This is a genomic window from Enterobacter roggenkampii, from assembly GCF_001729805.1.
In the GTDB taxonomy this organism is placed as follows: domain Bacteria; phylum Pseudomonadota; class Gammaproteobacteria; order Enterobacterales; family Enterobacteriaceae; genus Enterobacter; species Enterobacter roggenkampii.
This window is the reverse complement of sequence record NZ_CP017184.1, coordinates 1-56,879: the sequence shown is the minus strand read 5'-3', so window position 1 is coordinate 56,879 and position 56,879 is coordinate 1. Positions and strand designations below refer to the sequence as shown.

Annotated in this window: 55 protein-coding genes, 1 pseudogene and 1 other annotated feature (1 of these 57 running past the window's edge); of the genes and pseudogenes, 16 read left to right on the top strand and 40 right to left on the bottom strand. The window is 56.7% G+C overall.

All coding sequences use genetic code 11. From position 1 onward, the window contains the following. The 7 genes from BFV67_RS00275 to BFV67_RS00245 all read right to left on the bottom strand — a co-directional run. A protein-coding gene (locus BFV67_RS00275) for a ShlB/FhaC/HecB family hemolysin secretion/activation protein (protein ID WP_235610634.1) crosses the window boundary here: on the bottom strand, positions 1-793 show its beginning. 905 nt of this gene lie to the left of the window's left edge; the window shows 793 of its 1,698 coding nt (coding positions 1-793); its start codon is at positions 791-793; its stop codon lies off the left edge, out of view. 182 nt (positions 794-975) lie between these two features. After that, complete coding sequence (locus tag BFV67_RS00270) at positions 976-1,929, bottom strand: GlxA family transcriptional regulator (RefSeq protein WP_069597714.1); 954 nt, start codon at positions 1,927-1,929, stop codon at positions 976-978. Positions 1,930-1,955: 26 nt separating this feature from the next. After that, entirely contained in the window at positions 1,956-2,735 is a 780-nt protein-coding gene (locus tag BFV67_RS00265; RefSeq protein ID WP_069597713.1) for an MBL fold metallo-hydrolase, read from the bottom strand. Between the two features lie 123 nt (positions 2,736-2,858). Continuing rightward, complete coding sequence (gene nlpA, locus BFV67_RS00260) at positions 2,859-3,659, bottom strand: lipoprotein NlpA (protein WP_023293717.1); 801 nt, start codon at positions 3,657-3,659, stop codon at positions 2,859-2,861. Positions 3,660-3,798: 139 nt separating this feature from the next. After that, positions 3,799-4,197: a type II toxin-antitoxin system VapC family toxin gene (locus BFV67_RS00255; protein WP_023293716.1), complete on the bottom strand. Its 399-nt coding sequence runs from the start codon at positions 4,195-4,197 to the stop codon at positions 3,799-3,801. Beyond that, positions 4,194-4,460, bottom strand: coding sequence for an antitoxin (locus BFV67_RS00250; protein WP_047748111.1), 267 nt, complete (start codon positions 4,458-4,460; stop codon positions 4,194-4,196). The genes BFV67_RS00255 and BFV67_RS00250 overlap by 4 nt, the downstream gene beginning before the upstream one ends. A gap of 129 nt (positions 4,461-4,589) precedes the next feature. Beyond that, on the bottom strand, positions 4,590-5,009 hold the full coding sequence (locus BFV67_RS00245; RefSeq protein ID WP_069597712.1) for a GNAT family N-acetyltransferase: 420 nt from the start codon (positions 5,007-5,009) through the stop codon (positions 4,590-4,592). Positions 5,010-5,149: 140 nt separating this feature from the next. Here BFV67_RS00245 and BFV67_RS00240 point away from each other — a divergent pair, with 140 nt between their 5' ends. Beyond that, positions 5,150-5,446 (top strand): YicS family protein, encoded by a 297-nt coding sequence (locus BFV67_RS00240; RefSeq protein WP_059365122.1) that lies wholly within the window; start codon positions 5,150-5,152, stop codon positions 5,444-5,446. Between the two features lie 61 nt (positions 5,447-5,507). On the opposite strand, the gene BFV67_RS00235 is transcribed toward BFV67_RS00240, so the two are convergent. Continuing rightward, a complete protein-coding gene (locus tag BFV67_RS00235) occupies positions 5,508-6,458 on the bottom strand; it encodes a LacI family DNA-binding transcriptional regulator (protein ID WP_069597711.1) in 951 nt (316 codons plus the stop codon). A gap of 293 nt (positions 6,459-6,751) precedes the next feature. On the opposite strand from BFV67_RS00235, the gene BFV67_RS00230 reads away from it, so the two are divergent. The 6 genes from BFV67_RS00230 to BFV67_RS00205 all read left to right on the top strand — a co-directional run bounded on the left by BFV67_RS00230 (position 6,752) and on the right by BFV67_RS00205 (position 12,666). Next, positions 6,752-7,066, top strand: a complete 315-nt coding sequence (locus tag BFV67_RS00230; RefSeq protein ID WP_008500132.1) for a PTS sugar transporter subunit IIB — start codon at positions 6,752-6,754, stop codon at positions 7,064-7,066. An 11-nt stretch (positions 7,067-7,077) separates the two neighbouring features. Further along, complete coding sequence (locus BFV67_RS00225) at positions 7,078-8,406, top strand: PTS sugar transporter subunit IIC (RefSeq protein ID WP_023326395.1); 1,329 nt, start codon at positions 7,078-7,080, stop codon at positions 8,404-8,406. Positions 8,407-8,423: 17 nt separating this feature from the next. After that, positions 8,424-9,800: a glycoside hydrolase family 1 protein gene (locus BFV67_RS00220; RefSeq protein WP_069597710.1), complete on the top strand. Its 1,377-nt coding sequence runs from the start codon at positions 8,424-8,426 to the stop codon at positions 9,798-9,800. A 5-nt stretch (positions 9,801-9,805) separates the two neighbouring features. Next, positions 9,806-10,108: a PTS lactose/cellobiose transporter subunit IIA gene (locus tag BFV67_RS00215; RefSeq protein WP_008500136.1), complete on the top strand. Its 303-nt coding sequence runs from the start codon at positions 9,806-9,808 to the stop codon at positions 10,106-10,108. Between the two features lie 138 nt (positions 10,109-10,246). Continuing rightward, positions 10,247-11,626: a carbohydrate porin gene (locus tag BFV67_RS00210; RefSeq protein ID WP_023326394.1), complete on the top strand. Its 1,380-nt coding sequence runs from the start codon at positions 10,247-10,249 to the stop codon at positions 11,624-11,626. A gap of 134 nt (positions 11,627-11,760) precedes the next feature. Beyond that, positions 11,761-12,666: an EamA family transporter gene (locus tag BFV67_RS00205; protein WP_023345167.1), complete on the top strand. Its 906-nt coding sequence runs from the start codon at positions 11,761-11,763 to the stop codon at positions 12,664-12,666. Between the two features lie 48 nt (positions 12,667-12,714). On the opposite strand, the gene nepI is transcribed toward BFV67_RS00205, so the two are convergent. The 16 genes and pseudogenes from nepI to BFV67_RS00130 form a co-directional block, all read right to left on the bottom strand. Then, the gene (gene nepI, locus BFV67_RS00200) at positions 12,715-13,905 is read right to left on the bottom strand and encodes a purine ribonucleoside efflux pump NepI (protein WP_025910692.1); all 1,191 of its coding nucleotides are present in this window, start codon (positions 13,903-13,905) and stop codon (positions 12,715-12,717) included. Between the two features lie 102 nt (positions 13,906-14,007). After that, on the bottom strand, positions 14,008-14,460 hold the full coding sequence (locus BFV67_RS00195) for a DUF1198 domain-containing protein (RefSeq protein ID WP_021242696.1): 453 nt from the start codon (positions 14,458-14,460) through the stop codon (positions 14,008-14,010). Between the two features lie 151 nt (positions 14,461-14,611). After that, positions 14,612-15,616: an alpha/beta fold hydrolase gene (locus tag BFV67_RS00190; protein WP_069597709.1), complete on the bottom strand. Its 1,005-nt coding sequence runs from the start codon at positions 15,614-15,616 to the stop codon at positions 14,612-14,614. Positions 15,617-15,816: 200 nt separating this feature from the next. Next, positions 15,817-16,049: pseudogene (locus BFV67_RS24850) on the bottom strand (type VI secretion system tip protein VgrG); the annotation flags it as partial. Between the two features lie 5 nt (positions 16,050-16,054). Next, entirely contained in the window at positions 16,055-16,528 is a 474-nt protein-coding gene (locus BFV67_RS00185; protein WP_069597708.1) for a hypothetical protein, read from the bottom strand. A 3-nt stretch (positions 16,529-16,531) separates the two neighbouring features. Then, entirely contained in the window at positions 16,532-18,526 is a 1,995-nt protein-coding gene (locus tag BFV67_RS00180) for a DUF3289 family protein (protein WP_069597707.1), read from the bottom strand. A 14-nt stretch (positions 18,527-18,540) separates the two neighbouring features. Continuing rightward, positions 18,541-20,838 (bottom strand): type VI secretion system Vgr family protein, encoded by a 2,298-nt coding sequence (locus tag BFV67_RS00175; protein ID WP_069597706.1) that lies wholly within the window; start codon positions 20,836-20,838, stop codon positions 18,541-18,543. A 150-nt stretch (positions 20,839-20,988) separates the two neighbouring features. Beyond that, on the bottom strand, positions 20,989-22,380 hold the full coding sequence (gene uhpT, locus BFV67_RS00170) for a hexose-6-phosphate:phosphate antiporter (RefSeq protein WP_025910697.1): 1,392 nt from the start codon (positions 22,378-22,380) through the stop codon (positions 20,989-20,991). 132 nt (positions 22,381-22,512) lie between these two features. After that, positions 22,513-23,832 (bottom strand): MFS transporter, encoded by a 1,320-nt coding sequence (gene uhpC, locus BFV67_RS00165; protein ID WP_069597705.1) that lies wholly within the window; start codon positions 23,830-23,832, stop codon positions 22,513-22,515. Beyond that, positions 23,825-25,330 carry a signal transduction histidine-protein kinase/phosphatase UhpB gene (uhpB, locus tag BFV67_RS00160; RefSeq protein WP_069597704.1) on the bottom strand — a complete coding sequence of 502 codons (1,506 nt, stop codon included), beginning with the start codon at positions 25,328-25,330 and terminating at the stop codon, positions 23,825-23,827. Before uhpB ends, uhpC begins: the two co-directional genes overlap by 8 nt. Then, positions 25,327-25,920, bottom strand: a complete 594-nt coding sequence (gene uhpA, locus BFV67_RS00155) for a transcriptional regulator UhpA (RefSeq protein ID WP_021242693.1) — start codon at positions 25,918-25,920, stop codon at positions 25,327-25,329. The genes uhpB and uhpA overlap by 4 nt, the downstream gene beginning before the upstream one ends. Before the next feature lie 82 nt (positions 25,921-26,002). Continuing rightward, a complete protein-coding gene (gene ilvN / locus BFV67_RS00150) occupies positions 26,003-26,290 on the bottom strand; it encodes an acetolactate synthase small subunit (protein WP_008500144.1) in 288 nt (95 codons plus the stop codon). A 3-nt stretch (positions 26,291-26,293) separates the two neighbouring features. Next, positions 26,294-27,982: an acetolactate synthase large subunit gene (gene ilvB / locus BFV67_RS00145; RefSeq protein ID WP_008500145.1), complete on the bottom strand. Its 1,689-nt coding sequence runs from the start codon at positions 27,980-27,982 to the stop codon at positions 26,294-26,296. A 106-nt stretch (positions 27,983-28,088) separates the two neighbouring features. Further along, positions 28,089-28,187, bottom strand: coding sequence for an ilvB operon leader peptide IvbL (gene ivbL / locus BFV67_RS24065; protein WP_057979964.1), 99 nt, complete (start codon positions 28,185-28,187; stop codon positions 28,089-28,091). A 107-nt stretch (positions 28,188-28,294) separates the two neighbouring features. Next, on the bottom strand, positions 28,295-28,774 hold the full coding sequence (locus tag BFV67_RS00140) for an Hcp family type VI secretion system effector (protein WP_069597703.1): 480 nt from the start codon (positions 28,772-28,774) through the stop codon (positions 28,295-28,297). A gap of 205 nt (positions 28,775-28,979) precedes the next feature. Then, positions 28,980-29,684 (bottom strand): hypothetical protein, encoded by a 705-nt coding sequence (locus BFV67_RS00130; RefSeq protein ID WP_069597701.1) that lies wholly within the window; start codon positions 29,682-29,684, stop codon positions 28,980-28,982. 648 nt (positions 29,685-30,332) lie between these two features. On the opposite strand from BFV67_RS00130, the gene tisB reads away from it, so the two are divergent. From tisB to emrD, 4 genes are all read left to right on the top strand, one after another. Continuing rightward, positions 30,333-30,422, top strand: a complete 90-nt coding sequence (tisB, locus tag BFV67_RS24845; protein WP_008500146.1) for a type I toxin-antitoxin system toxin TisB — start codon at positions 30,333-30,335, stop codon at positions 30,420-30,422. 64 nt (positions 30,423-30,486) lie between these two features. Beyond that, entirely contained in the window at positions 30,487-30,933 is a 447-nt protein-coding gene (locus tag BFV67_RS00120) for a GNAT family N-acetyltransferase (protein ID WP_069597700.1), read from the top strand. 62 nt (positions 30,934-30,995) lie between these two features. Continuing rightward, positions 30,996-31,829: an EamA family transporter gene (locus tag BFV67_RS00115; RefSeq protein ID WP_023326382.1), complete on the top strand. Its 834-nt coding sequence runs from the start codon at positions 30,996-30,998 to the stop codon at positions 31,827-31,829. A gap of 175 nt (positions 31,830-32,004) precedes the next feature. Next, positions 32,005-33,189 carry a multidrug efflux MFS transporter EmrD gene (gene emrD, locus BFV67_RS00110; protein ID WP_023293703.1) on the top strand — a complete coding sequence of 395 codons (1,185 nt, stop codon included), beginning with the start codon at positions 32,005-32,007 and terminating at the stop codon, positions 33,187-33,189. Here the strand turns inward: emrD and BFV67_RS00105 are convergent. Next, a complete protein-coding gene (locus tag BFV67_RS00105; RefSeq protein WP_069597699.1) occupies positions 33,092-34,180 on the bottom strand; it encodes a cellulase family glycosylhydrolase in 1,089 nt (362 codons plus the stop codon). The two genes, emrD and BFV67_RS00105, sit on opposite strands and share 98 nt — an antisense overlap. A gap of 84 nt (positions 34,181-34,264) precedes the next feature. Continuing rightward, the gene (gene dsdC, locus BFV67_RS00100; RefSeq protein ID WP_025910720.1) at positions 34,265-35,191 is read right to left on the bottom strand and encodes a DNA-binding transcriptional regulator DsdC; all 927 of its coding nucleotides are present in this window, start codon (positions 35,189-35,191) and stop codon (positions 34,265-34,267) included. 204 nt (positions 35,192-35,395) lie between these two features. On the opposite strand from dsdC, the gene dsdX reads away from it, so the two are divergent. Both dsdX and dsdA read left to right on the top strand, forming a co-directional pair. Continuing rightward, positions 35,396-36,733: a D-serine transporter DsdX gene (gene dsdX, locus BFV67_RS00095; RefSeq protein WP_045372107.1), complete on the top strand. Its 1,338-nt coding sequence runs from the start codon at positions 35,396-35,398 to the stop codon at positions 36,731-36,733. A gap of 17 nt (positions 36,734-36,750) precedes the next feature. Beyond that, a complete protein-coding gene (gene dsdA, locus BFV67_RS00090) occupies positions 36,751-38,037 on the top strand; it encodes a D-serine ammonia-lyase (protein ID WP_069597698.1) in 1,287 nt (428 codons plus the stop codon). An 83-nt stretch (positions 38,038-38,120) separates the two neighbouring features. Here the strand turns inward: dsdA and BFV67_RS00085 are convergent, their stop codons facing one another. From BFV67_RS00085 to BFV67_RS00070, 4 genes are all read right to left on the bottom strand, one after another. Further along, positions 38,121-38,468, bottom strand: a complete 348-nt coding sequence (locus tag BFV67_RS00085; RefSeq protein WP_069597697.1) for a DUF202 domain-containing protein — start codon at positions 38,466-38,468, stop codon at positions 38,121-38,123. Continuing rightward, the gene (locus tag BFV67_RS00080; RefSeq protein ID WP_024907384.1) at positions 38,458-38,805 is read right to left on the bottom strand and encodes a YidH family protein; all 348 of its coding nucleotides are present in this window, start codon (positions 38,803-38,805) and stop codon (positions 38,458-38,460) included. Before BFV67_RS00080 ends, BFV67_RS00085 begins: the two co-directional genes overlap by 11 nt. Before the next feature lie 92 nt (positions 38,806-38,897). Next, complete coding sequence (locus BFV67_RS00075; protein ID WP_069597696.1) at positions 38,898-40,220, bottom strand: 6-phospho-alpha-glucosidase; 1,323 nt, start codon at positions 40,218-40,220, stop codon at positions 38,898-38,900. Then, positions 40,217-41,839, bottom strand: coding sequence for an alpha-glucoside-specific PTS transporter subunit IIBC (locus BFV67_RS00070; RefSeq protein ID WP_008500158.1), 1,623 nt, complete (start codon positions 41,837-41,839; stop codon positions 40,217-40,219). The genes BFV67_RS00075 and BFV67_RS00070 overlap by 4 nt, the downstream gene beginning before the upstream one ends. 221 nt (positions 41,840-42,060) lie before the next feature. Here BFV67_RS00070 and BFV67_RS00065 point away from each other — a divergent pair, with 221 nt between their 5' ends. Further along, positions 42,061-42,807, top strand: coding sequence for a GntR family transcriptional regulator (locus BFV67_RS00065; protein WP_008500159.1), 747 nt, complete (start codon positions 42,061-42,063; stop codon positions 42,805-42,807). Here the strand turns inward: BFV67_RS00065 and BFV67_RS00060 are convergent. The 3 genes from BFV67_RS00060 to ibpA form a co-directional block, all read right to left on the bottom strand. Then, positions 42,775-44,436: a putative transporter gene (locus BFV67_RS00060; RefSeq protein ID WP_069597695.1), complete on the bottom strand. Its 1,662-nt coding sequence runs from the start codon at positions 44,434-44,436 to the stop codon at positions 42,775-42,777. The genes BFV67_RS00065 and BFV67_RS00060 overlap by 33 nt on opposite strands. A 172-nt stretch (positions 44,437-44,608) precedes the next feature. Beyond that, the gene (gene ibpB, locus BFV67_RS00055; protein WP_008500161.1) at positions 44,609-45,037 is read right to left on the bottom strand and encodes a small heat shock chaperone IbpB; all 429 of its coding nucleotides are present in this window, start codon (positions 45,035-45,037) and stop codon (positions 44,609-44,611) included. 136 nt (positions 45,038-45,173) lie between these two features. Then, positions 45,174-45,584 carry a small heat shock chaperone IbpA gene (ibpA, locus tag BFV67_RS00050; protein WP_008500162.1) on the bottom strand — a complete coding sequence of 137 codons (411 nt, stop codon included), beginning with the start codon at positions 45,582-45,584 and terminating at the stop codon, positions 45,174-45,176. Continuing rightward, positions 45,578-45,649, bottom strand: a sequence feature (ROSE (Repression Of Heat Shock gene Expression) occurs in the 5'-region of heat shock genes and acts as an RNA thermometer to modulate expression.). Its footprint overlaps the gene before it by 7 nt. Positions 45,650-45,897: 248 nt before the next feature. Here ibpA and BFV67_RS00045 point away from each other — a divergent pair. Next, entirely contained in the window at positions 45,898-46,230 is a 333-nt protein-coding gene (locus BFV67_RS00045; RefSeq protein WP_021242679.1) for a YceK/YidQ family lipoprotein, read from the top strand. Here the strand turns inward: BFV67_RS00045 and BFV67_RS00040 are convergent. The 3 genes from BFV67_RS00040 to BFV67_RS00030 all read right to left on the bottom strand — a co-directional run bounded on the left by BFV67_RS00040 (position 46,227) and on the right by BFV67_RS00030 (position 49,459). Next, the gene (locus tag BFV67_RS00040) at positions 46,227-47,456 is read right to left on the bottom strand and encodes a DUF3748 domain-containing protein (RefSeq protein ID WP_069597694.1); all 1,230 of its coding nucleotides are present in this window, start codon (positions 47,454-47,456) and stop codon (positions 46,227-46,229) included. The two genes, BFV67_RS00045 and BFV67_RS00040, sit on opposite strands and share 4 nt — an antisense overlap. Before the next feature lie 50 nt (positions 47,457-47,506). Further along, positions 47,507-48,319 carry a sugar-phosphatase gene (gene yidA / locus BFV67_RS00035; protein ID WP_069597693.1) on the bottom strand — a complete coding sequence of 271 codons (813 nt, stop codon included), beginning with the start codon at positions 48,317-48,319 and terminating at the stop codon, positions 47,507-47,509. A gap of 114 nt (positions 48,320-48,433) precedes the next feature. After that, positions 48,434-49,459, bottom strand: a complete 1,026-nt coding sequence (locus tag BFV67_RS00030) for a zinc-dependent alcohol dehydrogenase family protein (RefSeq protein ID WP_069597692.1) — start codon at positions 49,457-49,459, stop codon at positions 48,434-48,436. 109 nt (positions 49,460-49,568) lie between these two features. On the opposite strand from BFV67_RS00030, the gene BFV67_RS00025 reads away from it, so the two are divergent. Next, positions 49,569-50,504, top strand: a complete 936-nt coding sequence (locus tag BFV67_RS00025) for a LysR family transcriptional regulator (RefSeq protein ID WP_032654294.1) — start codon at positions 49,569-49,571, stop codon at positions 50,502-50,504. Positions 50,505-50,538: 34 nt separating this feature from the next. Here the strand turns inward: BFV67_RS00025 and gyrB are convergent, their stop codons facing one another. Genes gyrB through dnaA form a run of 4 tightly spaced genes read right to left on the bottom strand, consistent with a single transcriptional unit; the run spans position 50,539 to position 56,551 of the window. Beyond that, a complete protein-coding gene (gene gyrB, locus BFV67_RS00020) occupies positions 50,539-52,950 on the bottom strand; it encodes a DNA topoisomerase (ATP-hydrolyzing) subunit B (protein ID WP_008500168.1) in 2,412 nt (803 codons plus the stop codon). Between the two features lie 28 nt (positions 52,951-52,978). Then, on the bottom strand, positions 52,979-54,052 hold the full coding sequence (gene recF / locus BFV67_RS00015; protein WP_008500169.1) for a DNA replication/repair protein RecF: 1,074 nt from the start codon (positions 54,050-54,052) through the stop codon (positions 52,979-52,981). Next, positions 54,052-55,152, bottom strand: coding sequence for a DNA polymerase III subunit beta (gene dnaN, locus BFV67_RS00010; protein ID WP_008500170.1), 1,101 nt, complete (start codon positions 55,150-55,152; stop codon positions 54,052-54,054). Before dnaN ends, recF begins: the two co-directional genes overlap by 1 nt. Positions 55,153-55,156: 4 nt before the next feature. After that, positions 55,157-56,551 carry a chromosomal replication initiator protein DnaA gene (dnaA, locus tag BFV67_RS00005; RefSeq protein ID WP_010426558.1) on the bottom strand — a complete coding sequence of 465 codons (1,395 nt, stop codon included), beginning with the start codon at positions 56,549-56,551 and terminating at the stop codon, positions 55,157-55,159. Positions 56,552-56,879: the final 328 nt, after the last annotated feature.

Here is a 56,879-nt window from a genome sequence, read left to right as displayed (position 1 = left end):
ATTTATCCGCCAGCCCCAGCATATTATTGGCGGTGAGCACGCCGCTCAGCTGATCTTCGCCGGTACTCTTCTGCCCGCTATTATCCAGGCTTACCGATGCACTTAAGGGAAATTCCGGCTTTGCCGTAAGATTAACGATGGAATATCCGGCCTGCGTTCCCGGAAGAATTTCAATCTGAACCGGGTCGGTACGCAAACGGTTAATTTGCTCCATGCCCTGTTCGATGTCGCGTAAATTAAGGATGCCGCCCACCCGTCCCGGAAACGCCATTTTTAGCATGCGCGGCGTTTCGCCTTCCAGACGGATCGCTTCCAGTCTGCCTTCCAGCACAACAATATTCAGCTGACCGCCGGAGAGATCCTGCTCGGTAAGAAAAGCGCGGCTGGTGATATATCCCCGGCTGATATACCAGTCAGAAATATGGGCAAGAAGTTCCGTTATTTTCGCCATATCCAGACAGCGGCCCTGCCACGGCGCGACAAGGGTCTGCCGGTTTTTCGGGGAGATTAAGGTCGCACCGGAAAGGGTAATGGTATGAATAGTGAAACAGGGCCCGGAGCCGGTAACAGGCAGCGGTCTGGCAGGCGCAGGGCGAGGAATACTGCGCTCCAGCTCCTCACGCTGTTGCTGGTTCTGTAATAAAAGCTGCTGCTGTTGCTGTTGAATGGAATCGCGATCGGCTGGCGATAAAGGTGCAGCACTCACCCTCGCTGAAAAAAGCGAAAACAATAAGATAGCAACAGCATAATTTACTAATGAAATTATTCTAATTTTTATTTCGGCGCTATTCATCCATGCCACAAACATGTCCGCAATGATTATTTTTGTAATATAAGAGTTTTCTTAAAGCGAGTATATCTAATTTGAATTAAGGCTCCTAAAATTAATAGTTATTTCAGAAGAGTGAGAAGGATATTAAGAGAAAATAAGAAAGGATTTAACTCACCCTTAAATCTTGAGTTAGCCGTAATACACTAGGCATGAAGCCGAAACGTCTTTCGCCACTCCGCCGGACTCACCCCAAAACGCGCCTTAAACTGCTGTCGCCAGGTGACGGCGGAATTAAATCCCACCAGCTCAGCCACGCGTTCAATCGGCATATTTCCGGCTTCCAGCAGGATTTGGCTGCGCCGCAGGCGTTCGGCGGTCAGCCAGTCGGCGACGCTCATCCCTGTAGCGTTCACAAAGTGACGGGTCAGGGTGCGGCGGCTCATCGAGACCACCTCAGCCAGCGAGTCCAGACTATGTTGTTCGGTGATGTGCTGCTGCAGGTAGTCGATCAGGCAGTTAATGCGTCCGTCGCGGGTATCTTTAGGCACCGGCTGGGCGATGAACTGCGCCTGCCCGCCCTCGCGGTGGGGCGGAACAATCATCCGGCGGGCAATCTGGTTAGCAACCACGCTGCCAAAGCGCTGGCGAATGATATACAGGCAGCAGTCCAGCGCGGCGGCAGTCCCGGCAGAGGTAATGATATTGCCGTCATCCACGTAAAGGGCATTAATATCCAGCTGAACGTTCGGGAAGAGCGACTGAAATTGACGTTCGAACTCCCAGTGGGTGGCCGCGCGTTTGCCGTCGAGGATCCCCGCCCAGGCCAGCACAAACGCCCCCAGACACAGCCCGACGATTTCCGCACCGTGGTCCCTCGCCTGTACCAGGCTGTCGAGCAGCGTCTGGGGCGGGCGTTCAAGAACGTGCTGCCAGTAGGGAACGACAACAATATCGGCCTGCCCAATGGCGGTAAAATCCTGCGTGGCGTTGAGGGCAAATCCGTCTTTTGAGGTGAGGAACCCTGGCGTTTCGGCGCAGATCGTCACGTTAAAGCGCTTTTCTCCGGAGACCGAGTCGCCAAACAGAATGCAGGGAACGGAGTAGTGGAACGGGCTGAACCCGTCTACTGCGACAATCGCGACGTTGACTAGCGACATTTGTCTCTCCTTTCCCCTTTAGACACTCAGAATATAACGGTTTCGCCATCCTCAGGAATACTCACCGCGTCACTCACCTGGTTGGCTTCTACGTACTCACGCAGCGCGCTGCGGGTCAACAGGCAGTGGTTAATGGCCTCCATATGGCTCGCCACAATGTTGGCCTGCGGCAGCAGGAAATGAACGTTAAGCACATCTTCCTGCCCCATAATAATGGGCCCAAAACCAATGACGTGGGCATAGCCAGCGTTCAGCACCACCACGTCCGGCTGGTGCTTTTGCAGATCGGCCGCCACCTCGTCACGCCAGACGGTATCCCCGGCAAGGTAGAGCGTCTTCTCATCAGGATGACGCAGCACCACGCCACAGGCCTCGCCCAGCCGCTCCGCCAGTTCGGGCACGGCGTATGCGCGATCGGTACCGTGCTGACCGCCGTGGGTTTTCGCTATCCGGATATCACCAAAGGTGGTTGCGTCAGTCATGACCGTCAGGTTGCTAAACCCCTGGCTGCGCAGCAGCGCGGCATCACGCTCGTTTTGCACGTAGATCGGTTTATCTTTGGCGATCAGCTCCGCCGCGGCGCGATCCCAGTGATCGTCATGGGTATGGGTGACGATCACCGCATCGGCGTCCAGCAGCGTGTTGACGTCTACGGGGAGTTCGACCGTCGGGTTACGGCGTTCGGCATGGGCCGTGCCGGGGAAGCCCGGATAAGCGCCCTGCGGAGCCAGCATAGGGTCGATTAAAAAACGTTTTCCGGCGTAGGTAATCAGCTGGGTGGCGTTGCGAATGTGGGTGATGTTCATGGGCTATCCTCCGATTGGTGTGATAAGGAGGATAGCCAGCCGTCGCGCGGCACGCTGTGGGTTAAAGAGCGATTACCGATGAAATCGGGCCAATTTACGTCACCGTGCTTTATGCGGGTACTTTTACCAGCCCGGCACCGCCCCGCCATTAAAGATCGTCTCCGCCGCTTTCGCCACTTCAGGCGACTGATACGACTGGATAAATTCCTTCACGTTCTCCGCGTCTTTGTTGTCTTCGCGCGTCACCACGATGTTCACGTACGGCGAATTTTTGTCTTCGATAAAGACGCTGTCATGCACCGGCGACAGCCCGGTTTGCTGGATATAGGTGGTGCTGATGATGGCGACATCCACTTTCGGGTCGTCCAGCACGCGCGGCAGCTGCGCCCCTTCGAGCTCCATGATTTTCAGCTGCTTAGGGTTGGCGGTAATATCCAGCGCCGTCGGCAGCAGCCCGGTATCTGGCTTCAGGGTGATGAGCTTCTCTTTTTGCAGCAGCAACAGCGCGCGGCCAAGGTTGGTCGGGTCGTTTGGAATGGCAATGGTTGCGCCGTCCTTCAGGCCAGACACGGATTTGATTTTGCGGGAATAGCCGGCCATCGGGAAGACAAAGGTGTTCGCCACGGCCACCAGCTTGTAGCCATGCGCCTTATTATCCTCTGCAAGGAACGGGCGATGCTGGAAGACGTTGGCATCCAGTTCCCCCTGGTTGGTGGCATCGTTAGGCAACAGCGAGCCGCTGAAGCCCACCAGCTCCACGTCCAGGCCATATTTCTCTTTCGCCACCTTTTTGGCGACTTCCGCCACGTCCTGCTCGGCGCCGTTGATGACGCCGACTTTAATGTGTTTGGCATCGCTGCCACTTTGATCGCACCCGGCCAGCAGTAGGCCAGCCAGTACCAGAGCACCCAATCGACGTTTCACAAGACAGTTCCTTTTGCTGAATGTTGTAGTGACTATATCGACAACGAGGCGGTGAAATAAAAACCGAAAAAGAATCAATAAGAAGGATCGGTTATATGCGGGTATGGCCGGGTGGCGCTGCACCACCGGGCATCAGGGATCACAACGTTGTCGTCCAGTCCTCGACGGCAAGCTCCTGCACCATTCTGAATGCACGATCGTTAGTAACGATCGTTGTTCCCCGACTGATAGCATGTGCAGCGATCAGTTGATCGAGATCCCCCATCACTTTCCCTTTCTTTTCCAGGGTTGCACGGAGTTCACCGTACGTTGCTGCGGCGTCGCTGTCCCAGTCGCAAATCGTGATGGTATTGAGAAACTCCCGGATTGTTTCTTTCAATCTACTGCTTTTCTTCTTGTCAGCACCATACAGCAATTCCGCTTCGGTTATGCTTGAGATACAAACGTCACCCGGCGCCAGACATGTCATTCTGCTTACAACCTCCGGGTGTCGTTTAAACAAGTGACTCACAATATTCGTATCCAGCATATGTCTCATGAGCATGCTCCATCCAGAGGGTCTCTTGTCGTAACACTCTGATTGCGTTCCTCCTTGCTCAAAAACGTATCTGGTACGTCCGTTTCTGCCAGCATGCGGAGAAAATTATCCCAGCTCTTTATTAGAACAGGTTTTGCCGCCAAAACGACATTCCCCTCCTCATCCCGTCGGATGTAGACGCTCTCCGCATTAAACGCGAATTCAGCAGGCAGCATAACGGCCTGATTCTGACCCTTTTTGAATAGTTTTGCTGTGCGTTCCATTGCTATCTCCATGGATGACTTGACCAGGCCAAAGCATGCGCCACGGCCCGAAAAGAAGACAAGCAACACGTTTTAAATTAGGAAAGCGGCTCGCAATAAATAGCAGAATGCATAATGACAGAAACGGGCTTAAAGGGCTTTCGCCAGGTAATGTCGCTGCATGCCCGGGTACGGATAATCCTGCAAAGACATCTGCAGCTGGTACCCCTGTTTTTCATAGAACGGACGCGCCTGGAAGCTGGCGGTATCCACCAGCGCGTGCTTGCAGCCTTTGCGTCTGGCTTCATCTTCCGCCGTTTCGATGAGCTGGCTGCCCACGCCGGATCCGCGTACGGCATCGCTCACCCAGAGAAAGTCGATATTCAGCCAGTCGCCTTTACGCACCCCAATGAGCCCGCCGAGCATGGTGCCGATGTCGTCCCGCACGTAAACGCCAATATCCCCGCTGAATGTGGAGAGATCCAGAAACTGCGCATTGTAGGCTCTCAGGCCCGTGAGTAACTCTTCTTTTTCCTGCGCCGTAACCGCATGAGTAATGCTCAGGTGCATATTTTTCTCCTTGTTATCTGTGCCGTTTCACTATCTCACACACGCAACGTGGAGAAAATTCATACTTTCGGCTGGCGTCGCTACACTGAATGTAACGATATATTTCATGGGAAGCCTGTGACGTCAAAAGGGGGTTGTTGATGAAAGCTGCACACCTTGTCTGCCTGCTGGTTTGTCTGCTGTTCGCCGCGTTTGTCCATGCTCAGGAAAAGGACGATCCGGCGAAAGAGGCGCAGATTAAGCAACAGGTCCTGAAAGATATTAAGAAAACCTGTACGCCACAGAAAAAGCAGAGCGATAAGGCCTGGCAGGGGATGATTTTGTCGTCAGAGGCCAATCAGCTGCTGATCAAAAATGCCGTTACCGCCGTGAAGCGTGACAACCTGGACGCCTACTGGGCGGCAATTGGTCAGGTGGATTGTATGGAAGATTATTGAGGGCTGGAAACGTGCTTCTCGCCGGGTGGCGGCTGCGCCTTACCCGGCCTACACAACATGTTTAACGCTTACGCACGTCTGGAATGATCAAATCCCCGCGCAGCACATACGAGCCCAGCATCTGCGTTTTCTCCGTCAGCCAGCTCACGATACGCGCCGCCATCGCATCCATAGAATATTCAATCGCCGGGATCACCGGAATACCCGGCAGGTGCAGCGATCCGGCCAGGCTAAAGACCATAATGTCGTCCGGCACGGATTTATTAAACGCCTGCAGCTGCGGGATCACCCGCTGGGCTTCCTGCTCGTCCGCCACCAGCAGCGCGTTGAAGTTCAGCGTGCTGGCGTTATTCAGCAGCTCCTGTAGCGCAACGGACGACGAGGTCGCGTCCATGAACACAAGGTTGCGATTAAAGGGCAGGAAATTTTTCTCCAGCGCGTGCTTGTAGCCGAGCAGCACCTGGTCAGCAAAACCGCTGCCGTGCGGATGGATCAGGGCAATCTGGCGTCGCCCCTGGCTGGTCAGGTAGTTACAGGCGGTTTCGGCGGCAAAGGCGTGATCGAACTGGATGCTGTTGGAATTATCAGACTCCATGCAGTCCACCAGAATGACGTTGTCCATGTCGACGTCCAGCGGGAAACGCGCGCCAATCACCAGGATGTCATCGCAAAGCCCGCAGGAGAATTCCTCAAGAGCGTGCATCACTTCCGCTTTGCTGTGCGCGAAACGCAGCAGCAGGTGTTTTTGATGCTGGCTGAGCTGTTTTTCCAGCGCGTAGAGATAACCGGTGGTCTGGTTAATGTTTTCCTGGGCGCAAATCACCCCGATACAGCCCGTCGACTGGCTCAGCAGCGACTGGGCAATCACATTAGGCCGGTAGTTAAGCTCATCCACTGCCTTCAGAACGGCCTGACGGCTGGCTTCCTTTACGCCACGCGACCCACTCAACACTCGCGATACCGTGGCTTTAGACACCCCGGCAAGACGTGATACATCATTGATTGTCGACATCTCTTTCCCCTGGCAGGCTTACCTCGCGCCTGCAAATTCCATGACCGCTTCGGCTCACATTATAGCCAGAGCGGAGTATATCCGTTTCCGTTTTCCATGGAAACCGATTTTCCGTTTCCACTCCAAATGATGTCAAAACAGCCAAATTATGTGACCTGCATCCGGTTAATTAGCCTCATAAGTATTGGATCTTGATGGTTGTCACAGTTCTGTCTTTTATGAATGGAAACCGGTTTCCGTATCATGTCCAATCATCCTCGCAATAACTTTTTACATTTAGAGGATGGTTGTCGATGTTCAAGATTATGCTGTGCTGCTCTGCCGGGATGTCCACCAGCCTGTTGGTCAGCAAAATGGTCGATGTCGCGAAAGAACGTGGTTTGCCGGTGAAGATTGATGCGTACGGTGTTTCCGAATTTGATACGCAGTTTCCGCAATACCAGGTGGTACTTCTCGGACCGCAAGTGAAATACATGTTACAGACACTCTCAGACAAGGCGGCGACGCATGGCATTCCGGTGCAGCCCATCGACATGATGGACTACGGCATGCAGCGTGGCGATAAAGTACTGGACTTTGCTCTGTCGCTCATCGAAGCGGCACACTAAAAGGTGTTCACATGAGTTCGTTATATCAATCCATGGTTGCGGTGATTGAGCAGTCAATTACCCCGCTGGCCGCGAAGCTCGGTCAGCAAAAGTACGTGATTGCCATCCGCGACGGCTTTACCGCCGCGCTGCCGTTTATGATCATCGGCTCGTTTATGCTGGTGTTCATCTTTCCGCCGTTCTCGGCGGATACCACTAACAGCTTCGCCCGCGGCTGGCTGGATTTCTCCCAAACCTACCGCGAACAGCTGATGCTGCCGTTTAACCTCAGCATGGGCGTGATGACCTTCTTCATCTCGGTAGGGATTGGGGCGAGCCTGGGGCGTCAGTTTAACCTCGACCCGGTGATGTCCGGCCTGCTGGCCTTTATGGCCTTCCTGCTGGTCGCCGCGCCGTATGCCGACGGCAAAATCTCAACCCAGTACCTCTCCGGCCAGGGCATCTTCACCGCGCTGATCACCGCCATTTACTCAACCCGCGTGTACGCCTGGCTGAAGCAGAACAACGTCACCATCCGCCTGCCGAAGGAAGTGCCCACCGGCGTGGCGCGTTCGTTTGAGATCCTGATCCCGGTGATGGTGGTGATCGGCACGCTGCACCCGCTGAACCTGTTCATTGAAGCGCAGACCGGGATGATTATCCCGCAGGCGATCATGCACCTGCTGGAGCCGCTGGTGTCCGCGTCTGACTCCCTGCCCGCCATTCTGCTCTCCGTGCTGCTGTGCCAGATCTTCTGGTTCGCGGGTATCCACGGCTCGCTGATTGTTACCGGCATCATGAACCCGTTCTGGATGGCGAACCTCTCGGCAAACCAGGCGGCACTGGCCGCAGGCGCGGCGCTGCCGCACGTTTATCTGCAGGGCTTCTGGGATCACTACCTGCTGATTGGCGGCGTCGGTTCCACCCTGCCGCTGGCCTTCCTGCTGCTGCGCAGCCGCGTTACCCACCTGCGCACCATCGGCAAAATGGGCGTGGTGCCAAGCTTCTTTAACATCAACGAGCCGATTCTGTTCGGCGCGCCGATCATCATGAACCCGATGCTGTTTATCCCGTTCGTGTTCGTTCCGCTGGTCAACGCCTGCCTGGCGTACGGCGCCACGAAGCTCGGCTGGCTGGCACAGGTGGTCTCGTTAACCCCGTGGACTACGCCCGCGCCGATTGGCGCCTCGTGGGCGGCGAACTGGGCGCTGAGCCCGGTGGTGATGTGCCTCGTCTGCATGGTGATGTCGGCGCTGATGTACCTGCCGTTCCTGCGCGCCTATGAGCGTACGCTGATTAAAAACGAAGAGCAGAAAGCCCAGGCTGCAGCCGTGGGTGCCGCTGAAGCCACAAGCAATTAAGTCAAAGAGGAAGGGTCATGAAATACGCATTTCCCGATAACTTCTGGTGGGGCAGCGCAAGCTCCGCTCTCCAGACGGAAGGGACACGAGAGGGTGAAACCACGTGGGACTACTGGTTTGCCCGCGAGCCGAACCGTTTTCACAACGGCGTGGGGCCGCAGCACACCTCCACGTTTTATCAGCACTGGAAAACGGACATTCAGCTGTTAAAACAGCTGAACCACAACAGCTTTCGTACCTCGATTAGCTGGGCGCGCCTGATCCCCGATGGTATCGGTGAAGTGAACCCGGACGCGGTCGATTTTTATAATCAGGTCATTGATGAGCTGAATGAACAGGGCATCACGCCGTTTATCACCCTGTTCCATTTCGACATGCCGATGGCGATGCAGGAGATAGGCGGCTGGGAAAACCGTGACGTGGTGGACGCGTACGCCCGCTATGCGCAGATTTGCTTCGAGCTGTTCGGCGACCGCGTGCTGCACTGGTTTACCTTCAACGAGCCGATCGTGCCGGTGGAAGGCGGTTATCTGTACGACTTCCACTACCCCAACGTAGTGGATTTCCGCCGGGCGGCCACCGTGGCGTATCACACGGTGCTGGCCCATGCGAAGGCGGTTCAGGCCTACCGCGCCGGGCACTACGCGGGGGAGATCGGCATCGTGCTGAACCTGACGCCGTCGTATCCGCGTTCGCAGAACCCGGCAGACGTGAAGGCGGCGCACGTTGCGGATCTGATGTTTAACCGCAGCTTCCTCGACCCGGTCCTGCGCGGCGAATACCCGGCCGATCTGGTGGCGCTGCTGAAATCTTACGACCAGCTGCCCGCCTGCAAGCCGGAAGACGGTTTCCTGATTGCGGAAGGGAAAATCGACCTGCTCGGCATTAACTACTATCAGCCGCGCCGCGTGAAGTGTCGCGACAGCGCGGTGAACCCGCAGTCGCCGTTTATGCCGGAATGGTTCTTTGATAGCTACGAAATGCCGGGCCGCAAGATGAACCCCTACCGCGGCTGGGAAATCTACGCGCCGGGTATTTACGATATTCTGGTTAACCTGCGCGACAATTACGGCAACCCCCGCTGCTTTATTTCTGAAAACGGCATGGGCGTCGAAAACGAGCAACGTTTTATTGAAAATGGCCAGATTAACGATCAATACCGCATTGATTTTATATCTGAGCATTTAACGTGGCTGCATAAAGGCATAAGCGAAGAGTGTAATTGTCTTGGCTACCATATGTGGACATTTATTGATAACTGGTCGTGGTGCAATGCCTATAAAAACCGCTACGGATTTATCCAGCTCGATCTGGAGACGCAGCAGCGCACCATTAAGAAAAGCGGGGAGTGGTTTGCCGCCACCGCCTTAAATAATAGCTTTGATAAAGAGTAATGATGATGATCGCACTAGAAGAAGCCGTAATGGAAATTATCGTCAATGCCGGGCAGTCCCGCAGCCTGTGCTTTGAAGCGCTGCACGCGGCGCGTCAGGGCAACATTGACGAGGCCAAAAGCCTGCTGCGCGAAGCCGACGGCTACGCGCGTCAGGCGCATAAGATGCAGACCAAACTGATCGAGCAGGACGCGGGCGAAGCCCGCCAGCCGATGACCTTAATTATGGTGCATGCGCAGGATCATTTAATGAACTCCTTATTAGCGCGTGAATTATCCGAAGAAATTATTCATTTATATCAGAGATAGTCTATGGCGAAATAAATTACTGTAATACCTCTGTACCTAAAACTAGAAATCCACTTGTTCTGATGATAGCGACATATTCTGTCAGATCGGAGCGGGATGGTTATTGTCTGAATAAAATTAAACTATATTGAGATAACCATGAATACGATTAAAAAACTTCCATTAACCATGGCGGTTATCGCCGCGCTTTGCCCAATTTCCGTGCTCGCCCAGGAATTCACGCAGGAGCAAATCGACGCCATTGTGGCGAAAGCGGTGGATAAAGCCCTGGCCGAACGTCAGGCCAAAATGGATGCCGCCGTCGCGAAAAAAGCGGACGTGGTGACCGAGCCGCAGAGCGCGGCGCAATCCCCGGACATGGCGATTCCGTTCGGGATTAAATTTACCGGCTACGCCCGCTACGGCGCACACTTCCAGGCCGCCGATCAGAAATACGTGGCGGTGGATGGCTCCTACAACGGCGCGTCCGCGATCGGTCGTCTGGGTAACGAAGGCAACGGCGGCGAGTTCCAGCTCTCCAAGGCCTTCAAGGGCGAAAACGGCGCCATCTGGGACATCAACGTGATGATCGACCACTGGGGCGACGAAGTTAACCTGAAAAAAGCCTACGCGGGGGTGACCAACATTATGGCCTCCAACCCGAACGCCTATTTCTGGGCCGGTCGCGACTTCCACCAGCGTCCGCAGCAGGGCATCAACGATTACTTCTGGATGAACCACGACGGCCAGGGCGCCGGGGTGAAGAACTTCGATATCGGCGGCGTGCAGTTTGACGTCGCTGCCGTGGCGGCAGTGGAATCCTGTAGCCCGGAAGTGATGGAAGACGAAGCGAACCCGTCACGCATCACCTGTACCGGCGGGTCCGGCACGGGCGACAAAGGTAACTACGCGGCCACCTCTAAAATCCACGGTATGAAGCTCGGTCCGCTGGATCTGGAGCTGTACGCCAACTACGGCTTTGATTCAAAAGCGGTAGAGAGCGACGAGCGTCTGAACGCCTGGCAGGGTGGCGTGGTGCTGAGCCATACCAACGACAGCGGCGTGAACAAGGTGATTGCCCGCTACTCCGATAACTCGGACAACAGCGTGTTCAATAAAACCGAAGACCTGACCACGGTCTACGCCAGTTTCGAAGGGCTGTACAAATTCACCCAGGCCACGCAGGTGGAGTACATCCTCGCCTTCCACGACTACGACAACAGCCGTGATAAGACCGACAACCGTAAGAACTACAACGCCATCGTGCGCCCGATGCACTGGTGGAACGACGTTCACTCTACCTGGCTGGAAGCGGGCTGGCAGCACGTGGATTACGACAACGGCGGCGACAACAAAGGCTGGAAGCTGACCCTGTCGCAGAACATGTCTATCGCCATGGGGCCGGAGTTCCGTCCGATGCTGCGCTTCTACGTGACCGGCGGCAAGGTGGATAACGCACGCACCGCGCGCGTGAACAACACCAAAGACGAGACGCTCGACGACTTCAACGTCGGCGCGATGTGGGAGGCGTGGTTCTAGTAGAGCGTCGTTTGTTTCGCCCGGCGGCGCTGCGCTTGCACGGGCCTACAAGGTTTTGTAGGCCGGGTAAGCGTAGCGCCACCCGGCAAGATCCCATGTTATGCTACAAAAAAACCAACATAACAGGGGAGAAAATGGGTTCCACACGTAAAGGGATGCTGAACGTCCTGATCGCCGCCGTTTTATGGGGCAGTTCCGGCGTTTGCGCGCAGTACATCATGGAGAAAAGCCACATTTCTTCGCCTTACCTGACCATGGTTCGCCTGCTGTTTACCGGCGTGATCCTGCTGACGCTCTCCTTCGTTCACGGCGACAAAATTTTCTCGGTCATCAAGCATCGCAAAGACGCCCTCAGCCTGCTGTTTTTCTCGCTGGTCGGCGCGCTCACCGTGCAGCTCACCTTCCTGCTGACGATTGAAAAATCCAACGCCGCGACGGCCACCGTGCTGCAGTTTCTGTCGCCAACGATTATCGTGGCATGGTTCGCGCTGGCGCGGAAAAAGCGCCCCGGCGTGTTTGTTTTGTCCGCGATTGTGACCTCGCTTGTCGGGACGTTCCTGCTGGTCACCCACGGCGACCCAACCTCGCTCTCCATCTCGCCTGCCGCCCTGTTCTTCGGCATCGCCTCGGCGTTTGCCGCCGCGTTTTACACCACCTATCCGTCAACGCTGATTGCCCGTTACGGCACATTGCCGATTGTCGGCTGGAGTATGTTGATTGCCGGATTAATGCTGACGCCGTTCTACGCCGGACGCGGCACCACCTTCGTGATCGACGGCGGCCTGCTGCTGGCGTTTTTCTACCTGGTGGTGATTGGCACCGCGCTGACGTTCAGCCTGTATCTGAAAGGCGCACAGATGATCGGCGGGCCGAAGGCGAGCATCCTGAGCTGCGCCGAACCCTTGAGCAGCGCGCTGCTGTCGGTGATTTTGCTGGGCGTGGCGTTTACCCTGCCGGACTGGCTGGGGACGCTGCTGATCGTGTCGTCGGTGGTGCTGATTTCGATGGATTCGCGTAGAAGGGTTAAGGCATCGGCGTAGCCTGATGCCCTCACCCCAACCCTCTCCCACGGGAGAGGGAGAAAAACACTACTTCGCTTTAACCTTCCCTGCCACCAGCAGCGCCGTCAGCAGCATCAGCGTGCCGGAAATCACCAGCGGTGACGTTAGCCCCAGATGGTCAAGCGCCACGCCGCCAATGGCCGCGCCGCAGGTGTTCGCCAGCTGGATCACCGCCACCTGAATCGACCCGGCTTTTTCCGCCTGATCGGCAAGCGAGCGGGTGATCCACGTCGACCAGCCCACCGGCACCAGCGCAAAGGCAAAGCCCCAGATAATCGCAATGGCAGACGCGACCCACTTATCGCTGCCCCACAGCACCAGCACCGTGGCGCTCGCCGCCAGCACCAGCGGCGCACCCGCCAGCGCCACTTTCAGGGAGCGTTTCAGGAACTGGGACGACAGCGAAGTACCGACAAAGCTGGCGATACCGAAGCTCAGCAGCACCAGCGTCAGACCGTCCACGTCAAAGCCCGCCATGGTCATAAACACCGGGCGGATATAGGTAAAGAAGGCAAACTGCCCGGCAAAGGCCATAAAGATGGCGGTCATCCCCGCCAGCACGCCGGGGCGCTTGAGCAGCGCGAACATGTTCTGCTTATGGTGCGCCGCTTCGCCCGGCAGGGACGGCAGCGCTTTCCACACCCAAATGATGCAGAGCAGGCCCATCACCGCCGCGGCGTTGAAGACGTTACGCCAGCCGATAATCCCGCCGAGGAAGCTGCCTAACGGCGCGGCGATCACCAGCGCGATGGAGACCGCGCCAAAGATAACGGACAGGGCCTTCGGCACCGTACGCGCCGGCACCAGGCGCATGGTGAGCGAGGCCGACATCGCCCAGAAGCCGCCGAGCCCCAGCCCCAGGCAGGCGCGACCGAGCAGCAGCAGGGTGAAGCTTTCCGCGAAGGAGACCAGCAGGCAGGAGAGCGTCAGCAGCACGCTGAACAGAATGACCACCTTGCGGCGGTCGATGGTGCCAATCACCTGGGTGATAAACAGGCTGGCAAACATCGCCACAAAGGCGGTGACGGTAACGGACTGCCCCGCCACGCCTTCGGAAATGCCCAGATCCTGCGCCATTGGCGTCAGCAGGCTCACCGGCAGAAACTCAACGGTAATCAGGCAGGCGACGCAGAACGCCACGGAGAAAACCGCCGACCAGTTGGGGCGAGTAACCTCTTTGGTCTGCGGTCGGGTCGTGGGCTGGATATGTTCTGTCATGGCGTCACCTGAAGATAAAAACGTGCGGAAAAGTCGCGCAGTTTATCATCAAAAGTGTGACGAATTTAACGTTTAGACAACTTTTGTCGTTTTTACAGGGGATCAGTGCAGGTAAAACACGCCCTCTTCCGGCAGGAAGAGCTGGTTATAGCGTAGCTGGAAGGCGTTCAGCTCCTGCGGATCGGGCTCCATCTCGCGCATAAAGCCAAGCGCCAGACGAATTTGCGCATCGGTAATGGGCGCGGCCAGGCGGGCTTTACGCAGCATGCGGTGCCAGGCGTGCAGGTTCTCCTCGCTGCCGTCGACAATGCAGACCTGCCAGATCAGCAGCACCTGCGCGGCGTTTTGCAGATGCGCCTCGTCCGGCCGTTCAAGGTAGCGGATAAACTCATTGCCCGGCGTTTTACCGAACTGATCGATCATCGACTCAACCGGCATCGGGGTGATGCCAAGACGCTCGCTTAAACGTTTGATGGCGCGGCGGGAATCTGAGGTCAGGACGCGAAATCCCACCACAAAGACCACGGCAAGCGTTGCCAGCATTATCCAGACCATGCGTTCTCCTTAGACTAGCCGCCCATCTTAGCGGGAAACACCACGCGCCGACAGCGGGCAGCGCCAGAATAGTGAATCGAAAAAAGCTGGATAAATGCGATGAAAGCAGATCCGCGCAGGCGTGCCTGCGCGGGCTGTTGCTGGAAACCCGTCAGCGAGCCTGAAGCCCTTTCAACAGCGCCTCGTGGAAGCGTTGCGGATCCTGCATCTGCGGCGCGTGGCCCATGTCGTTAAATTCTACCAGCGTCGCGTGCGGGAGGCGCTTCGCCGTCTCTTTGCCCAGCACCGCATAATTGCCGAGCGTCATGCGGATCTCCGGCGGGGCTAGGTCTTTCCCGATGGCGGTGTTGTCCGTTGTGCCGATCATCAATAATACCGGCATCTTCAGGTCGCTAAATTCATAGATAACCGGCTGGGTGTAAATCATGTCGTAGAGCAGCGCCGAGTTCCACGCCACGCGCACTTTGCCCGGCCCGTTGTTCAGCCCGGCGAGCATGGTGACCCAGCGCTCGTACTCCGGCTTCCACTCCCCGGCGTAGTAGGTGTTTTTCTCGTACTGACGAATGCCGTCGGCGCTGACCTTCAGCTCGCGCTGGTACCACTGGTCAACCGTGATATGCGGCACGCCGCGCGCTTTCCAGTCTTCAAGCCCTATCGGGTTGACCATCACCAGCTGCTCTACCTGCTGCGGCCACATCAGCGCGTAGCGGGTCGCCAGCATGCCGCCGGTAGAGTGGCCGATAACCGTCGCGCGATCGACGCCAAGCGATGTCAGCAGCGCGTGGGTGTTGTCCGCCAGCTGCTGGAAGGTGTACTGATAATGCGCCGGCTTGGTGGATTTACAGAAACCAATCTGGTCGGGTGCAATCACGCGATAGCCGCTGGCCGACAGCGCGCGAATAGTGCCGTCCCAGGTTCCGGCGCAGAAGTTTTTGCCGTGCATCAGCACCACGGTGCGGCCGTTGGGTTTTTCCGGCTTCACGTCCAGGTAAGCCATATCCAGAGGCTGGTTCTGCGAGGTAAAGGTAAAGTGTTCTACCGGCCAGCCGTAGTCAAAACCTTCCAGCTTCTCGCCGTACGTGGGGGCATTAGCGGCCATTGCGGGGGAGGCCAGCGCCATCAGCAGCGCCAGGCAGGACAATCGTTGGGTCAACATGCAAGCTCTCCGTTAGCAAAAGGGGCTAAGGCTGCACGAAAGGCGGCAGCAAAAACACTGTAGAGCATGGAGAGGAGCGGGTGTGTAAAGCGGGGTAAAGGTAGTATGAAATATCGTTCTTATCACTGCTCCCAAACCATCCATGGACGATACCATGCACTGCCGAGCGCTATCGTTCAGCCTTGCCTGCTGGTGGCGTTGTCATCGTCCGCCTTCCGGTACGGTGCTGCGTAGCTGTAGTGCTTGTCTTACTGCGTACGCTCACTGTAGCATCCATCGGCGTGGTGGCTGTCCGGTAGTTGTAATCCCGCGTGGCGACGGTACGGTGGCAACACTGTGCTAGTGTCCGCACATCCCAGACCGATTCTGCCGCCCCGTCAAACAGACCCGATAGCTCGCGGTACGGCAGACGCACATCAAATCGGTAGAATAAAATATTCAGTCCACAAAACTTATATAAAGTTTTTTATTGCCAAACTCCCCGATCAATCTATCGCCATATATCTGCTTATCAATGCCTATATAAAACAACCTTTCATCTTTCGAAATGCAATTATCTATCTTACCTTTAAGACATAACTGATAATCGCCTACCCAGTACTTAACTTCCTCACTATCATGAGGAGGCTCAATCTTGTTTTTTATAAAAAGTATATAATCGCATTTATTAACAAAAGGCTTCCACTGATCCAAAATGAATGTTTTCTCTCGACTCCATAATTTAGTAAGGTTTGATTTCGTCAGCGGAGCATTATCTACCAATACAATAGTTGATTTACATTCACTATCCCAGCGCTTATCATAAGTTATATCTTGATATATTCCAGATATTTTTGCTGGTTTTAAAAACAAATTAATCACGCTTATTATAACGCCGATAATTATCACTAAAAAAATATATTTAAATTTCATTTTTCACCCTTCAACAACCATTGTAAACTCAGCCTCGTTAATGAATGGCATATATCCATATTCAGTATAACGCTGAAGAATGAACCATGAGCAAAACCATGGAGAGTCTTCAAACCATTTCCCATTAACATCAGCAACATCTAAACCAAAGTGATCCTGTATTTGAAATGAAATTTCGGCTTTAAATTTACCGTCACTAACGTCTATATAATTAAGATAAATATGCGTGGAATAAGTACCATGGATAGTTATTCCTAAACCATTAAACCAATCATAGTTATCGAATTTAGGAAGCTTAACACCATTCCTTATTTTTTCATTTAACACGTTTAAGTCATTAACCGTAAGACTCATATAACCATTGTCATCAAGTAATGATTTAATAAACCCCTTAATTTTATTAACACATTCCACTGTAGTTACATGTTCAGAAAATGCCTTATTCAAAAGATTATGCTTTAAAACCCCACCTTCGTTCGCTTTAAACTTTTTGAGCATGATATTTATAAGACTTGAATATTCCCCCCAAGCAGTCCAGTACCCCATACTGTCCATGCTCGTAAAATGCTCATCAATAGTTTTGTCAAAATTAAAAAAGTTAACTTTAAACTCCCGCCCCCAAATGTCAACTTTGTTCATTTTTCCCTGAGCAAGTATCTGCTCTTTCGCCATATCACCGTACCGCATATCATCAGCAGTGAAGTCATTCATTTTTTTGATTGTTTTAAAGATCAAACGGCGTTCTGCTTTTTGTATCTGCGTGATAAATACTCGGGGTTCAAAATGCCAAACCTGACCACTGAGTTCCTTCTGTACCTCAGCAGGCAATTTATCAAAGAAGCATAACGACTTAATGTGTTCCTTGAGTTCATTGTAATCATCATCGGTCAATGGCTCGGGTAGATGATCTGTTTTTGTTTTGACCCATGAAAAACGCGCATCGAATGTTGAAAAATCCCACTCGAATGGAAACTTACAAATTGAGTGTGTAAGCAGATCTTTTGCATCATGATTCTTTTTTTCTGCATATAATTTTTTTATAATTTTTGAATTACACTGGCTATCGCTGGATGCATCGTCATCAATCAGAGACCATCCTGCCCAGTCAGGTAGTTCGGCCTCGCTGTAAGTCATTATATTATTAGTACAGACATCGACCCACCCACTTCCACCAGGGATCGCAATCTTAACCCAATGACTGTAGCCCATGGCATTTTTCAGGAAATCAACCCCTGATGCTTCGCTGATATAATTGACGCCTACAGCAACACTGCCGAGGTGGTCATAGAAACCATCGTCTTTTTTTCGCAGCGTTTTTGTATCTCCCCCACAGTTGATAATATATAAATCTTCCGTCGTGATGTTCGCTGGAGCGTGCACAAAACCTTTAGGAATATTCCCATAAACAGGAGTACCCGCAGGGAAATAATAGTACTCACTACCGTATACAGGCTTAACCCTTCCTGGGAACGCAATATTTATCCCTCCATGAATTCGACCACACAGTACATCGAGCATTTTTTGCTCGCAACAAATCTGGAAGTGGAATGCATTTTTTCCATCCACGACACCCGACGTACCTAAGACTTGCTCACGTTTTATAAGCTTTCCAATATTAGACAAAATTTCAAATCGAACCTGTTTCATGTGCATGGTTAACGAATAAAAAACAAACTCGACAGGATCATCACCAATTAATATCTTATGTCGGATCAGTACACACCCATCGTCCGTTTCCCCATTATAAGCCAGTGGCTTTTTATCTTTGTTTTCGGACGGAGGCCTGGCATAAATAATAGTACCGTCAGCAATTGCCCGGATGGGGTTGGCCTGTGCAACGGAAATATCTGTATGAGGAATATGTATGCCCCCGTGCCATGCACCCGCAGGATTTACGGGATAATTACGTGCAGTATCGACAGGCATGCACTGAAAAATCCAGTCGCTGAAAATGCCATTCGGGGAATATGGTAATAAAATAGGAGGGGAAATATGCATCGTTCAATCCTTGATTATGAGAACAGAATTTTTTTAGTGGACGGTAAATCTGAGACTTCACCAGCAACAGAAGGTAAATCAGTTTCAATTGTATTTTTCCCCGCTGCCATTGTCCGTTTAACCTTCCGCATATACATCGCTGTCGTACCATACTCCACCTTCCCGGCCTCCAGCCGCAGGTAGCTCCCGCCCCCGATGAGCGTGATGCGCTTCTTGCCCGCAAACGTGATGTCACTCGCAGACAACAGGGTGAGCTTCTTCTCCGCGAACAGCTGCATTCTCCCGTTCTGCGCCTGCATCTCCACCGGGCCTTCACTGGCTTTCAGGCTCAGCTGGCCCGTTCTGGCAAACAGCCCGAGTTTTTCACCCGCCAGCGCCGTCATGTTGCCCATGACACCGGCACTGATATCCCCTCCGGCGTTAACGGCGACGTTTTTTGTGGCTGTCATCTGCATGTGCTCCCCGCTGGTCACGGCAACGCCTTCCGGGGCAGAGAACAGCAGGGTTTCGTTAAGGGGCTTCAGGCGCTGCTCAAACATCTGTATCTGGCTGTCGATATCTGCCTTCAGCGCCTGCGCCTGCTCTGCCGCCATCTCCAGCTGCTGAAGCTGTTTCAGGCAGACGTCGATTTCCCTGAGTGCCGTGCTCATCTCCAGCACCCCGCCTGCGGCCTTCTGCTGCCCGTCCGCGGTGACAAACAGCCCCTTTGCGACGCGAATAACACCGTGCTCATCGGTCCGGAGTTCAAAGCCTTTGCCCCGGGGCTGCTCCTGCGCGTCCACCAGATGCCCGCTGTTCAGCTGCGTCTTGCCGTACTCCGTGGCGAGCTTGATGTGCTCCTCCCCGCGCTTATCCTCCATCCGCAGCTTGTTGTTGGCGGGCGTGCGCAGCACGTTGCGGGTGTGGTTGTCGCGGGTGACGGGGTCGGGGTGTTCTGAGTCGTGCAGGGCATACGCGATGTACGGCAGGTCAATATCACCGTTGCTGTACGCTATCGCAACTTCGGTCCCGTCGGTGAGCGGCGTATGCCACCCCAGCGTGTCTCCGGCATAAGGCTTTGCCATCCGCAGCCACAGGTAGCCGTACCCGGGTTCTGTCCCTTCCCGGTCGAAGTCGAGCTTCACCCGGTAGCGCCCCTGTTCGTCAAGGTGAGCGTAAATATCGTTCTTTTCCCGGCTCTCAATGCGGGCCGGAAGCGTGCCGTGGATTTCCGGGCGCGAAATTTCCGACGGGCGGAAACAGTAGCGCTCAGTGTAGGGCATGCCCCACACCGACACGTGCAGGCGGGAATCACGGGCTCCCCGGAAGGCCACAAGCGTGAGGACAACACCCTCTTTCAGGGCCGTAATGACATCGCCCTGCGGCTCCAGCACCTGCCCGGGCGTGAGGTGGGCAGCATTGCTGAACAGGTGGATGCGGGCTGATTTGTTCAGTTCCCGCTCATGATGGATGCGGGCATAAAAAGCGCCGGATTCGGTTTCCGGCTCAGGGCTGGTGTCGTCACCTGCGTCACGGTAAGGCGCTGCGTAGCGGTAATGTTCCCCGATGGTGACCGCATCGTTACGCACACTGACCGTCGCATCCATCGGCGTGGTGGCTGTCCGGTAGTTGTAATCCCGCGTGGCGACGGTGCCGGTGACAACCCTGTGCCAGGTCCGCACATCCCAGACCGATTCCGCCGCGCCGTCAAACAGGCCTGAGGGCTCGCGGTACGGCAGCCGCACATCAAACCGGTAGTTAAGCTGGCTGTCGGCAAAAATGTACATATCCATTTCACGGGTGTCATCCATCTCCGTGCGCCAGTAAATCCCCACCTCAGACAGAATGCGCTGGATAAACTCCAGGTCCGTTTCCCGCCACTGGGTGATAATTTCACGCGGCGGGTAGGTGCGCTCCAGGCAGAAGTCAAAATCAGGTCCCTCCAGACCGTGCTGACGCAGAATCTGCTCCACCACCTCCGGTACGGACTGGTTCTGGAAAATGCGGCACTGGCGGGTGCGGCTGAGCAGTGCCAGACGGGAGCTCAGCCCCACCTGGTAATGCGACTGGTCGGCGGTGGTGGAAAGCCACTCCAGACGGGTGATGATGCCGTGCACTGCCTTCCCGCTGCGCATGCGCAGGGTGGCGTACTTCATCAGTACCTCTTCGGGGGTGAGGTTATCCTGCGGTGTGGTGAAGTCGATGGTCCAGCGGAAGGGCTCGCTGAGCGCCTCTAGGCCCTTAAAACGCAGCACGTCGGGCGTGACGCGGGAGTCCGTAATGTCCAGGGTGTAACGGGTCTGTCCGTCAAAGAGCGCCAGCCAGTTATCCATAACAAAGACCTGATTTAAAATGTGGTTAAATCAGAATGTTTGCATGTTGAGATAACGGGGTAAATACAAATCTCTGATTTGAATAAGGATGCTCTTTTTTTAAGAAAAAAGCCCGGCATCACACACCGGGCAAAGACGTTACCTGCACACTCAGGCTGTTTTTAATTTCTGCGCACGATTTTCACGGCGAATTTTACGTTCTTCCAGCACCGCGACCATCGCCATCAGGACGATACAGCCGATCGCTGCCGCATCCAGCGCCGCGAAGGTGCCCGCCCAGCCGGTGAGGCCGAAAATTGGCGTGCCGTCGGCGATCATCCCCAGACCCAGCTTGGCAAAGCTGTCGCCGATCAGATAGGCGAAGGTGCCTTTAATCCCATCGGCGGCGCCGATCGCTTTTTTCGGTACGAAGCCCACTGCCGCCACGCCGATCAGCAGCTGCGGACCAAACACCAGGAAGCCGAGCGCGAACAGGGATGCGAGGTAAACGTACTGGTTGCTGGCGTGCTGGTAGATGCCGAGGGTGGCGATAATCAACGCCAGCGCGATGCAGGCCACCAGCGCGCGACGGCCGTTGGCGAGGTCGGAGAGCCAGCCCCACAGCAGCGTGCCGACCAGCGCGCCCACTTCGAACAGGGTGAAGCCCTGAATTGCTACTTCTTTAGAAAGCTTCAGCTCCTGGAAAGCATACACGGTTGACCACTGGTCAATGCCGATACGCACCACGTACAGGAAAATATTCGAGAAGCAGAGCAGCCAGATCACTTTGTTTTTCAGCACGTACTCAACAAAGATCTGCCATTTGGTCATCTCGTTCTCTTCGGTCTCTTTGTCCTCTTCGCTGATCTCCTCGCCGAACAGCTCTTCGGCTTTGCCGAGGCCGTACGATTCCGGGGAGTCGCTGCCGTAGCGCAGGCCGATAAAGCCGACGATCAGGGCGATAATCGACGGGAAGATAAACATGCCGATCACATGGCCGTCGAACAGGTAGTTTGCGCCGAACAGCGCTACGCCAGCCGCGCCCGCCCCGCCGAGGTTGTGGGAGATGTTCCACATGCCGAGGTAGGAACCACGCTTGCGGCGCGGGGTCCATTTGGTAATGGTGGAGTAGCTGCACGACCCGCCGGTACTCTGGAAGAAACCGCTCAGGGCGTAGAAGGCGATCATCAGGAACAGGCTAACGGAACCCGCGCCCATGCTGGCGCTGAAGCCGAGCATACAGATGGCGGAGAGGATCAGCATAAACGGCAGGAACTGCTTGGTGTTTTTGCCGTCTGCATAGTACGAGACAACGGTTTTCCCCACGCCGTAGGTGATGGAGAAGCCCAGGCCAATCATCCCCAGCTGCGTCATGCTCAGCCCGTAGGTCGAGATCATGTCGTTCTGCGCGATGTTAAAGTTTTTGCGGATCAGATACATGGTCAGGTAGCCGATGAAGACCACCAGATAGGACTGCATGAACGGTTTGAACCACATCTTGCGCCGCACGTCGAGCGGCAGATCCAGAGTCGGCTTGCGCACCTGGTTTAAGAAGGCCAGCATGGTTGGTTTACTCCTGAGCTGATTTTTGCAGCATTGTAAAAATCAGCCGGGAGAGATGCCTGAGACAGCGTCCAGGTAAAACCGAGAAAATTTCCTAGTTTTGCGCCACTCGGGGTGAAAAGGTGAGGCGCATCACATCACACTGGCTTCACGCGGGGCCTGCGCATGTAAAAACGGCAGCAGCAGCAGGGCGGAAATGCCCGCCGCGATGGCGATCACCGCGAAGAAGCCACTCCAGTGCCAGATGTCGATGACCCGCGCCAGCGGCCAGCCGGAGAGCGATGCGCCAAGATAGGCAAACAGCCCGACAAAGCCCGTCGCCGCGCCTGCCGCCTCCTTGTGGGAGCACTCCGCCGCCGCCATGCCGATGAGCATCTGCGGGCCAAACACGAAGAAGCCGATGGTGAAGAAGCACGCCGCCTGCATGACGTAGCTGGCGAACGGCATCAGCCACAGCGAGCCGACGGAGAGCAAGATCCCGGCGGCAAAGATCAGGTTCATCGGGCCGCGGTTGCCGTTGAACAGCTTATCCGAGCCCCAGCCCGCCACCAGCGCGCCGATAAACCCGCCCAGCTCGAACATCGTGACCGCCGAGTTGGCGGTCACGAGGTCCACGCCGAGCGTCTCGGACATGTACAGATTGCCCCAGTCGTTGATGGCCGCGCGCACCACGTAGACCAGCACGTAGCAGAGCGACAGCAGCCAGATGTACGGGTTTTTCAGCACGTATTTGGTGAGGATCTCCCTGCGGGTCAGCCCCGCGCCCTCCTGCTGCTGGGCAATCTCCATCTCGTCGTGCCGCCAGTCGCCCACCGCAGGCAGGCCCACGGTTTGCGGCCTGTCACGCAGGTGCCAGCAGAGGAACAGCCCGGCGACAATCGCCAGGCCACCGGCAATCATCATCCCCGCGCGCCAGCCGTAGTGCAGCGCCGCGGCCCCCACCACCATCGGGATCAGCGCCCCGCCGACGTTGTGTGCGGTGTTCCAGACGGCCCACCAGCCGCCGCGCTCGTTGCGTGAGTACCAGGCGGTGAGCAGGCGGGCGCAGACCGGCGCGCCCCAGCCCTGGAAAAAGGCGTTCAGCGCCCACAGCAGGGCAAAGGCCCACAGCGAGGTGGAGAAGCCAAACAGAATATTCACCACGCCGGTGGCGATCAGCCCAACGCCCATGAAATAACGGGCATTTGAGCGATCGCTGACGATGCCGGAGAAGAACTTCGACAGGCCGTAGGTGATGTAAAACAGCGTCGCCAGCAGGCCGATGTCGGTGCGCGTCATCACCCCGCTGGCGAGGATTTCCGGCGCGGCGGCGTGGAAGCTTTTGCGGGTGAAGTAGAACAGCGCGTAGCCGAGCCAGATGGCGATCAGGATATGACGACGCCAGTAGCGATAGCGGGCGTCGATTTCCGCTTTGTTGCTTAACGGGGCTGCGCTGGCGGGGGTTTTAAACATGATGCGTCCTTAACGGCAGGCTGACGCTGACGCGCGTCCCGTGGGTGCAGGAGAGGCTCAGCGTGCCGCCAAGCGCCTTCACCCGCTCGCGCATGCCCGCCAGGCCAAAGCCCTGCTGGCCGGAGCCCGGCGGCAGGCCGCAGCCGTCGTCTTCAATTACCAGCATCAGGCGCTCGTCCTGCTGCCAGCCCTGGATCGTGACCGCGCTGGCGCTGGCGTGCTTGACGATATTGTTCAGCCCTTCCTGACAGACGCGGAACAGGGTTACGCGCTGGCCTTCGCTCAGCGCAGGTTCGCTAATGCGCCAGTCGAGATGGCTGACAATGCCGCGGCTTTCCAGCTCCATCTCGCGCATCAGGGAGCGTACCGCCTGCTCCAGCGACAGGTCGTCAAGCTGGCGCGGCCGCAGCCTGCCGAGCAGGCGTCGCACCGAGTCATACACGCCCAGCGAAAGCTGTTCAATATGCGCCCCGCCCTGCTTCACGCCTGCGTTTTCTGCCGCCAGGCGCTGGACAATGCCCGCCTGGGTGCGGATGGCGGTGATCGTCTGGCCGATGTCATCGTGCAGCTCGCGGGCGACCTCCTGCCGCACGCTCTCTTCCGTCTCCAGCAGGCGTTCAGCCAGACGCCGGTTGCGCGCCAGCTCGGTCTGCAGGGACTGGTTCAGCTCGCGCAGGCGCTGAATGCCCGCCCCGAGCAGCAGCCCGGTCAGGCTCTGGGCCAGCAGCGAGAGCAGCAGATCCACCGGATGGTCGTGCCAGGTCTGGCTGGCGATCAGCGCGATGGCGTTCATCAGGGTGGCGATCAGCGCCCCCTGCCAGCCGTAGTGCCAGGCCAGAGCAATAATCGGCAGCGCAAGGCAAAACGGCGTGAAGCGTGAAAGCTCGGCGGGCAAACCCAGCTGAAGCCAGAGGCTCACCACGAACAGCAGCAGATACCAGATGAGATGCCGGGCGCGCCAGTTCACCGGTTGGGACAGCAGCCCCGGACCAAGCGGCTGCCAGACGGTGCTGGTGAGGTAGTGCCAGATCACGAGGCAGGTGGGCGCCAGCGTCAGGCCGCCGGTGAGGGTCAGCAGCAGAGCGTTGAGCATCTCCTTGTCGCCAACCCACGGCAGGGACTGCAGCAGCGCGGCGGCAATCAGCGCCGCCCCCTGCCGCAGCAGGGTGCGCCAGTCGCGCTGGTGACGATAGCGGGAAATGAGGGCAACCGGGAGAAGCGTGAGCAGGCTTCCGGTCATCAATAAGGGCAGATGCGCGAGGGCCACTTCCTGCGCCAGCCAGACCAGCAGCAGCCACTCTGCGCCCAGCAAAACGGGCCAGTAGCCGCGCGGGCACTGGAGCATTAACCCCAGACGCAGGCCGAAGGGGAACAGCAGTACCGCCAGCTCAGGACGTTCCACCAGATGCAGGCTGATGCTCCACAGGCAGAACCACGCGGCGGAGAAGATAAAAAAGCTGGCAACGACGGCGATCAGCCGCGAAAAGACGGGACTCATTGCCAGCTGTCGAACATGCGGCGCGCCAGCTCGACGTCGTTGCTGACGTTGAGTTTTTCCATCAGGTTGGCGCGATGGACGTGCACGGTCTTCGGCGACAGATCCAGCTCGGCGGCAATCTCTTTTACCGACATCCCCTGCGCGAGCTTCTCAGCCACCTGACGCTCGCGCCGGGTGAGCGGATCCTGTCGTCCGGCCGCCAGCTTGATGGCGATTTCCGGCGTCAGGTAGCAACCGCCGGTGGAGACGGTGCGCACGGCGGCAATCAGCTCGTCCGGGCTGCAGCGTTTAGAGAGGAAGCCGCGTGCGCCCGCGTTGAGTGCCTGCTCGACCAGCGCCGGGCTGTCGTGGACCGAGAGCATAATGGTCGCCATTCCTTTCGGCAGCTGGCTTAACAGCTCCAGCCCGGAGAGATCCGGCATCGAAATGTCGCAGATACAGACCTGCACCCCGCGCCCCGGCAGGCCCGCCAGCGCCTCGCGGCCGGAGCCAAACTCGGCCACGACCTGGAAATCCGGTTCGAGGTTGAGAAGCTGGGCAAAGCCAGAGCGGACGATAAGGTGGTCGTCGATAAGGGCGATGGTGGTCATGTGTGTTCCTGCGGTCTGAAAAAGCCGGATGGCGCTGCGCTTATCCGGCCTACAAGAGCGAAAGACGCTTACCTTAAGCGATCTATTCGAAGAACACCGCAATTTTGTTAAACATGGTGGGATCGGACTGGTTGCGCGCCACGTTGGTGACGTCCTCCAGCTTGTCGATCTGCGCCATCATCTGCTCCAGACGCTGGTCATCGTTGACCAGTAGCCAGATGCGGCTGTGCTCGCTGCCCTGAATCGGCAGACAGAGAATGCCTTCCACGTTAAACGCCCGGCGGGCAAACAGCCCGCAGACGTGGGTCATGACGCCAGGGTGGTTGCGGACGGTGAGTTCCAGAATGACGTTATCATGTTGTTTCTGCATGGCTTATTCTCCCACCATCTCAGTATTTGCCGCACCCGGCGGCACCATCGGATACACTTTTTGTTCAGGGTCGATACGCACGTGGATCAGCGCCGGGCCCGGACGCGAGATCGCCGCCTGCAGCGCCGCGTGGGCATCCTCTTCCGCGTTCAGATCGCAGGTGTGCAGGCCAAAGCCGGCGGCAATCTGCATAAAGTTAATCATCCCCGGATAGGTCGCCGCAAACACGCCCTGCTTGTAGAACAGGCTCTGCTGCTGGTGCACCAGCCCCAGCGCCTCGTTGTTCATCAGGATGATTTTCACGTCTAACTGGTTTTCGGCCGCGGTCGCCATCTCCTGAATGTTCATCATCAGGCTGCCGTCACCGGAGAAGCAGATGACCTTGCGGTCCGGATTCGCCAGCGCCGCGCCCACAGCTGCGGGCAGGCCAAAGCCCATGGTGCCGAGGCCGCCGGAGGTCAGCCACTGGCGCGGACGGTTCAGCGGGTAGGCCTGGGCGGTCCACATCTGGTGCTGGCCCACGTCGGTGGTGATAATCGCGCTGTCGTCCACGCAGGCGGCAACGGCGTTGATAAGACCATAGTGGCTCAACGGGTCGCCTTCAGTTGGGATCGCGCCCGGGAATTCGCGCTGCAGATCGGCCACCAGCTGGCGCCAGTCGGCGCGATCGGTCGCGTCGGTTTGCGGGATCAGCTGCGCCAGCACTTCGGCTACGTCCCCCTGAATCGCCACGTGCGGCTGCTTGATTTTACCCAGCTCGGCGCGATCGATATCCACGTGAATGATTTTCGCGTTCGGGCAGAACTCCTCGGTTTTGCCAATCGCCCGGTCATCAAAACGCGCGCCCATCACAATCAGCAAATCCGCCTCTTGCAGGATGTAGTTGGTGCTGCGCGCGCCGTGCATGCCCAGCATCCCCAGGGACAGCGGGTGCGCTTTAGGCAGCATACCCAGCGCCATCAGGGTCATGGTGGTCGGCAGGTTGGCTTTTTCCGCAAACTGGCGGATTTCATCTGCAGCGTTAATCGCCCCGCCGCCCAGATAGAGCACCGGGCGTTTGGCGGCGTTAATCATGGCGGCGGCGTCGCGCACGCTCTCAGCGCTGAACTCCGGCGCGGGGGCACGCTCGCCCGGCTCCGGCAGCACGTCGATCTCGATCTCTGCGGTCTGGACATCCTTAGGAATGTCTATCCACACCGGGCCCGGGCGGCCGGACTGCGCAATGCGGAACGCATCGCTGATAACCTGAGGAAGCTCTGCGATGTCGCGAACTAAATAGTTATGTTTGGTGATGGGGATAGAGATGCCGTAGGTATCCACTTCCTGGAACGCATCGGTACCGATCATCGAGGACGGCACCTGGCCGGTAATGCAGATCAGCGGAATGGAGTCGAGGCGCGCGTCGGCGATGGCGGTGACCAGGTTGGTTGCGCCCGGCCCGCTGCAGGCCATACAGACCGCCGGTTTACCCTGCGTGCGCGCCATGCCCTGAGCGATGAACCCCGCCCCCTGCTCGTGGCGCGCCAGCACGTGGCGGATCTGCGTGCTTTGGCTTAACGCATCGTACAGCGGCAGCACCGTGCCGCCAGGGATGCCCGCAACCGTGGTGATGCCCTGTCGCTCCAGCAGATGAACGATCAGCTGCGCGCCGGTAAAACGCGTCTTGGTGGATGTTGTGCCCGAACTTGCCATGCTCCAGTCCTTTTCTTCTGAGCCGACTTTCCGGGGAGGGTCCTAAACGAAAAACCCCGCCCGGTTTGCGCCGGCGGGGTTTTGGATTCGTGTGTTGATCCAGTCCCTACGGCGCATTGCCGACGACCACCACCACACGCACGACGACCACTGCGGCTGGTTGCGCAGTTTTTAGTAGGGTCGAAGTGAAGATGGATGAAGTCATTGGGGACCTGTGTTTGGAATCATTGATGGAATTTATACAAACACAGGTTTTCGGGCGTGACAATGGAAATATTTTCATCTGCGCAAAAATGCGTCAGGGATCACGTTTCAGTACGTTGCCCGCTCATTCCAGGCGTCGCTATAGATGACATTGCCGTCGCAATGCTTCCAGGTGATTTTCTCATAGCGTATGAGAACCGTTTCAAGGTGTGTTCCCGTGTTTGCGCCGGGATACAGGTCAGGTGTGATTGAGGTTATTTTCACATTCTCCATGAGGATATTAAAATATTCCTGTTCTAAACCCGCCTCATTAATCTGATACATCTTAATGATGGCTGACTGGAGTGTTCTTCCCGTACTCAGCGCTCGAAAGAGAAGCGGGGTTACACGATCAAATTCTTTCTGGAACATGATGGGCATGTGTATGCGCGTGCCCGTCAATTTCCCGGTATTCCCGTCGACTGGGATGTTGACATTATGAGTGAACGATTTGAGTTCAATTGAACCTTCACGCCCTGTCACAAGGCAGGGGCCAATCATGGGGAAACCATTTTCATCTGTAAGAAATAAATAAGCCGGATTTGACATAAAGAATCCCTTTTTTAAAATTCAATCGTACTTATCAAAGCGACCGAAAATTATTGGATGAACAATGATAAATACACCGATAGCAATAAATGTGAGTAATACCCAGTAGTCAGGCACCAACCACAGAAACAAAGAGGTGCATACAAAAACATAAACGGGAAATAAAATATCAGTAAAGAGAATTGATAGCAGACTCTTAAACATGCTACTTGTCCCTTAAGTCGTCATAAATCGCTTCAAAATCCCTGTAGAATCCCATTTGAACTTTCTTAATCAGTTCAGACAGGAATGGTTCAATAAAGTAATAGAGCATCTCCAGTTGTGCGGCATAGAGGGTGGCGTAATACTTTTGGTCCAACGTTTTCAGGCGACGAGCAGCAAGCGCGCACTTCTGGTCCGTGCCAATGAGTTGAAATGCCATGACAACGTTCGGTACACGACGTGCAAGCCGTTCGACGACGATTTCTGAGAGCAGGCCAGATTTGGAGAGATATATTGCCAACCCCCATGCTATTGCTAAACGCGCTGCTTTGCTTGTCGGGATATTTTTAACAAGTCCGGTTACCTGTGAACCCGTCTTGCGGGCGCGATTTTGTTCATTTCCATTTTCAGAGTCATTTAGAACACTTTTAAAATAAAGATAGAGCATCTGCGCTATTACATCGCGATAACGGTAAAGAGACACAATTGAGAGGTACATCCTCTTTTCTTCTGAGAGAAGTTCATCACATACATCGTGATAGCTGGGGATTAAGCATGATGAGTACCAGCTTACACGCTCCATTCCTGAATAGATATCAGAGCCGATTCCCTTTAATGCTTTCCATGTTCCGGCAACGCCTTGCTGTCCATAAAGAGCCAACTGTCTGTCGCTCTGGAACTTCATCTTTAAATAATCAGCGGCCTGCATAATTTATCCATATCGTTTTTGTGGTTATAGCAATGTACATTGCAAGGCTGTGCAATTCAAACCAATAGAGTAATTTAAATATATATTCATGTAATAAATAAATGCTTTCACCGTTATTTATTACGGCAATAAATAATTCAATTTAAATTTTATGATGGGTATCAATACAACTCATTTATATTATTTTCGTATTTGGTGATGTTATCGTGCAAAATTTATCAGGTTCTTCTCCTTAAAAAGGGATAGCCCAGAAAACAAAAAACCCCGCCGAAGCGAGGTTTTTATCAGGGTCTTGCGGTTGGTCGCCGCAGAACACACTGTGTTACGTCAACGCAAAAAGTATACGCGATCGAAGACGAACGCGCAATTCCGGCACGGATTTTGACGTTTTTTAGTATGGATCGCCTTCCAGATTTTGTCCACAAAATACTGTTCATACGTACAGTATTTATCTATACTGAGGGTGTTCGCAGTGAGCGAGGGGGCCGCAGTTCTACCGGCGCAACGAAGTCCTGGCTGAAACGGGTGGTGCCGTCAGTGCCTTAACCCCTGAAGTGAGCACACTGTGTTACGTCAATCCAGGTGCTGGCAACAGGCGGCGGAAAGGTACGCCAGCATCGTGCTCCTTTTAACCAAAAGGAGACGCGTATGAGCGTAGTGGATATGGTGATACTTATCCTCAAACTCATTGTTGCAGTACTGCAACTGCTTGATGCTGTCCTGAAATTCGTTCGGTAATTCAGGTTCAAGTCGCACCTGAGAGGGGCGGGCAACCGCCCCTCTTTAATAACGAGGGAATGCTATGTCGCGTCTGTTAATTGAGCCCGTCACACCGGATGAGCCGGGGTATATCGCCCTGAAGGCGGAAAGTATTGCACTGAATTTCAACATGCTGCGCAGGCTGGAAGAGAGCTGGCAGCGGGGTGAGAACCGCTTTAACGCGCCGGGTGAAAAGCTGTTAGGTGCGTTTCTTAACGGCAAGCTGGTGGGCGTGTGTGGCCTCAACCGCGATCCGTTCAGCCAGCAGCCGCGCGCAGGGCGTATTCGCCATCTCTACGTCAGCGTGAAGTGCCGCGGGCTGGGGATTGGCAGGCAGCTTTTAACCGTCGTGATGGCCGATGCCAGCATCTGGTTCGATTTCCTCAATACCCATGCGCCGGACGCTGCCTACGGGTTTTATCGCCAGGCAGGGTTTACGCTGGTCTCGGACGAACCGCGGGTGACGCACCGCCTTTTTTGTGCGGTGTAACCGGCTGGCAGCTTCAGGACGTGAATGTTACAGTTGAGTGACAATTCATCACCCGATACGCCATGACCCTCACCGTATTCTGCATTTTACTCTTCGCCGCGCTGCTGCATGCCAGCTGGAACGCCATCGTCAAAGCCGGAACGGACAAGCTCTATTCCGCGATTAGCGTCAGCGGCTCCGCCACGCTGATTGCCCTGGTGCTGCTCCCCTTCTCTCCACAGCCCTCTGCCGCAAGCTGGCCGTTTTTGATCGTCTCCTGCGCCTTACAGGTGGTCTACACCGTGCTGGTCGCGAAGACCTATCAGGTTTCCGATATGAGCCAGACCTACCCGCTGATGCGCGGCACCGCCCCGCTGCTGGTGGCGCTGATCGGCGTGCTGGCGCTCGGCGATCGTCTCTCCTGGCTCGCCTGGTCCGGCATCGGGGTAATTTGCCTGTCGATTCTGGCGATGGCGATGAACGGGCGCATGCAGTCACGCAAGGGGATCTGGCTGGCGCTGCTGAATGCCTGTTTTATCGCCGGGTATACGCTGGTGGACGGCACCGGCGTGCGGCTGTCGGAGACCGCGCTGGGCTATACGCTGTGGACCTTCTTTATGAACGGCTTCTGCCTGCTCGGCTGGGCGATGGTGGCACGTCGGCGCGAGGCGTCCGGCTACCTGCGTCTGCACTGGAAAAAGGGGCTGCTTGGCGGGGTGGGGACCATGGGCTCTTACGGTCTGGCGCTGTGGGCGATGACGCAGGCGCCGCTGGCGGTGGTTGCGGCGCTGCGTGAAACCTCCATACTCTTTGGCGCGCTGATCGCTTTTTTGCTTTTAAAAGAGAAGGTTGCGGGCCTGCGCATTGCAGCAGCGCTGGGTATCGCCGGCGGCGCCATTCTGCTGCGCCTGGCGTAAAGCACTGGCAACATTAGTTGCCGTTCTTGTTTACAAATCCTGCCTTTACCGGTTTTTTCATTCACCGCGACAATGCTTAAATTGTCATCTCTCTGTGGTAGATTCCTCGCGCATTTATGGGAATGCGCAGTCACTTATTCTTCATTTTTCTCTTTTGGCAAAAGTATTCAGCGACATGAAAAAGCAACGGAACGTTAACTTATTGTTGATGCTGGTGTTACTGGTGGCCGTCGGTCAGATGGCGCAAACCATCTACATTCCGGCGATTGCCGACATGGCAAAGGAATTGAACGTCCGCGAGGGCGCGGTACAGAGCGTAATGGCGGCCTACCTGCTGACCTATGGCGTTTCGCAGCTCTTCTACGGCCCGCTCTCCGACCGCGTCGGGCGTCGCCCGGTGATCCTGGTGGGCATGAGTATTTTCATGGTGGCGACGGTAATTGCCATTACCACCCATAGCCTGACCGTACTGATTGCCGCCAGCGCCCTGCAGGGCGTGGGGACCGGCGTCGGCGGGGTGATGGCGCGAACCTTACCGCGCGATATGTATCAGGGCACCCAGCTCCGTCATGCCAACAGTCTGTTGAATATGGGGATTCTGGTCAGCCCGCTGCTGGCCCCGCTGATCGGCGGCCTGCTGGACACGATGTGGTCCTGGCGCGCCTGCTACGCCTTCCTGCTGGTGCTGTGCATCATTGTCACCTTCAGCATGGCGCGCTGGATGCCGGAAACGCGCCCGCAGGACGCGCCGCGCACGAAGCTGATCGCCAGCTATAAAACGCTGTTCGGCAACGGCGCGTTCACCTGCTACCTGCTGATGCTGATTGGCGGCCTGGCGGGTATCGCGGTGTTTGAAGCCTGCTCCGGCGTGCTGCTGGGCGCGGGGCTGGGCCTGAGCAGTATGGTGGTGAGCATTCTGTTTATTCTGCCGATCCCGGCGGCGTTCTTCGGTGCGTGGTTTGCCGGGCGACCAAACAAACGCTTCTCCACCCTGATGTGGCAGTCGGTGATCAGCTGTCTGCTGGCGGGTCTGATGATGTGGATCCCAGGGCTGTTTGGCGTGATGACCGTCTGGACGCTGCTCATCCCGGCGGCGCTGTTCTTCTTTGGCGCGGGGATGCTGTTCCCGCTCGCCACCAGCGGCGCGATGGAGCCGTTCCCGTTCCTCGCAGGTACGGCGGGCGCGCTGGTGGGCGGTTTGCAGAACATCGGTTCTGGTGCGCTGGCCTGGCTCTCGGCGATGATGCCGCAGACCGGGCAGGCTAGTTTGGGCCTGTTGATGACGCTGATGGGGCTGCTGATTTTACTGTGCTGGCTGCCGCTGGCGTCGCGTGTCCCGCATCACGAGCAGCCGGTTTAACCGCATGATGGCCCGGCTTCTCGCCGGGCTTTTCACAGACAGGGGCGATCATCGCCTGCAGTAACGGCTCTGGCGCAGGCCGCCAGGCGCCCTCTTCCCCGTCGTAAAACTGGAAATCCGCGTTAAGCGCATACGGAATTTTCGCCTTTTGCAGCTCGCAGGCCATATAGGTGGCAAAGGCCATTTGCGAGGCGGTTGGCGTTAAGCGACTTGACTCCCCCACGCCCCAACTCCCGACCCAGCTAACGTGCCCGGTTTTTTGCTGCCAGTGCAGCGCGGCATTGATGCGGTTACGGATAGCCGCTTTCTCCGCCGCCGTGCCGGACGTCCACGGGTATTTACCGCCATTTTTCAGCGGCCCCCACGGGAAAATATGCCACTCCGCCAGCAGATAGGTTTGGCTGTGCGCGGGCAGCTTCAGGCTGGATAACTCCTCCGGCGCGGCACGCAGGCGTGGCGCAATGAAGATCATGCGCTGCGGGTCGATGTCGTGGATCGCTTTAACGGTTTTTTCATAGACGCGGTTTAGCGACGTCAGATTGTGGTTAAGCTTGTCGGCAGGCTCATAAATGAGATCAAAACCCAGCAGCGGGTAGCTTTGACCGAAATAGTGCGCCACGGCAATCCACCAGTTGACCGTCTCTTTCTCGTTATCGGCTTTCGGGTCGTTTTTATATTCATCAGCCTGATAAGCGACTATCGGGATCACGCCATACTGCTCACAGGCTTCTACCAGCTTGCGCAGGTGGATCAGCCGCGCTTCCGTCGGCTCGTCGGCCACGCGGATGCGCACGTGGGTAATGCCTTTAGCCCGAAAATCGCGGACCACCAGCGGGTCGAATTCGCGTATGCCGCGCTCGGTGCGCGCCCAGTCCACATCCATACCGACGCCAAGCTGCTGCGCATAACGGGCAGCCGTCAGCGGCGGCTCAGCGGCAATGGCCCAGCCGGAAGAGATCAGTAACGCGGTCGCTATAAGAGGCTTTAACACGGTTTACCCTGGATAAATCGAAAGTATTACCTGTATTTAGCATGCTTTTTCACATTTGGTGTAGCGCGAAAGCGTAATAATTCTTCAACCTGCCAGTTCTCTCAGCCAGCCGATAAAGGCGTCTATTTTCGGCCACTGACGGCCAGAAAGCGTCGAAACATAGTAGTGCTGATGGCATTTCAGGGTCTTGTCACCAAACGGGGCGATCAGTTCGCCCCGTTCAAGCCGTTTTTGCACCAGCCGCTTTCTCCCCATCGCGACGCCGACGTGGTTGATGGCCGCAATAATCGCTAAGTCGGAACGATCGAAACCAATACCCGACGATGGCGGCATATTTACCGCAAAGTGCTGCGCCCAGCTCAGCCACTCATCCGTACCGGAATCATTACTCCAGGCCTGACGGTCATGCAGCAGCGTGCAGTGGCTAAGGTTATCGGGGTTTTTCAGCAGCTCATGCTCGCGGGCATACTGCGGCGAGCAGACGGGCAAAATCTCTTCGTCCATCAGGAAGTGATGAGACAGATGGTTTGGCGGCGTATCGTCGAAATAGAGCGCCAGATCGACACCCGTTCGCTGCATATTGACGTAATCATTGCCGGTCAGGACGGTGAGCGATATTGACGGATAGCGGCGGGTAAAGTCACCCAGCATGGGTACCAGCCAGCACTGAGCGATCGACGGCCGGGAGTAGACCGTCAGCGTGCCGGACAGCGCCTGGTTTTTGATGTCCAGGATCTCCTGATTCAGGGTGTCGAGGGACGATTTTAGCGTCCAGTAAACGCGCTTTCCCTCCTGCGTCAGCTCGACTTTACGGTGCGAACGGACAAACAGCTGAATACCCAGCTCCTCTTCCAGCAGGTTGATGCGGTGGCTCACCGCGCTGGGGCTGAGCGACAGCTCCTCCGCCGCCAGCGCGAAGGATTCATGCCGGGCCGCCACTTCAAAGGTGTACATTTTCGACAGCTGCCAGCCGTTTAATAGTCGGTTTCTGGCTTCATTTGCATCGGTCATCACAATTCTCACGCGTGTTTTCTGCGCTCAGCATACCGTTCATGGGTGAATTTATGTGAACCTAATGCGGATTAAGTGCGTTTTTTAGAGCGCAGTCACTCAGTTGATTCAATCTGGCTCACCTGAACGCCAATTTATATCGTTTGTCAGCCCACGCCGCTTTTTTGTCCAATACCCCCAGATGACATAAGGGTGAGGTGAGATATGGGATCTCAGGTCTGGGTTGTGGCAACGCTGCTGGTCAGCATTGTGTTGATTGTTTTAACCATCGTTAAGCTGAAGTTTCACCCGTTCCTCGCGCTGCTGCTGGCGAGCTTTTTCGTCGGCGCGATGATGGGGATGAGCCCGCTGGATATGGTGAACGCCATTGAGAGCGGGATTGGCGGCACGCTGGGCTTCCTGGCGGCGGTGATTGGTCTGGGCACCATTCTCGGCAAGATGATGGAGGTTTCCGGCGCGGCAGAGCGCATCGGGATCGCCCTGCAGCGCTGCCGCTGGCTGTCAGCAGACGTGATTATGGTGCTGGTGGGCCTGATCTGCGGCATTACGCTGTTCGTGGAAGTGGGCGTGGTCCTGCTGATCCCGCTGGCGTTTTCCATCGCCAAAAAGACCCACACGTCGCTGCTTAAGCTGGCCATTCCGCTCTGTACCGCGCTGATGGCGGTGCACTGCGTGGTGCCGCCGCATCCGGCCGCGCTGTTTGTGACCAATAAATTAGGGGCGGACGTTGGGACAGTCATTGTCTACGGTTTGATGGTCGGCCTGATGGCCTCTCTGGTCGGCGGCCCGCTGTTCCTGAAGCTGCTCGGCAATCGTCTGCCGTTTAAACCGGTTCCGGCGGAATTTTCAGACCTGAAGGTGCGGGAGGAGCATACCCTGCCGTCGCTGGGCGCCACGCTGTTTACGGTGCTGCTGCCGATTGCCCTGATGCTGGTGAAGACCATCGCTGAACTGAATATGGCAAAAGACGGCACGCTGTATACGCTGCTGGAGTTTATCGGCAACCCCATCACCGCCATGTTTATCGCCGTGTTTGTCGCCTACTACCTGCTGGGCATCCGCCAGCATATGGGCATGGGCGCGATGCTGACCCATACGGAGCACGGCTTTGGCTCTATCGCCAACATTTTGCTGATTATCGGCGCGGGCGGCGCGTTCAACGCCATTCTGAAAACCAGCGGACTGGCGGACTCGCTGGCGCAAATTCTCTCGAACCTGCACATGCACCCTATCCTGCTCGCCTGGCTGGTGGCGCTGGTGCTGCATGCCGCCGTAGGCTCCGCCACGGTCGCGATGATGGGCGCCACGGCCATCGTCGCGCCGATGCTGCCGCTCTACCCGAACGTCAGCCCGGAGATCATCACCATTGCCATCGGTTCCGGCGCCATTGGCTGCACGATCGTGACCGATTCCCTCTTCTGGCTGGTGAAGCAATACTGCGGCGCGACCCTGAATGAGACCTTCAAATACTATACGACGGCGACGTTTATCGCCTCGGTGCTTGCACTTGGCGGCACATTCCTGCTTTCTTTCATTATCTGAGCGCGAAGAGACGTATTATGGAAAACGCAACTATCACCACTTTAACCGCACAGTTTCCTCTGGTTGAGGATCTGATTGCCCTGAAAGAAACCACCTGGCTTAACCCGAACACCACCACGCTTGAAGAAGGGCTGCCCTATGTCGGGCTGACCAAAGCCGACGTGGACGATGCGCATGCGCGCCTCAAACGCTTCGCGCCATATCTGGCGAAAGCCTTCCCGGAGACGGCCGCAACGGGTGGGATTATTGAATCCGAACTGGTCGCCATCCCGGCAATGCAGGCGCGGCTGGAGAAAGAATCTGGCAAATCCATTCCCGGCACGCTGCTGCTGAAAAAAGACAGCCATTTGCCGATCTCCGGCTCGATTAAAGCGCGCGGCGGTATCTATGAGGTGCTGACCCACGCGGAAAAACTGGCTCTGGACGCCGGATTACTGAGCGTTGAGGATGACTACAGCATCCTGCTGGAGCCGCGCTTTAAGGACTTCTTCAGCCAGTACAGCATTGCGGTAGGCTCAACCGGCAACCTGGGGATGTCCATCGGCATCATGAGCGCCCGCATCGGCTTTAAGGTGACGGTGCATATGTCCGCCGACGCCCGCGAGTGGAAAAAAGCCAAACTGCGCAGCCACGGCGTCATCGTCGTGGAATATGAACAGGATTACGGCGTGGCGGTGGAGCAGGGACGCAAAGCGGCAGAAAGCGATCCGAACTGCTTCTTCATTGACGATGAAAATTCCCGCACCCTGTTCCTGGGCTACGCGGTGGCGGGCGAGCGCCTGAAGGCACAGTTTGCCGCACAGGGCCGCGTGATGGATGCCGATCATCCGCTGTACGTCTACCTGCCGTGCGGCGTCGGCGGCGGTCCCGGCGGCGTGGCGTTTGGCCTGAAGCTGGCCTTTGGCGATAACGTTCACTGCTTCTTCGCGGAGCCCACGCACTCCCCGTGCATGCTGCTGGGCGTTTACACCGGCCTGCACGATGAGATCGCGGTGCAGGACCTGGGCATTGATAACGTGACGGCGGCGGACGGGCTGGCGGTAGGACGCGCCTCCGGCTTCGTGGGCCGCGCGATGGAGCGCCTGCTCGACGGGTTCTATACGCTTTCCGATCAGAGCATGTACGACATGCTCGGCTGGCTGGCGCAGGAGGAAGGCATTCGGCTGGAACCGTCCGCGCTGGCGGGGATGGCCGGGCCGCTGCGCGTGCCTTCAGATGCCAGCGTTACCCACCTGGTGTGGGCGACCGGCGGCGGCATGGTGCCGGAAGACGAGATGGCGAAGTATCTGGCTAAAGGGCAGTAATTCTGCCGGGTGGCGGCTACGCCTTACCCGGCCTACGGTTCGCGGCAGTTGTAGGCCCGGTAAGGCGTAGCCGCCACCGGGCTTTAAAAGCTCACAATTTGCTGAATGTGAGTCACTGCGAAGAGTAAAGACAGCGACAGCACGGCCAGGGCGATGAGGAACTTATCCCGCACCGCCTTCGGCTGCACAAAGTCGTCCTGCGCTACGTCCATCAGGTTACGGCTGCGGGTATAGCGCCATAAAACGATTGCCACCATCGCCAGCACAACAAGCGAGATCCAGAACGGCACCCCGGTGCGGTGCCAGTTGTGCTTAATCGCCAGGGCGATCAGCGCGCCATACCCCAGCAGCGTGCGCAGCCAGGCGAGTGACGTCCGCTCCGGCTGCAGGCCGGGGTCCGCTTCGCGTCGCGCTTTGCGGCTATCCGCCATAGAACACCAGCACCATCACCACGCCCGCCACCGCCAGCAAAATCGCGCTGATGATGAGTAACCCACGCGTATAGGGCAGATCCTGCTTCAGACGCATCGCCTTCTCATTGCGCAGCCAGCGCAGATAGCCGTAAATTGCCAGCACGCCCGCAAACAGGCACAGCAGCAGCGCCAGCACTTCACGAATCAACGGCGTGGCGAAATCAGGCGCGAGCTGGTCGAGCCCCACCCCGGCGGCAAGGAACCCCAGCGCGGTGCGGATCCACGCTAAAAACGTGCGTTCATTAGCCAGCGAGAAGCGGTAGTCCGGCGCTTCGCCGAGGCGGGAAATTTTCATGAAGGTTCCTTGTCGTGCAACGGGCAGGCTTCAGCATAGCGTAAATCGACAAGGACAAGGAGACCGGCATCGGGCGATGCCGGTCAGGACGATCAGTGCAGCGCTGGCCAGTAATCCTTGTTGGCCTCGATCAGGTCATCCAGAATCGCTTTCGCGACGGACGCGCTCGGCACGGTTTTCGACAGGGTAATCGCCTGCCAGAGTTTCTGGTACGAACGCTGCTCCCAGGCATCCACCACCAGTTTTTCCACCGCCACCTGCTGGCTCATCAGCCCTTTCTGGAAGTGCGGAATATCGCCCACCGTGAGCGGCTCCGGTCCGTTATGGCCTACCAGGCACGGGATCTCCACCATCGCGTCGGCGTCAAAATTATGGATGGCCCCGTTGTTAGGCACAATCAGCAGCATGCGTTCCTGGGTATTAAAGGCAATCGCGGTCGCCAGATCGACGATGTACGAGGCATGTTCGTCGATTTCCAGTTCACCGGCGGAGGACTTGCCCGCCTCGATAATCGCCCGGCAGGAACTGAACACGTGCTTCTCACGGTGGTCCATGACCTCATTGGCGCGGGTGCGGTCCGGGTTGGAATGCGCGACCACGTAGTCCGGGAACAGGTAATACTTCAGATAGGTGTTCGGCATGGTGTCCGGATCCAGCGCCTGCACGTCTTTGGCTTTGGCGAAGGTATCGTTCCAGCTCGCCTCGGTGTGCGCATCGTCAGACGGCGGTACATAGCCGTTTTTCGCCACGTATTCGCGCAGTTTCGGCATCAGATCGTTGCCGTTGAGATCTTCAATCGACGTCCACCAGCCGAAGTGGTTCAGGCCATAGTAGCGCACGCGCATCTCTTTGCGGTCCTTCAGGCCGACAATCTGCGCCATGCGCCCTTCAATGCCGATCGGCATATCGCAGATGTTGAGAATTTTAGCGTTCGGACGCAGGCGGCGCGTGGCTTCCGCGACAATCGCCGCCGGGTTGGAGTAGTTCAGCATCCACGCGTTCGGGGAGTACTGCTCCATATAATCCACCAGCTCCAGCACGCCGCCGATAGAGCGCATGCCGTAGGCGATCCCGCCCGGGCCGCAGGTTTCCTGGCCCAGCACGCCGTGGCGCAGCGGGATTTTTTCATCTTTTTCACGCATCGGGTATTTGCCCACGCGGATATGCGCCATCACGAAATCCACATCGGTAAACGCCGCTTTCGGATCGGTGGTGTAGCTGAATTCAATTTCCGGCGCCTGCTCCTTAAGGATGATTTTGCACGCTTCGGCGATGGTCTCCTGACGCGCGCCGTCGTTGTCATAGAACTTCAGGGCGCGCAGCGGGAAACGGTCACGGTTGGCTAACAGCATCAGGACGATACCAGGCGTGAAGGTGCTGCCGCCGCCTGCAATGACAACTGAGAATTTTTTCATGATATAGCCTCTGTCAGGGTGGTTTGTTCATTCGTTAAGGGGGTTTTCATCAGCGATTCCAGCTGGTCGCGCACCTGAGGAACGTGCAGGCCGACAATCACCTGAATGCCGTTGCCGCGTCGCACCACGCCGTGGGCGCCGAGGGCTTTGAAGACGTCATCGCTTTGCGTTTTCGCCATATCGACCAGGGCGATGCGCAGGCGGGTGGCGCAGTTGTTGATGCTTTCGATGTTGGCCGCGCCGCCCAGCGCCTGCAGGAACCCGGCAGCCTGCCCGACCTGCTGGCTGGCCGCCGCCGGGGCGGTGGTTTGCCCGCGCGCCGCCTTATAGTCGGCCTTGCTGTAGAGCTTGATTTCGCTCTCTTCCCGGCCCGGGGTTTTCAGGTTCAGACGCGCAATCAGCGTTTTGAAGACCACGAAGTAAACTCCGGTAAAGCAGACGCCAATGCCGATCTGGGTGAACACCGTCGCGGCGTGGTTGTGGAACATAGGGATCCAGTTTTGCGGCAGGAACTGGTCCAGCAGGCCGCCGCCCATGTTCCCGACCACGCCGAAGGTGTACATCACCGTTGCCATGGTGGCCGCCAGCACGGCGTGAACGGCAAACAATAGCGGCGAGATAAACAGGAAGGTGAATTCGAGCGGTTCGGTAATGCCCACCAGCACCGCGGTAAGCGTGGCCGGGACCAGCAGCCCCGCGACCTTGACGCGGTTTTCCGGCGACGCGGTGTACCAGATCGCCAGCGCAATCCCGACCGAGCCAAACACTTTGGAGTTGCCGTGCAGCGCGAAGCCGCCTTCCGGGAAGAGGGTTTTCAGCGGCAGGGTGCTCTGGCTGAATTCCTGCAGGTGCTGCGCCCAGTAGACCTGAATCCCCCCTTCCACCGCCGCCGGGCCAAAGATGAACGGACCGTAGACGAAGTGGTGCAATCCGGTTGGGATCAGAATGCGTTCCAGGAAGGTATAGACCCATACGCCCAGCGCACCGGCAGAACGCAGGAACGCCTGCAGGGACTCAATGCCCATCTGCACTTTCGGCCAGCCCAGCAGCGTCAGCCAGGCGCAGGGGATCATGACGAAGAACGCAAGGATAACGACAAACGAGCTGCCCTGGAAAATCCCCAGAAACACCGGCAGCGGCTTGTCAAAATAGCGGTTGTGGATGGCGGTGACGATGCCTGAAATCACGATGGCACCGATGATGCTGGTATCGAGCGTTTTAATCCCGGCAATCATCGCCAGCCCGCTTCCCGCTGTCGGTTCGGCGGAGAAGTCGACGCCAAAGAAGTGGCCCCAGGTCATCCCCATCGCGTTGATGAAGTAGTTCCAGGTCAGGAAGCTAATCAGCACCGCCAGACAGGCGCGGCCCTGGGCCTGCTTCGCCAGGCCAATCGGCAGGCCGACGGCAAAAATCAGCGGCATATTGCGGAACACCGCCCAGCCCCCCTCTTCAATGATGTGAACAATCTGCGCGAAAAGATGATCGGGGGCCGTTAAGGCTTCGCCGACAAACAGCGGGTTGCGAAGCATGATGGCGATTCCCACCACGATCCCGGCGAAAGGAAACAGCAACACCGGGGTAAACATGGCACCGCCAAAACGTTGTATTTGACTGAGCATTTTTAAATCCTCATGAAACAACCTGTAGGGGTAGAGGCCTTTATGGTTTTTTGCTGGCCTGAGGTGAGCATAAGAACTTACTGATGCGCGAACATGGCGTGCCGCTGCGATTCGTGATCGCATTCATGGTTTTATTTTGACCAATCAGGTCTACTTTTTACGGTAAATATGGACATGTCAGGACGCCATCCACGCCCTGATAAGGGCAGAGAGGTCTACTGGTGATCTACAAATCCATTGCTGATAGATTGCGGCTGCGGCTGAATTCATCGGACTACAACATCGGCAGTCCGCTGCCGGGCGAGAAAGCGCTGGCGCAGGAGTTTGGCGTGGCGCGAATGACCATCCGCAAGGCGCTGGATCTGCTGGTGAGCTGGGGGCTGGTTGAACGGCGGCACGGCAGCGGCACGTTTGTGTCACGCAAAGACGTTCACCACGAAACCACCAACCTGACCGGGCTGGTGGAGGTGCTGCGTCAGCAGGGAAAAGAGGTGCAGAGCAAGGTCTTACAGTTCGAAGTGATGCCCGCCCCGCCCGCCATCGCCAGCCAGCTGCGGATTCAGGTGGATGAGCGGATCTACTTTTCCCGACGGGTGCGCTACGTGGACGGAAAACCGCTGATGCTGGAGGACAGCTTTATGCCGGTGAAGCTGTTTCGCAATCTGTCGCTGGCGCATCTTGAAGGGTCAAAGTTTGATTACATCGAGAAGGAGTGCGGGATCACCATCAGCGGCAACTACGAGAGTCTGACGCCGGTGCTGGCCGATAAGCAGCTGGCGGGTTATATGAACCTGCCGGAACAGACGCCGCTGTTGCGTATCACCTCCCTTTCCTACAGCGACAGCGGCGAGTTCCTCAACTATTCCGTGATGTTCCGAAATACCAGTGATTACCAGGTGGACTACCATCTGCGGCGCATCCACCCGGAAGATTTACTAGCTCATCCCCCAGAACAGCACCGCCAGTAGCTGCGGGGTGATGATGCGCAGGAACATCACCAGCGGGTAGACGGTGGCATAGGAGAGCGCGGCCGCGCCGCTGGTGGTGTGCAGGTTATTGGCAAAGGCCAGCGCGGGCGGATCGGTCATGGAACCCGCCAGCATGCCGCACAGCGTCAGGTAGTTCATTTTGGCGAACATCCGCGCCAGTATGCCCACCGTCAGCAGCGGGATCGCCGTGATAAAGATGCCGTAGCCGACCCAGCTCATCCCTTCACCCTTGACCAGGGTGTCGACGAAATCCCCGCCGGACTTCAGCCCGACCACCGCGAGGAACAGCACGATGCCCAGCTCGCGCAGCGCCAGGTTGGCGCTCGGCGGCATAAACCAGTAGAGCTTACCGATGCAGCCGATACGCCCGAGGATCAGCGCCATAATCAGCGGCCCGCCCGCCAGGCCCAGCTTGAGCGCCACCGGGAAGCCCGGCACGTACACAGGAATAGAACCGAGCAGCACGCCAAGCCCGATACCGATGAATACCGGTAGCATCTGCACCTGCTGCAGTTTTTGCTGCGCGTTACCCACCATATCCGCGACGGCGTCAATGGAAGACGGGCGCCCAACCAGGTTGAGGATATCCCCGAACTGCAGGCTGGCCTCCGGGCTGGCGACCAGCTCGACACCCGCACGGTTAAGGCGGGAGATCACCACGTCATAACGCTCTTTTACCTGCAGATCGCGTATTTTTTTGCCAAGGACGTGCTCGTTGGTCACCACAACGCGTTCCACCCGCATATCGGTGCCGCGCGTGGAGAGCGAGGTATCCACTTCCTGACCAATCACCAGACGGGCATTGTTCAAATCTCCAGGCTGGCCCACCAGGTGCAGCAGATCGCCTTGCTGAATAATGGTGCCGGGGGCAGGCACCATCAGCATATCGTCGCGCTTAAGGCGGGAGCAGATAATATTGGCGCTGTTCAGGATCGGCACGTCCTGAATCGCCATATTGTTCAGGTTGGGGTTATCGACCCGAATGTTGATGGTTTTGATCGGCATATGGCCGTTGGTGAGCGTGGTTTCGTGGTCCTTCGCCTCTTTATCGACATTAATGCGAAACAGGACGCGGACCAGCCACATGGAGAGCAGAATGCCGCAAATACCAAACGGATAGGCCATGGCGTAGCTCATCCCCATCTGGTCGACGATGCCGGATTCGATGCCCAAATCGCGCAGGATTTGCTGCCCCGCGCCGAGCGCGGGCGTGTTGGTGACGGCCCCGGAGAAAATGCCCAACACCACGGGCAGCGGGATAGCAAAGATTTTATGCAGAATGGCGGTGACCAGCCCGCCCATCACCACAATGCCGAGAGCAAACAGGTTGAGCCGCAATCCGGAGACCCGAAGTGAGGCGAAAAAACCCGGCCCCACCTGAATCCCGATGGTATAAACGAACAGGATCAGGCCGAACTCCTGGGTAAAGTGGAGCATTTCGGCGCTCAGCACCAGCCCGAGCTGGTCGGCAAAGTGGCCAACAAAAATGCCGCCAAACAGCACCCCGCCAATCCCAAACCCGACGCCGCGGATTTTGATATTCCCTATCCACAGGCCAACAACAGCGACCAGGGCCAACACGCTGACGGTTAACGCGATATCACTCATGATCCACTTCCTTGGCATAACCTTACTTATGCTAAGGATTCTCTCAGAGCCGTGGGCGGTTGTATGGGCGATGGCGCACAAAAAAGCCCTGCCGGGGCAGGGCCTTGTGCGGTCTGTGAGCAGTGTCGGGTGGCGGCTGCGCCTTACCCGACCTACAGGTTCGGCGGGCTTGTTAACTATTCAACGCCGGCCGGTCGCTAATGGCGATACGCTGCGGCGCGATGGCTTCCGGTACGTTACGGGTCAGGTCAATATGCAGCAGCCCGTTGGTAAACGTTGCGCCGGAGACGTCCATATGGTCTGCCAGGGTAAAGCTCAGGCTAAACGGCTGATTAACCAGCCCCTGATGAAGCCATTTGGTCTCGGTCTCTTGTTTCTCCGGCGTACCTTTCACGGTCAGACGCGTGCCTTCGAGCTGAATATCCAGATCCTCCTGACGGAAGCCGGCCAGCGCCAGGGTGATGCGATAGTGGTTATCGTCGCTTTTTTCGATGTTGTACGGCGGAAACGTCTGTTGCTCAGCGGTGTTTTGCAGGGCATTAGCCAGTTTGTCAAAACCAATCCACTGACGAAGTAAGGGGGATAAATCGTAGTTACGCATACTAAATCTCCTTCTGAGAAGCGAGTTCGGCACAGTTTAATTTTGTGCACAGTTGTTCCTGCAAATCCTGATGGATTCGCATATGCTCCCGTTACGGCAAGCAGGTCTGGGTGGGCCGCTCGCGCGACCCGCATAATTAGTTAATTTCGATACGACGCGGTTTTTTCTCTTCCGGAATCACACGTTCCAGTTCGATGAACAGCAGGCCGTTGACCAGGTTTGCACCTTTCACATGAATGTTCTCGGCTAACTGGAACTTGCGTTCAAAGTTGCGCTCAGCGATGCCCTGGTAAAGGTAGGTACGTTCTTTCTGCTCGGCCGTATGGGAACCTTTCACCACCAGCAGGTTGTCCTGCGCGGTGATCTCCAGTTCGTTTTCTGCAAAACCGGCGACGGCAATGGCGATGCGGTAGTGGTTTTCGTCAACCAGCTCAACATTGTATGGAGGGTAGCCGTTGCTCTGGCTTTGGTTATTTTCTAAATGGTTAAACAGGCGGTCAAAACCAATTGCAGAACGGTACAGCGGAGAAAGATCGAAGTTACGCATAAATAAAACTCCTGAAATCAGCGAGAAAAGTAAGCCTTCCACCATGGACAGGCCTTTACGCCCCCGAACACCCATCAGGCGAGTTCGTTATCGGGTCGTATTCTTAAAATGGGTCTGCAACCGGGCTTTTCAAGCATGACAACTGCACTTTTTTTTGCACTTTCCTGCATCTCGCATAGACTGGGACAACAGCACAAAGGGTTAAATTGCGATGGCTGCCACAGTGCGGGGTTATCGGGCTATCCATTTTGGATAAGGCTCGCTATAACCCTGAGTTGCAGGTCTATGCAGTGCCATTAACGATGACTGAGTGATGATGAAAAATGTTCTGATAAAGCTGACGACGTTCAGCGGGGTAGTTTTACTTTGCGGGTGTTCGAGCGTGATGTCTCACACCGGCGGTAAAGAAGGAACATATCCGGGGACGCGCGCCAGCGCGGCGATGATCTCCGATGACGATACAAACTGGGGCACCAAATCCCTGGTTATCCTGGATATGCCGTTTACGGCTGTGGCGGACACGCTTCTGCTGCCGTGGGATTTATTCCGTAAGGACGACTCCGTGCGCTCACGGGTAGAGAAAAGCGAGCAGGAAAATCTGGCGACAAACGCCGTCATTCCGCCCGCAGAGATGCCGCCGCGCTAGTTCTGCGCGGTTTCCGCTAACCAGAGCTGACGGAAACCGTCCGTCTCTTCCATCCACGCAATAAAGCGCCCGTCCGGGGAAAATACGACGGCATCCGCAGACGGCGGATTGCCGTGATCGGACGTCAAAAACGTCACCGCTCCGGTCTGCGCGTCACAGCAGGCGATCCGGTTTTCGAGCACAAACCCAAGCCGATCACCCGCCGGATGCCAGTTAAACGCAGACTGAATATCGCTCCCGTTACGCGTCAGCTGGCGCGGCTCGCCGCCATCAGGTGAGATCAGCCACAGCTGCACAATGCCGTTATCGTCGCGCATCAGAAACGCGATCTGTATCCCCTCCGGGTTGCTGCGAACCCAGTGACGCGGCACGTTCACCAGGCCCGGATAGGCCCTTTGATGCGTAAAGGTCAAACGACGCTGCTTCACCCCAGCAGGCGGGGCTGGCAGGGTCTCTGCGGTGCCCTGAAGCGGCGCATCGCCCGCCCGTTTCCAGCTCTGTTCATCTTCTGGCAGGTTAACAATAAACAGTTCAGGCACTTTCTCGCCCGTTGCAGACAGGGTATCGCCGATAAACGCCAGTCTGTCGTTGCCCACCCAGCCCTCTTCGTAGGCGCGGTTAATCTCGTCGCTGCCCGGCTGCGGGTTGGGCGTCGTGCGGCTGACCAGCACGCTCCAGTAAGTCCCCGGGTATTCACGAGGATGGTTTCCCGGCGGATTCACCGGGCCATAAGGCGCCGCCACGCCGACGTTGCGTAAATCAAGCTTCGCATCGCGCACGTGCAGCACGTGGTCGTTATAGGTAAAGCTGACAAGCTGGCCGTTCGGGCTGAAGACATGGACGTGGCTGCCGCCGCGCAGCGCGCCAGGGGTGTACGGCGAAGTGATATCCATTGCGTCCAGGTTGCTCGCCTGACCGTGATGCGCAATTACCCCCTGGCGATGATGAAAATCGTAGTGCCAGTCCGCATCCGGGTTTTTCGGGCCGTGGATAAAGACGTATTTCTCCTGCGCGGGATGAACGGTCACCACGCCAACGTGCGCGCCGTCAGTGGCGCGATAAATCACCTCGACCTCGCCCGTAACAACATTAACCCGCTCGATGGTTTCACCGGTGAACGATGCACCTGACGGGCGCACGTCATAGACCAGCCACTGGCTGTCCGGCGTCCAGGTATTGATGTTAGTAAGCTGGTGGTTGCGGGAAGCGAAGGTGATTTGTTTCATGAGGATACCCTGATGCGCGGTTTTCGCATCAGGGTATCGCAAGCGGGTGTTTAGTTCAGCACAAACTTCTCAATGGCGTAAGCCACGCCGTCTTCGAGGTTGGATTTGGTGACAAAATTAGCCACTTCTTTCACTGACGGAATAGCGTTATCCATCGCTACGCCCATGCCCGCGAATTCAATCATCGCGATGTCGTTTTCCTGATCGCCCAGCGCCATGATTTCGTCCGGTTTGATGCCCAGCGCGTCGGCCAGCGATTTCACGCCGGTGCCTTTATTGACGCGTTTATCGAGGATTTCAAGGAAGTACGGCGCACTTTTCAGCACGGTGTATTTCTCTTTCACCTCGGCCGGAATGCGCGCAATCGCTTTATCCAGGATCTCCGGCTCGTCGATCATCATCACTTTCAGGAACTGGGTGGCCGGCTCCATCTTCTCGGCTTCGCAGAACACCAGCGGAATGGTCGCCACGTAGGATTCATGTACCGTGTAGTAGCTGATATCACGGTTGGCGGTGTAAAGCGTATTGCGATCGAGAGCGTGGAAGTGGGAACCCACCTCACGGGACAGTTTTTCCAGGAACCGGTAGTCATCGTAGCTTAGCGCGGTTTGCGCAACCGTACTGCCATCTGCGGCTTTCTGCACCAGCGCGCCGTTATAGGTAATGCAGTAGTCGCCGGGCTGATTCATGTGCAGCTCTTTCAGGTAGCTGTGCACGCCCGCATACGGACGCCCCGTGGTGAGGACCACATTGACGCCCTTTGCGCGTGCCGCGGCGATCGCGTTCTTAACGGCTGGAGAGATAGTGTGGTCTGGCAGCAACAGGGTGCCGTCCATATCGATTGCAATAAGTTTGATAGCCATGAGTTCCCCGGGATAAATGAGTGCTGCCTCATGCTAACGCGATTAAGCACACAAAAATAGAGCTACCTTGCGCAACAAAAGCCCCCTTTTACGCCTATCCCGGGGAACAAAGACCTACTCGCGGGTGAGAACGATTTTACCAAACGCACCGCGATCCAGATGCTCAAGTGCCTGTTCAAGCTCGTTAAAACGGTAGCGATGCTCAATCACGGGTTTCAACCCGGTGACATCCACGGCGCGGACGAAATCCTCCAGCGCCCGGCGGTGCCCCACGCCGATCCCCTGAATGACGGGAGATTTCAGCAACAGTTCGCCAGCAGAGAGCGAAATGTCAGACCCGGCCAGCACGCCAATGACCGAGATACGTCCATGAACAGCAACGGCGCGCAGGGAGTGCTTCAGGTTCTCGCCCCCCACGGTTTCAATAATATGGTCGATGCCGCGATCCTGCGTCAGCGCCAGCGCCTCTTCAGCCCAGTCGCCTTTCAGGCGGTTGATGCCCTGGCTGGCCCCCAGCTTTTTGGCCAGCGCCAGCTTTTCATCGCTCCCGGACGTAACAATGACCTCTGCGCCGTGCGCTTTTGCGATTTGCAGGGCGAAAATCGCCACGCCGCCCGTCCCCTGTACCAGCACCGATTGCCCGGCGCGCAGCTGACCGCGTTCCACCAGTGCGAACCAGGCGGTAAGCCCCGCGCAGGGTAAGGTGCTGGCCTCTGCGTCATCCAGGGTTTCCGGCGATGCCGCCAGCGCGTCTTCCTTCACAATCACGTACTCGGCCAGCATTCCCTGGAAATAGCCGCCGGACGTTCTATAGGGCAAATTGCGCGCGTCCGCCTGCGGCTTACCGTCGATCCACTCCGGAAAGAAGGTTGAGATAACGCGCGCGCCGGGCTGGAAACGCGTGACGCCTTCACCAACGCTGTCGACGACGCCCGCCATGTCAGACGCCGGGGTAAACGGGAAGGAAAGCGGAATCGGCATCGTGCCTTCAATCACCATTTTGTCGCGATAGTTGAGCGCGACGGCATTCACCCTTACGCGCACTTCACCCGGACCTGGCTGTGGAATGGGCTCCTGAATAAGCGTAAGGCTCTCGCGCCCGAGGGCGCTCATCGTCCAGCGTTGCATTGTCTCGGTCATTTTTTTCTCCGGCCATCAAGTAAGCTTTAGAACTGACAGTCTACCGTTGACGCATGGTCGCCAGTGGCGATAAGTTTTCTCTATATTGACGCCAAAAAAGATACAATTCATGACCGACACGCTGAAGGATATCCCTGTTTTTGTGGCTGCCGTAGAGGCGGGAAGTTTCGCTCAGGCCGCCATTCGTCTGCATTTGTCACGCTCGGCGGTAGGAAAAAGCATCGCTCGTCTCGAGGAGCGACTGGGGGTACGGCTGTTTCAGCGTACCACCCGCAGCCAGAGCCTGACCGATAACGGCGCCCTTTTTTATGAACGGTGCCTGCGTGCGCTGGAGGAGATTCGGGGCGCAGAGTCGCTGCTTGAAACGGGGAAACAGCAGGTCAGCGGCCGCCTGCGCGTTGCCATGCCGGTACTGTTTGGCCGCCAGTGCGTCGCGCCGCTGTTGATTGAACTGGCGCAGGAACACCCCGGGCTTGAGCTTGAAATGTCGTTCAGCGACCGCGTGGTGGATCTGGTGGAGGAAGGGTTTGATATGGCGGTGCGTAACGGCACGCTGCAGGACAGCAGCATGCTGGTCGCCAGAAAGCTGGGGGAACACCGCATGGTGCTGTGCGCTGCGCCGGATTATCTGCAGAACAAAGGCCAGCCGCAAAGCGTGGCTGACTTACCCCATCATACGGCCATTAACTATCTGCGCGCAGGCAGAGTGTTACCCTGGCAACTGATGGATAACGAAGGGACCTCGCACACCTTTACTCCCCGTTCATCGCTCAATATGGATGATTTGCAGGCCATCTGCGACGCGGCGCTGGCCGGACACGGGATTGCCTGGCTCCCCTGCTGGATGGCCATTAAAGAAATTCATCAGGGAAAGCTCGTCCCGCTCCTGAAACAGGCGCCCGATGTCCATTTTGACGTTCATGCCGTCTGGCAGCAAACGCCGCACCTGCCGCTGAGAGTGAGGATTGCCGTCGATACGCTCGCCAGTCGCTTACCGTCAGTGCTGTCGCAGGATATGCCCGCGCCCATAAAAAAGCCGCGCTAAACGCGCGGCCAGTTATCGTGCGGTATCACGTCGATTAAATATCGATATTTGCCGCTTTCAGGGCGTTCTCTTCGATGAAGGCACGACGTGGTTCAACCGCATCGCCCATCAGGGTGGTGAACAGCTGGTCTGCAGCAATCGCGTCCTTAACGGTCACGCGCAGCATGCGACGGCTTTCCGGATCCATGGTGGTTTCCCACAGCTGCTCCGGGTTCATTTCGCCCAGACCTTTATAGCGCTGGATCGCGAGGCCGCGACGGGACTCTTTCACCAGCCAGTCCAGCGCCTGCTCGAAGCTGGCTACCGGCTGACGACGTTCGCCACGTTCGATGAACGCATCGTCTTCGATCAGGCCTCGCAGCTTCTCGCCGAGCGTGCAGATACGACGGTATTCCGGACCGGTGACAAACTCGTGCTCCAGCGGATAGTCGGTGTCGACGCCGTGGGTACGCACGCGAACGATCGGCTCGAACTGCCCGTCAGCGTTCTGCTGAACATCGCATTTCCACTGGCTGCCGTGCTGCTCTTTTTCGTTCAGATCGGTCACCAGAGCGTTCACCCAGCGGGTGACGGTCTGCTCGCTGCTCAGATCGGCTTCGGTCAGGGTTGGCTGATAAACCAGCTCCTTCAGCAGCGTTTTCGGATAACGGCGTTCCATACGCGTAATCATTTTCTGCGTGGCGTTGAACTCGGACACCAGACGCTCCAGCGGCTCACCGGCCAGTGCAGGGGCGTGCGAGTTCGCGTGCAGGGTCGCGCCATCAAGCGCGATTGCGATTTGGTACTGATCCATCGCTTCGTCATCTTTGATGTACTGTTCCTGCTTGCCTTTCTTCACTTTGTACAGCGGCGGCTGGGCAATGTAGACGTGGCCACGCTCAACGATTTCAGGCATCTGACGATAGAAGAAGGTCAACAGCAGCGTACGAATGTGCGAGCCGTCGACGTCCGCATCGGTCATGATGATGATGCTGTGGTAGCGCAGTTTGTCCGGGTTGTACTCGTCACGGCCAATGCCGCAGCCCAGCGCGGTGATGAGTGTCGCCACTTCCTGAGAAGAGAGCATCTTGTCGAAACGGGCTTTCTCAACGTTGAGGATTTTACCCTTCAGCGGCAGAATCGCCTGGTTCTTACGGTTACGGCCCTGCTTCGCAGAACCGCCCGCGGAGTCCCCTTCCACGAGGTACAGTTCGGACAGCGCCGGATCGCGTTCCTGGCAGTCAGCCAGCTTGCCCGGCAGGCCAGCTAAGTCCAGCGCGCCTTTACGACGGGTCATTTCACGGGCTTTACGCGCCGCTTCACGGGCACGCGCCGCATCAATAATTTTGCCCACCACGATTTTCGCGTCGGACGGGTTTTCCAGCAGGTATTCGCTCAGCAGTTCGTTCATCTGCTGCTCAACCGCCGATTTCACCTCAGAAGAGACCAGCTTGTCTTTGGTCTGTGAGGAGAACTTCGGATCCGGCACCTTCACGGAAACCACGGCAATCAGGCCTTCACGGGCATCGTCACCGGTGGCGCTGACTTTCGCTTTCTTGCTGTAGCCTTCTTTGTCCATGTAGGCGTTCAGGGTACGGGTCATCGCCGCACGGAAGCCAGCAAGGTGAGTACCACCGTCACGCTGTGGAATGTTGTTGGTAAAGCAGTAGATGTTTTCCTGGAAACCGTCGTTCCACTGCAGCGCCACTTCCACGCCGATACCGTCTTTTTCGGTGGAGAAGTAGAAGATATTCGGGTGGATAGGCGTTTTGTTCTTGTTCAGATACTCAACAAACGCCTTGATACCGCCTTCGTAGTGGAAGTGGTCTTCTTTGTTGTCACGCTTGTCGCGCAGGCGAATCGAGACGCCGGAGTTCAGGAACGACAGTTCACGCAGGCGTTTCGCCAGGATGTCGTACTCGAACTCGGTGACGTTGGTGAAGGTTTCGAGGCTCGGCCAGAAACGCACCATGGTACCGGTTTTGTCGGTTTCGCCAGTAACGGCCAGCGGTGCCTGCGGCACGCCGTGCGTGTAAAGCTGACGGTGAATTTTGCCTTCGCGCTGGATAACCAGCTCCAGCTTCTGCGACAGGGCGTTTACTACCGAAACACCTACGCCGTGCAGGCCGCCGGAAACTTTATAGGAGTTATCGTCGAACTTACCGCCTGCGTGCAGGACGGTCATGATCACTTCCGCCGCGGAGACGCCCTCTTCCGGGTGAATACCGGTTGGGATGCCACGGCCGTCATCGGTGACGGAGACGGAGTTATCCGCATGGATGGTGACCACGATGTCTTTACAGTGACCCGCGAGCGCTTCGTCGATAGCGTTATCTACCACCTCGAATACCATGTGGTGCAGACCGGTGCCGTCATCCGTGTCGCCGATATACATACCCGGGCGCTTACGCACCGCATCCAGCCCTTTCAGGACTTTGATACTGGAGGAGTCATAAGAATTCGACATCAACGTTTCTCGCTCATTTCAACTTGGGTTAATCCGTTATTTTACCCTTTTCCACGGTAAACATCTTCGAATTTTCGTCCGACATGTCCATAACGTGTTCAGCGCTAATGGCGCTGACGAAAACCTGCGACTGCGTGGCTTTTAAGCGGCTGGCAAGCAGCCCGCGCCGCGCGTCGTCAAGTTCCGAGGCAAAATCATCTATCAGGTACAGGCAGCGTCGCCCGCTCTCGCGGGTGAGGAACTCCCCCTGCGCCAGGCGCAACGCACACATCAGGAGCTTGAGCTGCCCGCGCGACAGCGTGTCTTCCACCGGCGCACCGTCGGCACGAATGCGGAAATCCGCCTTGTGCGGGCCGTGCGCGGTGTAGGTCAACATGCGGTCGCGCTCGAAGCTTCTCTCTAACACCTCGGCATAGTCCGTCTCTTTCTCCCAGCCGCGCTGGAAGGAGAAGGTGAGAGAGAACTCGGGTAAAAACTGTTTGCAGGTGTCGGCCATGTCTTCGGCAATACCTGCGCTGTATTCGGCACGCCAGTTGCTGATTTGTTCCGCAAGAGGGATTAACTCCATGTCCCACGGACGCAGCTGGGCGTAGCGCGTCACCTGGCGCAACGCGGCGTTACGCTGCTTGAGCAGACGCTTCAGGTTGCTCCAGGCGTTAAAGAATCCGGCTTCGTTGTGAAAGCATCCCCAGTCGAGGAACGCTCTTCTGTATTTGGGGCCGCCGTTGAGTAAAGTAAACCCCTCGGGCGTGATCAGCTGCATCGGCATCAGCAGCGCCAGCTCGGCCACCTTGTGGCCGTCGGTACCGTCGATGCGCACCTTACTGTCGCCCTGCTTGTCTTTGGTCAGGCCGATGGCGGTCTCCCGCTCCTCGCCCTGCAAACGCCCGTGCAGAACAAAAGATTCCTGCTCGTGGCGAATCACGCGACCAATCTGCAAACTGCGAAACGCCCGGCCGTGGCCGAGCGTATAGATGGCTTCCAGCACGCTGGTTTTGCCGCTACCGTTCGCGCCAACCAGGAAATTAAAGCCAGGGGATAAAGCGAGATCCGCGCTTTCGATGTTGCGAAAGTCGCGGATCAACAGACGGGTGAGCGACATTACAGTCTCATTGGCATGACAACATAGGCAGCCGACTGTGATGCGGCATCTTCAATCTGTACGCTCGAAACGGAGTCGGTCAGCAGGATGCGCACGTTCTCGCATTTCAGCGCGTTCAGCACATCCAGCACGTAGCTAACGTTGAAGCCGATTTCCATCTCAGCCCCGGCGTAGGTGACGTCCAGAATCTCTTCTGCCTCTTCCTGCTCCGGGTTGTTGGCGGTGATTTTGATCTGGTTTTCACTCACGTACAGGCGCACGCCGCGGAATTTCTCATTGGAGAGGATCGCGGCGCGGGCAAAGGCCTGCTTGAGGCTGTCGCAACCGGCTTCCAGCGTTTTGTCCGGGTTCTTCGGCAATACGCGGCGATAATCCGGAAAACGACCGTCAACCAGCTTCGATGTGAAGACAAAATCGCCCACGTGAGCGCGGATGTTATTGCTGCCGATCTGCACGCGCAGCGGCGTGTCGCCGCCGTCGAGCATACGCATCAGCTCAATCACCCCTTTACGCGGCACGATCACCGAATGGTTTGGCAGTGAGTCGCCAATCGGCATGGAACAGACCGCCAGACGGTGGCCGTCGGTCGCCACGGTACGCAGCTCTTCACCTTCGGTTTCGAACAGCATGCCGTTTAAGTAGTAACGAACGTCCTGATGCGCCATGGAGAACTGGGTGGCTTCAATCAGACGCTTCATCGTCGCCTGCGGCAGGGTGAATTCCACTTCGCTCTGCCAGTCGTCCAGGTTCGGGAAGTCCGCTGCAGGCAGCGTGGAGAGCGAGAAACGGCTGCGGCCAGAGCGCACCAGCATACGGTCGCCTTCCAGCTGCACGGCGATTTCAGCACCTTCCGGCAGCCCGCGGCAGATATCAAAGAATTTACGTGCCGGAACCGTGGTCGCGCCCGCGTCGTGCGGCTGCGTCAGCGTAACGCGCGCGATCATTTCCATTTCCAGATCTGTACCGGTCAGCGACAGCGTACCGTCCGCGACCTGAAGCAGCAGGTTTCCGAGAATAGGCAGCGTTGGGCGGCCGCCTAATGGGCCACTCACCTGTTGCAGCGGTTTTAATAAATGTTCACGTTCAACGGTAAATTTCATAGCGTCACGATGATAATGTTCTGATTAGATTGGAAAAATCTTCTTTTATGTCGTGGCTTTCTTCGCGTAACTGCTCAATCTTGCGACAGGCGTGCAGCACGGTCGTATGGTCACGGCCACCAAACGCATCCCCGATTTCCGGCAGACTGTGGTTGGTTAACTCCTTTGCCAGCGCCATCGCCATCTGACGCGGGCGCGCCACCGAGCGGGAACGACGTTTAGACAGTAAATCTGCCACTTTGATCTTGTAGTACTCAGCCACCGTCTTTTGAATATTGTCGATAGTGACCAGTTTTTCCTGCAATGCCAGCAAATCACGCAGCGCTTCACGCACAAAATCGATGGTGATCGCACGACCGGTAAAGTTGGCATTGGCGATAACGCGGTTCAGTGCCCCTTCCAGCTCACGCACGTTGGAGCGCAGACGCTTGGCAATGAAGAACGCCACTTCACCCGGCAGGCGAATGTCGTTTTCATCGGCTTTCTTCATCAGGATCGCGACGCGGGTTTCCAGCTCCGGTGGCTCGATCGCCACGGTCAGGCCCCAGCCGAAGCGGGATTTCAGACGATCTTCAACGCCGTTGATCTCTTTTGGATAACGATCCGAGGTCAAGATGATCTGCTGATTGCCTTCCAGCAGGGCATTGAAGGTGTGGAAAAATTCTTCCTGCGATCGTTCTTTATTGGCAAAGAACTGAATGTCATCGATCAGCAGCGCGTCAACGGAACGGTAGTAGCGTTTAAACTCTTCGATCGCATTGTTTTGCAGGGCTTTTACCATGTCCTGAACGAAGCGTTCGGAGTGCATATACACCACTTTGGCATTGGGCTTGCGCGCCATAATGCCGTTGCCCACCGCGTGCAGCAGGTGCGTTTTACCGAGACCCGTGCCGCCATACAGGAACAGCGGGTTGTAGGCCCCGCCGGGGTTATCAGCAACCTGGCGAGCCGCCGCGCGCGCCAGCTGGTTCGACTTACCTTCAACGAAGTTATCGAACGTGTGTTTGACGTTTACGTTAGAGCGGTAGGTTGGCTCAGCCGGTGCAGGAACATTATCCCACCCCTGACGAGCAGGAGCGACGCGAGGGGCCGGCGCGGGTGCGGCCTGAGCAGGCGCAGCCACATTCACGGTTTCACGTACGGTTTGGGTGACCGGCTTTGTGCCCACTTCAAAGCGCAGCTGTGGGGCATCTGACCCGCAGAAATCGTTCAGCAGTCCATTGATGTTATTAAGGTACTTGTCCCTTACCCAATCGAGCACAAAACGGTTTGGCGCGTACAAAGCCAGCGTGTTATCGCTCAGTTCCGCCTGCAACGGGCGGATCCACATACTGAATTCTGTGGCTGGTAACTCATCCTGCAATCGGGCAAGACACTGCTGCCAAAGCGAAAGTGACACGGCGGACTCCACTCGAACAATAAAAGAAAACTATTGAATATTCATGATTGTTGGCGCACATCGGCATGACCCTGTGTAAAGGGGGACGTGCGAATTGCTATCTGCAATTTATCCTGACCAGGATCCTGGGATCCCGATCGGGACCGCGGATCATAGCCTAAACTGAGCCAGAGATCTTCTGTTTCTCACAGATTCTTCCCGATTTATCCACAGGAAGATCAGAAACCGGTTAAGTGTAAACGATCCTGGCGCGAGTGCCCCACGATTTAGCCCGCATATTGGAAAAATTAATGAGCACAGCCAATTTATTGCTTAAATGATCTAACGA

Bases quoted from the DNA above. Each gene is read 5' to 3' on its own strand.
- BFV67_RS00075 (WP_069597696.1), bottom strand. From the start codon at position 40,220: ATGAAAAAATTCTCAGTTGTCATTGCAGGCGGCGGCAGCACCTTCACG.
- BFV67_RS00080 (WP_024907384.1), bottom strand. From the start codon at position 38,805: ATGAAAATTTCCCGCCTCGGCGAAGCGCCGGACTACCGCTTCTCGCTG.
- BFV67_RS00115 (WP_023326382.1), top strand. From the start codon at position 30,996: ATGACCCTCACCGTATTCTGCATTTTACTCTTCGCCGCGCTGCTGCAT.
- BFV67_RS00070 (WP_008500158.1), bottom strand. From the start codon at position 41,839: ATGCTCAGTCAAATACAACGTTTTGGCGGTGCCATGTTTACCCCGGTG.
- nepI (WP_025910692.1), bottom strand. From the start codon at position 13,905: ATGACAGAACATATCCAGCCCACGACCCGACCGCAGACCAAAGAGGTT.
- ibpB (WP_008500161.1), bottom strand. From the start codon at position 45,037: ATGCGTAACTACGATTTATCCCCCTTACTTCGTCAGTGGATTGGTTTT.
- uhpA (WP_021242693.1), bottom strand. From the start codon at position 25,920: ATGACCACCATCGCCCTTATCGACGACCACCTTATCGTCCGCTCTGGC.
- BFV67_RS00060 (WP_069597695.1), bottom strand. From the start codon at position 44,436: ATGAGTGATATCGCGTTAACCGTCAGCGTGTTGGCCCTGGTCGCTGTT.
- ivbL (WP_057979964.1), bottom strand. From the start codon at position 28,187: ATGACTTCATCCATCTTCACTTCGACCCTACTAAAAACTGCGCAACCA.
- BFV67_RS00240 (WP_059365122.1), top strand. From the start codon at position 5,150: ATGAAAGCTGCACACCTTGTCTGCCTGCTGGTTTGTCTGCTGTTCGCC.
- ibpA (WP_008500162.1), bottom strand. From the start codon at position 45,584: ATGCGTAACTTCGATCTTTCTCCGCTGTACCGTTCTGCAATTGGTTTT.
- BFV67_RS00245 (WP_069597712.1), bottom strand. From the start codon at position 5,009: ATGCACCTGAGCATTACTCATGCGGTTACGGCGCAGGAAAAAGAAGAG.
- BFV67_RS00140 (WP_069597703.1), bottom strand. From the start codon at position 28,774: ATGTCAAATCCGGCTTATTTATTTCTTACAGATGAAAATGGTTTCCCC.
- ilvN (WP_008500144.1), bottom strand. From the start codon at position 26,290: ATGCAGAAACAACATGATAACGTCATTCTGGAACTCACCGTCCGCAAC.
- BFV67_RS00175 (WP_069597706.1), bottom strand. From the start codon at position 20,838: ATGGATAACTGGCTGGCGCTCTTTGACGGACAGACCCGTTACACCCTG.
- BFV67_RS00270 (WP_069597714.1), bottom strand. From the start codon at position 1,929: ATGTCGCTAGTCAACGTCGCGATTGTCGCAGTAGACGGGTTCAGCCCG.
- BFV67_RS00045 (WP_021242679.1), top strand. From the start codon at position 45,898: ATGATGAAAAATGTTCTGATAAAGCTGACGACGTTCAGCGGGGTAGTT.
- gyrB (WP_008500168.1), bottom strand. From the start codon at position 52,950: ATGTCGAATTCTTATGACTCCTCCAGTATCAAAGTCCTGAAAGGGCTG.
- emrD (WP_023293703.1), top strand. From the start codon at position 32,005: ATGAAAAAGCAACGGAACGTTAACTTATTGTTGATGCTGGTGTTACTG.
- ilvB (WP_008500145.1), bottom strand. From the start codon at position 27,982: ATGGCAAGTTCGGGCACAACATCCACCAAGACGCGTTTTACCGGCGCG.
- yidA (WP_069597693.1), bottom strand. From the start codon at position 48,319: ATGGCTATCAAACTTATTGCAATCGATATGGACGGCACCCTGTTGCTG.
- BFV67_RS00195 (WP_021242696.1), bottom strand. From the start codon at position 14,460: ATGGTCTGGATAATGCTGGCAACGCTTGCCGTGGTCTTTGTGGTGGGA.
- tisB (WP_008500146.1), top strand. From the start codon at position 30,333: ATGAGCGTAGTGGATATGGTGATACTTATCCTCAAACTCATTGTTGCA.
- BFV67_RS00230 (WP_008500132.1), top strand. From the start codon at position 6,752: ATGTTCAAGATTATGCTGTGCTGCTCTGCCGGGATGTCCACCAGCCTG.
- BFV67_RS00085 (WP_069597697.1), bottom strand. From the start codon at position 38,468: ATGGCGGATAGCCGCAAAGCGCGACGCGAAGCGGACCCCGGCCTGCAG.
- BFV67_RS00180 (WP_069597707.1), bottom strand. From the start codon at position 18,526: ATGCATATTTCCCCTCCTATTTTATTACCATATTCCCCGAATGGCATT.
- dsdA (WP_069597698.1), top strand. From the start codon at position 36,751: ATGGAAAACGCAACTATCACCACTTTAACCGCACAGTTTCCTCTGGTT.
- BFV67_RS00265 (WP_069597713.1), bottom strand. From the start codon at position 2,735: ATGAACATCACCCACATTCGCAACGCCACCCAGCTGATTACCTACGCC.
- BFV67_RS00030 (WP_069597692.1), bottom strand. From the start codon at position 49,459: ATGACCGAGACAATGCAACGCTGGACGATGAGCGCCCTCGGGCGCGAG.
- BFV67_RS00210 (WP_023326394.1), top strand. From the start codon at position 10,247: ATGAATACGATTAAAAAACTTCCATTAACCATGGCGGTTATCGCCGCG.
- BFV67_RS00250 (WP_047748111.1), bottom strand. From the start codon at position 4,460: ATGGAACGCACAGCAAAACTATTCAAAAAGGGTCAGAATCAGGCCGTT.
- uhpT (WP_025910697.1), bottom strand. From the start codon at position 22,380: ATGCTGGCCTTCTTAAACCAGGTGCGCAAGCCGACTCTGGATCTGCCG.
- recF (WP_008500169.1), bottom strand. From the start codon at position 54,052: ATGTCGCTCACCCGTCTGTTGATCCGCGACTTTCGCAACATCGAAAGC.
- BFV67_RS00215 (WP_008500136.1), top strand. From the start codon at position 9,806: ATGATCGCACTAGAAGAAGCCGTAATGGAAATTATCGTCAATGCCGGG.
- BFV67_RS00185 (WP_069597708.1), bottom strand. From the start codon at position 16,528: ATGAAATTTAAATATATTTTTTTAGTGATAATTATCGGCGTTATAATA.
- BFV67_RS00225 (WP_023326395.1), top strand. From the start codon at position 7,078: ATGAGTTCGTTATATCAATCCATGGTTGCGGTGATTGAGCAGTCAATT.
- BFV67_RS00205 (WP_023345167.1), top strand. From the start codon at position 11,761: ATGGGTTCCACACGTAAAGGGATGCTGAACGTCCTGATCGCCGCCGTT.
- dsdC (WP_025910720.1), bottom strand. From the start codon at position 35,191: ATGACCGATGCAAATGAAGCCAGAAACCGACTATTAAACGGCTGGCAG.
- BFV67_RS00190 (WP_069597709.1), bottom strand. From the start codon at position 15,616: ATGTTGACCCAACGATTGTCCTGCCTGGCGCTGCTGATGGCGCTGGCC.
- uhpB (WP_069597704.1), bottom strand. From the start codon at position 25,330: ATGAGTCCCGTCTTTTCGCGGCTGATCGCCGTCGTTGCCAGCTTTTTT.
- BFV67_RS00130 (WP_069597701.1), bottom strand. From the start codon at position 29,684: ATGCAGGCCGCTGATTATTTAAAGATGAAGTTCCAGAGCGACAGACAG.
- BFV67_RS00220 (WP_069597710.1), top strand. From the start codon at position 8,424: ATGAAATACGCATTTCCCGATAACTTCTGGTGGGGCAGCGCAAGCTCC.
- dnaN (WP_008500170.1), bottom strand. From the start codon at position 55,152: ATGAAATTTACCGTTGAACGTGAACATTTATTAAAACCGCTGCAACAG.
- BFV67_RS00040 (WP_069597694.1), bottom strand. From the start codon at position 47,456: ATGAAACAAATCACCTTCGCTTCCCGCAACCACCAGCTTACTAACATC.
- BFV67_RS00235 (WP_069597711.1), bottom strand. From the start codon at position 6,458: ATGTCGACAATCAATGATGTATCACGTCTTGCCGGGGTGTCTAAAGCC.
- uhpC (WP_069597705.1), bottom strand. From the start codon at position 23,832: ATGTTTAAAACCCCCGCCAGCGCAGCCCCGTTAAGCAACAAAGCGGAA.
- BFV67_RS00255 (WP_023293716.1), bottom strand. From the start codon at position 4,197: ATGAGACATATGCTGGATACGAATATTGTGAGTCACTTGTTTAAACGA.
- dsdX (WP_045372107.1), top strand. From the start codon at position 35,396: ATGGGATCTCAGGTCTGGGTTGTGGCAACGCTGCTGGTCAGCATTGTG.
- BFV67_RS00025 (WP_032654294.1), top strand. From the start codon at position 49,569: ATGACCGACACGCTGAAGGATATCCCTGTTTTTGTGGCTGCCGTAGAG.
- BFV67_RS00120 (WP_069597700.1), top strand. From the start codon at position 30,487: ATGTCGCGTCTGTTAATTGAGCCCGTCACACCGGATGAGCCGGGGTAT.